Origin of the sequence: Pedobacter aquatilis (assembly GCF_030409415.1) — a bacterium.
Lineage (GTDB): Bacteria > Bacteroidota > Bacteroidia > Sphingobacteriales > Sphingobacteriaceae > Pedobacter > Pedobacter aquatilis.
The window spans coordinates 346,028-403,490 of sequence record NZ_JAUFPW010000012.1; the positions used below are offsets into that span (position 1 = coordinate 346,028).

General features: G+C 42.4%; 59 protein-coding genes and 1 pseudogene (3 of these 60 running past the window's edge). 40 read left to right on the forward strand and 20 right to left on the reverse strand.

The annotated features are described in order from the left end of the window. On the forward strand, window positions 1–1,983 hold the 3' portion of the coding sequence (locus tag QWY86_RS05510; RefSeq protein ID WP_290239596.1) for an AAA family ATPase. It extends 909 nt beyond the left edge of the window; only the last 1,983 of its 2,892 coding nucleotides appear in the window; its start codon lies beyond the left edge, outside the window; it ends in the stop codon at window positions 1,981–1,983. A 101-nt stretch (window positions 1,984–2,084) separates the two neighbouring features. On the opposite strand, the gene QWY86_RS05515 is transcribed toward QWY86_RS05510, so the two are convergent. From QWY86_RS05515 to QWY86_RS05535, 6 genes are all read right to left on the reverse strand, one after another. Further along, a complete protein-coding gene (locus QWY86_RS05515) occupies window positions 2,085–3,011 on the reverse strand; it encodes a hypothetical protein (protein ID WP_290239597.1) in 927 nt (308 codons plus the stop codon). 172 nt (window positions 3,012–3,183) lie between these two features. Then, window positions 3,184–4,035 (reverse strand): hypothetical protein, encoded by an 852-nt coding sequence (locus tag QWY86_RS05520; protein WP_290239599.1) that lies wholly within the window; start codon window positions 4,033–4,035, stop codon window positions 3,184–3,186. 10 nt (window positions 4,036–4,045) lie between these two features. After that, complete coding sequence (locus tag QWY86_RS20090; RefSeq protein ID WP_353958896.1) at window positions 4,046–4,696, reverse strand: HEPN domain-containing protein; 651 nt, start codon at window positions 4,694–4,696, stop codon at window positions 4,046–4,048. A gap of 162 nt (window positions 4,697–4,858) precedes the next feature. After that, window positions 4,859–5,308, reverse strand: a complete 450-nt coding sequence (locus QWY86_RS20095; protein ID WP_353958897.1) for an ApeA N-terminal domain 1-containing protein — start codon at window positions 5,306–5,308, stop codon at window positions 4,859–4,861. Window positions 5,309–5,426: 118 nt separating this feature from the next. Then, window positions 5,427–6,368 (reverse strand): hypothetical protein, encoded by a 942-nt coding sequence (locus QWY86_RS05530; protein WP_290239600.1) that lies wholly within the window; start codon window positions 6,366–6,368, stop codon window positions 5,427–5,429. 538 nt (window positions 6,369–6,906) lie between these two features. Continuing rightward, window positions 6,907–7,137: a helix-turn-helix transcriptional regulator gene (locus QWY86_RS05535; protein ID WP_290239603.1), complete on the reverse strand. Its 231-nt coding sequence runs from the start codon at window positions 7,135–7,137 to the stop codon at window positions 6,907–6,909. A gap of 931 nt (window positions 7,138–8,068) precedes the next feature. On the opposite strand from QWY86_RS05535, the gene QWY86_RS05540 reads away from it, so the two are divergent. Genes QWY86_RS05540 through QWY86_RS05550 form a run of 3 tightly spaced genes read left to right on the forward strand, consistent with a single transcriptional unit; the run spans window position 8,069 to window position 13,334 of the window. Next, window positions 8,069–8,716, forward strand: a complete 648-nt coding sequence (locus QWY86_RS05540; protein WP_290239605.1) for a TlpA disulfide reductase family protein — start codon at window positions 8,069–8,071, stop codon at window positions 8,714–8,716. Then, window positions 8,706–11,954 carry a SusC/RagA family TonB-linked outer membrane protein gene (locus QWY86_RS05545; protein WP_290239607.1) on the forward strand — a complete coding sequence of 1,083 codons (3,249 nt, stop codon included), beginning with the start codon at window positions 8,706–8,708 and terminating at the stop codon, window positions 11,952–11,954. The genes QWY86_RS05540 and QWY86_RS05545 overlap by 11 nt, the downstream gene beginning before the upstream one ends. Before the next feature lie 15 nt (window positions 11,955–11,969). Continuing rightward, window positions 11,970–13,334, forward strand: a complete 1,365-nt coding sequence (locus QWY86_RS05550; protein ID WP_290239608.1) for a RagB/SusD family nutrient uptake outer membrane protein — start codon at window positions 11,970–11,972, stop codon at window positions 13,332–13,334. A gap of 44 nt (window positions 13,335–13,378) precedes the next feature. Here QWY86_RS05550 and QWY86_RS05555 read toward each other — a convergent pair whose 3' ends face one another. The 3 genes from QWY86_RS05555 to QWY86_RS05565 form a co-directional block, all read right to left on the reverse strand. Beyond that, window positions 13,379–13,747, reverse strand: coding sequence for a hypothetical protein (locus QWY86_RS05555; protein WP_290239611.1), 369 nt, complete (start codon window positions 13,745–13,747; stop codon window positions 13,379–13,381). Between the two features lie 133 nt (window positions 13,748–13,880). Further along, on the reverse strand, window positions 13,881–14,375 hold the full coding sequence (locus QWY86_RS05560; protein WP_290239613.1) for a MauE/DoxX family redox-associated membrane protein: 495 nt from the start codon (window positions 14,373–14,375) through the stop codon (window positions 13,881–13,883). Window positions 14,376–14,518: 143 nt separating this feature from the next. Then, entirely contained in the window at window positions 14,519–15,082 is a 564-nt protein-coding gene (locus QWY86_RS05565) for a Crp/Fnr family transcriptional regulator (RefSeq protein ID WP_290239615.1), read from the reverse strand. Between the two features lie 388 nt (window positions 15,083–15,470). Here QWY86_RS05565 and QWY86_RS05570 point away from each other — a divergent pair, with 388 nt between their 5' ends. From QWY86_RS05570 to QWY86_RS05585, 4 genes are all read left to right on the forward strand, one after another. Beyond that, window positions 15,471–16,325, forward strand: a complete 855-nt coding sequence (locus QWY86_RS05570; protein WP_290239616.1) for an AraC family transcriptional regulator — start codon at window positions 15,471–15,473, stop codon at window positions 16,323–16,325. 63 nt (window positions 16,326–16,388) lie between these two features. Then, complete coding sequence (locus tag QWY86_RS05575) at window positions 16,389–17,216, forward strand: NAD-dependent epimerase/dehydratase family protein (protein WP_290239618.1); 828 nt, start codon at window positions 16,389–16,391, stop codon at window positions 17,214–17,216. Between the two features lie 79 nt (window positions 17,217–17,295). Further along, window positions 17,296–17,865, forward strand: a complete 570-nt coding sequence (locus QWY86_RS05580; RefSeq protein WP_290239620.1) for a Crp/Fnr family transcriptional regulator — start codon at window positions 17,296–17,298, stop codon at window positions 17,863–17,865. Between the two features lie 77 nt (window positions 17,866–17,942). Next, a complete protein-coding gene (locus tag QWY86_RS05585; protein WP_290239621.1) occupies window positions 17,943–18,803 on the forward strand; it encodes an SDR family oxidoreductase in 861 nt (286 codons plus the stop codon). Window positions 18,804–18,950: 147 nt separating this feature from the next. Here QWY86_RS05585 and QWY86_RS20100 read toward each other — a convergent pair whose 3' ends face one another. The 3 genes and pseudogenes from QWY86_RS20100 to QWY86_RS05595 all read right to left on the reverse strand — a co-directional run bounded on the left by QWY86_RS20100 (window position 18,951) and on the right by QWY86_RS05595 (window position 20,895). Further along, window positions 18,951–19,217 (reverse strand): helix-turn-helix domain-containing protein, encoded by a 267-nt coding sequence (locus QWY86_RS20100; RefSeq protein ID WP_353958898.1) that lies wholly within the window; start codon window positions 19,215–19,217, stop codon window positions 18,951–18,953. 42 nt (window positions 19,218–19,259) lie between these two features. Beyond that, window positions 19,260–19,859 carry a hypothetical protein gene (locus tag QWY86_RS05590; RefSeq protein ID WP_353958899.1) on the reverse strand — a complete coding sequence of 200 codons (600 nt, stop codon included), beginning with the start codon at window positions 19,857–19,859 and terminating at the stop codon, window positions 19,260–19,262. Window positions 19,860–19,871: 12 nt separating this feature from the next. Beyond that, window positions 19,872–20,895, reverse strand: a pseudogene (locus QWY86_RS05595) (NADP-dependent oxidoreductase). 266 nt (window positions 20,896–21,161) lie between these two features. Between QWY86_RS05595 and QWY86_RS05600 the strand changes: the two are divergent. Then, entirely contained in the window at window positions 21,162–21,455 is a 294-nt protein-coding gene (locus QWY86_RS05600; protein WP_290239624.1) for a putative quinol monooxygenase, read from the forward strand. Window positions 21,456–21,658: 203 nt separating this feature from the next. On the opposite strand, the gene QWY86_RS05605 is transcribed toward QWY86_RS05600, so the two are convergent. From QWY86_RS05605 to QWY86_RS05615, 3 genes are all read right to left on the reverse strand, one after another. Next, entirely contained in the window at window positions 21,659–21,979 is a 321-nt protein-coding gene (locus QWY86_RS05605) for a hypothetical protein (RefSeq protein WP_290239626.1), read from the reverse strand. A gap of 461 nt (window positions 21,980–22,440) precedes the next feature. Further along, window positions 22,441–23,016 (reverse strand): Crp/Fnr family transcriptional regulator, encoded by a 576-nt coding sequence (locus QWY86_RS05610; RefSeq protein ID WP_290239628.1) that lies wholly within the window; start codon window positions 23,014–23,016, stop codon window positions 22,441–22,443. Window positions 23,017–23,105: 89 nt separating this feature from the next. Then, window positions 23,106–23,510, reverse strand: a complete 405-nt coding sequence (locus QWY86_RS05615; protein WP_290239631.1) for a hypothetical protein — start codon at window positions 23,508–23,510, stop codon at window positions 23,106–23,108. 303 nt (window positions 23,511–23,813) lie between these two features. On the opposite strand from QWY86_RS05615, the gene QWY86_RS05620 reads away from it, so the two are divergent. Beyond that, window positions 23,814–24,707 (forward strand): LytTR family DNA-binding domain-containing protein, encoded by an 894-nt coding sequence (locus QWY86_RS05620; RefSeq protein WP_290239633.1) that lies wholly within the window; start codon window positions 23,814–23,816, stop codon window positions 24,705–24,707. A 240-nt stretch (window positions 24,708–24,947) separates the two neighbouring features. Next, window positions 24,948–25,220: a helix-turn-helix domain-containing protein gene (locus QWY86_RS05625; RefSeq protein ID WP_290239635.1), complete on the forward strand. Its 273-nt coding sequence runs from the start codon at window positions 24,948–24,950 to the stop codon at window positions 25,218–25,220. A 451-nt stretch (window positions 25,221–25,671) separates the two neighbouring features. Here the strand turns inward: QWY86_RS05625 and QWY86_RS05630 are convergent, their stop codons facing one another. Next, entirely contained in the window at window positions 25,672–26,901 is a 1,230-nt protein-coding gene (locus QWY86_RS05630; protein WP_290239637.1) for a cation:proton antiporter, read from the reverse strand. A 450-nt stretch (window positions 26,902–27,351) separates the two neighbouring features. On the opposite strand from QWY86_RS05630, the gene QWY86_RS05635 reads away from it, so the two are divergent. From QWY86_RS05635 to QWY86_RS05645, 3 genes are all read left to right on the forward strand, one after another. Then, window positions 27,352–27,531, forward strand: a complete 180-nt coding sequence (locus tag QWY86_RS05635; protein WP_290239640.1) for a hypothetical protein — start codon at window positions 27,352–27,354, stop codon at window positions 27,529–27,531. Between the two features lie 471 nt (window positions 27,532–28,002). Continuing rightward, complete coding sequence (locus QWY86_RS05640; protein WP_290239642.1) at window positions 28,003–28,641, forward strand: type IV toxin-antitoxin system AbiEi family antitoxin domain-containing protein; 639 nt, start codon at window positions 28,003–28,005, stop codon at window positions 28,639–28,641. Then, on the forward strand, window positions 28,638–29,498 hold the full coding sequence (locus QWY86_RS05645) for a nucleotidyl transferase AbiEii/AbiGii toxin family protein (protein ID WP_290239644.1): 861 nt from the start codon (window positions 28,638–28,640) through the stop codon (window positions 29,496–29,498). The genes QWY86_RS05640 and QWY86_RS05645 overlap by 4 nt, the downstream gene beginning before the upstream one ends. 445 nt (window positions 29,499–29,943) lie before the next feature. Here the strand turns inward: QWY86_RS05645 and infC are convergent, their stop codons facing one another. Together infC and QWY86_RS05655 are read right to left on the reverse strand one after the other, a co-directional pair. Beyond that, the gene (gene infC, locus QWY86_RS05650) at window positions 29,944–30,513 is read right to left on the reverse strand and encodes a translation initiation factor IF-3 (RefSeq protein ID WP_290239645.1); all 570 of its coding nucleotides are present in this window, start codon (window positions 30,511–30,513) and stop codon (window positions 29,944–29,946) included. 192 nt (window positions 30,514–30,705) lie between these two features. Then, window positions 30,706–30,999 (reverse strand): hypothetical protein, encoded by a 294-nt coding sequence (locus QWY86_RS05655; protein ID WP_290239647.1) that lies wholly within the window; start codon window positions 30,997–30,999, stop codon window positions 30,706–30,708. Between the two features lie 222 nt (window positions 31,000–31,221). Between QWY86_RS05655 and QWY86_RS05660 the strand changes: the two genes are divergently transcribed. The 4 genes from QWY86_RS05660 to QWY86_RS05675 all read left to right on the forward strand — a co-directional run bounded on the left by QWY86_RS05660 (window position 31,222) and on the right by QWY86_RS05675 (window position 37,533). Continuing rightward, entirely contained in the window at window positions 31,222–31,626 is a 405-nt protein-coding gene (locus tag QWY86_RS05660) for a hypothetical protein (protein WP_290239649.1), read from the forward strand. Window positions 31,627–31,767: 141 nt separating this feature from the next. Beyond that, entirely contained in the window at window positions 31,768–32,886 is a 1,119-nt protein-coding gene (locus QWY86_RS05665) for an efflux RND transporter periplasmic adaptor subunit (RefSeq protein WP_290239651.1), read from the forward strand. 71 nt (window positions 32,887–32,957) lie between these two features. Continuing rightward, window positions 32,958–36,095: an efflux RND transporter permease subunit gene (locus QWY86_RS05670; RefSeq protein WP_290239655.1), complete on the forward strand. Its 3,138-nt coding sequence runs from the start codon at window positions 32,958–32,960 to the stop codon at window positions 36,093–36,095. A gap of 1 nt (window position 36,096) precedes the next feature. Beyond that, complete coding sequence (locus QWY86_RS05675; RefSeq protein ID WP_290239657.1) at window positions 36,097–37,533, forward strand: TolC family protein; 1,437 nt, start codon at window positions 36,097–36,099, stop codon at window positions 37,531–37,533. A gap of 81 nt (window positions 37,534–37,614) precedes the next feature. Here the strand turns inward: QWY86_RS05675 and QWY86_RS05680 are convergent, their stop codons facing one another. Together QWY86_RS05680 and QWY86_RS05685 are read right to left on the reverse strand one after the other, a co-directional pair. Then, window positions 37,615–38,190, reverse strand: coding sequence for a hypothetical protein (locus QWY86_RS05680; RefSeq protein WP_290239659.1), 576 nt, complete (start codon window positions 38,188–38,190; stop codon window positions 37,615–37,617). A 5-nt stretch (window positions 38,191–38,195) separates the two neighbouring features. Then, complete coding sequence (locus QWY86_RS05685) at window positions 38,196–38,378, reverse strand: hypothetical protein (protein WP_290239662.1); 183 nt, start codon at window positions 38,376–38,378, stop codon at window positions 38,196–38,198. 2,119 nt (window positions 38,379–40,497) lie between these two features. On the opposite strand from QWY86_RS05685, the gene QWY86_RS05690 reads away from it, so the two are divergent. Further along, the gene (locus QWY86_RS05690) at window positions 40,498–41,445 is read left to right on the forward strand and encodes a DUF8464 domain-containing protein (protein WP_290239665.1); all 948 of its coding nucleotides are present in this window, start codon (window positions 40,498–40,500) and stop codon (window positions 41,443–41,445) included. Window positions 41,446–41,463: 18 nt separating this feature from the next. After that, complete coding sequence (locus QWY86_RS05695) at window positions 41,464–41,832, forward strand: hypothetical protein (RefSeq protein WP_290239666.1); 369 nt, start codon at window positions 41,464–41,466, stop codon at window positions 41,830–41,832. A gap of 63 nt (window positions 41,833–41,895) precedes the next feature. Further along, a complete protein-coding gene (locus tag QWY86_RS05700) occupies window positions 41,896–42,810 on the forward strand; it encodes a relaxase/mobilization nuclease domain-containing protein (protein WP_290239669.1) in 915 nt (304 codons plus the stop codon). A gap of 325 nt (window positions 42,811–43,135) precedes the next feature. Then, window positions 43,136–43,753, forward strand: a complete 618-nt coding sequence (locus QWY86_RS05705; protein ID WP_290239671.1) for a P-loop NTPase family protein — start codon at window positions 43,136–43,138, stop codon at window positions 43,751–43,753. An 18-nt stretch (window positions 43,754–43,771) separates the two neighbouring features. Continuing rightward, window positions 43,772–44,086 (forward strand): hypothetical protein, encoded by a 315-nt coding sequence (locus tag QWY86_RS05710; RefSeq protein WP_290239673.1) that lies wholly within the window; start codon window positions 43,772–43,774, stop codon window positions 44,084–44,086. Between the two features lie 5 nt (window positions 44,087–44,091). Continuing rightward, window positions 44,092–44,403 (forward strand): DUF4134 family protein, encoded by a 312-nt coding sequence (locus QWY86_RS05715; RefSeq protein WP_290239675.1) that lies wholly within the window; start codon window positions 44,092–44,094, stop codon window positions 44,401–44,403. Between the two features lie 44 nt (window positions 44,404–44,447). After that, the gene (locus QWY86_RS05720) at window positions 44,448–44,729 is read left to right on the forward strand and encodes a DUF4134 domain-containing protein (protein WP_290239676.1); all 282 of its coding nucleotides are present in this window, start codon (window positions 44,448–44,450) and stop codon (window positions 44,727–44,729) included. Window positions 44,730–44,742: 13 nt separating this feature from the next. After that, a complete protein-coding gene (locus tag QWY86_RS05725) occupies window positions 44,743–45,033 on the forward strand; it encodes a DUF4133 domain-containing protein (RefSeq protein ID WP_290239679.1) in 291 nt (96 codons plus the stop codon). Beyond that, window positions 45,014–47,452 carry a TraG family conjugative transposon ATPase gene (locus tag QWY86_RS05730; protein ID WP_290239680.1) on the forward strand — a complete coding sequence of 813 codons (2,439 nt, stop codon included), beginning with the start codon at window positions 45,014–45,016 and terminating at the stop codon, window positions 47,450–47,452. The genes QWY86_RS05725 and QWY86_RS05730 overlap by 20 nt, the downstream gene beginning before the upstream one ends. Beyond that, window positions 47,449–48,114 carry a hypothetical protein gene (locus tag QWY86_RS05735; RefSeq protein ID WP_290239683.1) on the forward strand — a complete coding sequence of 222 codons (666 nt, stop codon included), beginning with the start codon at window positions 47,449–47,451 and terminating at the stop codon, window positions 48,112–48,114. The genes QWY86_RS05730 and QWY86_RS05735 overlap by 4 nt, the downstream gene beginning before the upstream one ends. Next, window positions 48,111–48,764 carry a hypothetical protein gene (locus tag QWY86_RS05740; protein ID WP_290239685.1) on the forward strand — a complete coding sequence of 218 codons (654 nt, stop codon included), beginning with the start codon at window positions 48,111–48,113 and terminating at the stop codon, window positions 48,762–48,764. The genes QWY86_RS05735 and QWY86_RS05740 overlap by 4 nt, the downstream gene beginning before the upstream one ends. A gap of 1 nt (window position 48,765) precedes the next feature. Next, window positions 48,766–49,431 carry a hypothetical protein gene (locus tag QWY86_RS05745; protein WP_290239687.1) on the forward strand — a complete coding sequence of 222 codons (666 nt, stop codon included), beginning with the start codon at window positions 48,766–48,768 and terminating at the stop codon, window positions 49,429–49,431. After that, the gene (locus tag QWY86_RS05750; RefSeq protein WP_290239689.1) at window positions 49,428–50,198 is read left to right on the forward strand and encodes a hypothetical protein; all 771 of its coding nucleotides are present in this window, start codon (window positions 49,428–49,430) and stop codon (window positions 50,196–50,198) included. Before QWY86_RS05745 ends, QWY86_RS05750 begins: the two co-directional genes overlap by 4 nt. Beyond that, window positions 50,195–51,328, forward strand: a complete 1,134-nt coding sequence (locus QWY86_RS05755) for a TraJ family protein (RefSeq protein ID WP_290239691.1) — start codon at window positions 50,195–50,197, stop codon at window positions 51,326–51,328. Before QWY86_RS05750 ends, QWY86_RS05755 begins: the two co-directional genes overlap by 4 nt. Window positions 51,329–51,330: 2 nt before the next feature. Further along, entirely contained in the window at window positions 51,331–51,951 is a 621-nt protein-coding gene (gene traK, locus QWY86_RS05760) for a conjugative transposon protein TraK (RefSeq protein ID WP_290239693.1), read from the forward strand. Window positions 51,952–51,962: 11 nt separating this feature from the next. Beyond that, window positions 51,963–52,355, forward strand: a complete 393-nt coding sequence (locus QWY86_RS05765; protein ID WP_290239695.1) for a hypothetical protein — start codon at window positions 51,963–51,965, stop codon at window positions 52,353–52,355. After that, on the forward strand, window positions 52,342–53,529 hold the full coding sequence (traM, locus tag QWY86_RS05770) for a conjugative transposon protein TraM (RefSeq protein WP_290239697.1): 1,188 nt from the start codon (window positions 52,342–52,344) through the stop codon (window positions 53,527–53,529). The genes QWY86_RS05765 and traM overlap by 14 nt, the downstream gene beginning before the upstream one ends. After that, window positions 53,526–54,356 (forward strand): DUF4138 domain-containing protein, encoded by an 831-nt coding sequence (locus QWY86_RS05775; protein WP_290239698.1) that lies wholly within the window; start codon window positions 53,526–53,528, stop codon window positions 54,354–54,356. The genes traM and QWY86_RS05775 overlap by 4 nt, the downstream gene beginning before the upstream one ends. 102 nt (window positions 54,357–54,458) lie before the next feature. Beyond that, complete coding sequence (locus tag QWY86_RS05780; RefSeq protein ID WP_290239700.1) at window positions 54,459–56,438, forward strand: TraM recognition domain-containing protein; 1,980 nt, start codon at window positions 54,459–54,461, stop codon at window positions 56,436–56,438. A 14-nt stretch (window positions 56,439–56,452) separates the two neighbouring features. Beyond that, a complete protein-coding gene (locus QWY86_RS05785) occupies window positions 56,453–56,863 on the forward strand; it encodes a hypothetical protein (protein ID WP_290239702.1) in 411 nt (136 codons plus the stop codon). Then, window positions 56,860–57,463, forward strand: the 5' portion of a protein-coding gene (locus QWY86_RS05790; RefSeq protein WP_290239704.1) for a M23 family metallopeptidase. It continues 38 nt past the right edge of the window; 604 of the gene's 642 nt are visible here — the first part of the coding sequence; its start codon is at window positions 56,860–56,862; its stop codon lies beyond the right edge, outside the window. Before QWY86_RS05785 ends, QWY86_RS05790 begins: the two co-directional genes overlap by 4 nt. Continuing rightward, a protein-coding gene (locus tag QWY86_RS05795; RefSeq protein WP_290239706.1) for an ArdC family protein crosses the window boundary here: on the forward strand, window positions 57,449–57,463 show its 5' portion. It continues 1,227 nt past the right edge of the window; the window shows 15 of its 1,242 coding nt (coding positions 1–15); the start codon lies at window positions 57,449–57,451; its stop codon lies beyond the right edge, outside the window. Before QWY86_RS05790 ends, QWY86_RS05795 begins: the two co-directional genes overlap by 53 nt.

The following is a 57,463-nucleotide window of genomic DNA, read 5'->3' on the forward strand; positions in this document are numbered from 1 at the left end:
AGCCAGTACAAGATCTTGGAGTGTTTCAGGCATAATTTTTCCAATCCCATGGACGGGATGGAAAAAGACATTGTGATTGCAGAACTAAAGGATAAGGTGCCTGATGAAGAACAGCAAGCACAGGAAACCGGTGTGGAAAAAACCTTGCGTGAGCGTTTTAAACCAACCCTGTTCCCCTCCACGCCCAATAGCAAACTTTTTGAAAGTCTGCTGGGCGCATTAGAAAAGGATCTTTTAGCTACCGTTCAGCAAAAAATGGATAGCTTAAATCACGTTTATTTCCTGCCGACCACAAGGGGCAGAAACCGGGAATGGTTCATTGACGAACAGAATACCGAGGATACCCAGATCGCAAGGGATTTCTCTGCCATCTATCTTGACCATCACGAGCAAATCCAGAAATTCGTCAACTTTTGGATCGGTAAGGGAGAGATCACGGATGAAAAGGGGGAAAAGAAACTCAAGGGCTTCAACATTGGAAAAGAGCTTTCGGTCTTTAGGGATGAGGCGATTGGTCTGACCAAAATTTTCTTGGTCAATTACGACGATACAAAAACTCCGCTGGTCGACTTGGGGTATGGGGTGTCCCAGCTGCTCCCGATCATCATGAAAATTGCGATCATCGCCCGGGAACATCAAATGACACATCAATATGATTGGAATGACCAGGAAGGATATCCTGAAAGTGAGGCCATTTATTTCAGCGCGTCAACCTTGCTGATAGAGGAACCGGAGGCTAACCTTCATCCCTCTTTACAGTCAAAAATGGCAGAACTGGTTATCGATGCGGCCTCCAGATTCAATATCCAGTTCCTTATGGAAACCCATAGCGAGTACCTGATCTATAAGTGCCAGGAATATATCGGCCGGAAGATAGTTGATCCGGGTGCGGTCAAGATGTATTATTTCAATAGTCCCGGTGATGTCAGGGATGGATTGAAGGATCGGTACATCAACCATGTCGAGATCGCCAGTGATGGAAGTATTGATTATGAAAGGTATTTCGGGAAGGGATTTTTTGATGAACAGAATAATATGAAAATGAGCTTGCTGAACATTCAGAGGGACAGGTTTGTTGAGGATTACCAGGCCGTAGAAGAAAAACTGAAAAGCGCTGACCAGGCCATTGCTGGTCATGACGCCAGGATAGCGGAACTTGATCAAGAGCTTTCAACGGCGACTTCGGGAATAACTGAACTGGAAGCGCAGCTCCATGAAGCTCAGAGAAAGAAAGCGCAAGATGAATTGGCATTTCAGGAACTGATCGCACAGCAGGACGAGATCATTAACGCATATACGGCCAATGCTGACTACTTGAATTATGTGGCTAAAATTGAAGCGATCATTGATAGCAGTAAAATTGACCATTCAAAAACCCTTAAATACCTGTCAACCGGTAAGCTGCTGTTGGCGAACCTGGATGATGCTGCTGATTTTGCACCTGTTGTTTTACAATATGGCCGGGCAGTTGAATTTGAGATGATCAAATGGGTGAATGGTTTCAAAAATTCCATTAGTCTTGCGGATAAAAACGCTTGGAGCGGAAATGCTAATTACCGCGATAAACTAAATGATATCTTCAACAATTTGGGTATTGCCAAACCAAGTCCCGATACGATTGGATTTGATTTGGGAATAGTTAGTGAAAGAATAATCAATTTTTATCACTTAAAGACTTTTACCAACAATGTCTCAACAGATTACAAATTTGGAGATTTAACCCAAATCTTTGAGTTATTCCATGATATCTCTCCGGCAAAAAATGCGGCTTACAATTATAGTTCGGTTCCCTTAATGGTAGCCTTTTCAGATTACCTAAAGGGAATCTGGAGGGATTATGATGCGGCAGAAGGATTGTTTTACACCAGCCGGAACATATTGGATTTGAGAAATTGTGCCGGACACACCTATAGCGGGAGTATTGATAAGCCCACGGCACAGCTTTACGCCACTAAGGTGGAAGCTATTTTTAGGTGTTTATAGTATTTTATGTAAATGCTATGATGAATTAATATTGTGTTGGTGTGATCTGCTTGTTGGTCCTGTTTTAAGGCTACTCGCTAATGATCCCCATGAGCCGGCCATTATACCGGCTTCTCGTTTTGCTCAAATAGGGTTAGGTCCTTGGACACTACATGTGGAACGAGCGTAGCAATGTGATCTAAGATGGTCTGGTCATTGACTGGGAATAGTGAGGCGACCCTTAAGATGTGGATATTCCCTTTATGGCCTTTACGCTGGATATAGGTCCGGTCAAGGTATAGTTGATAATATTCGTTTTTAAACCTGAAGGATATGGCCTTGTTGACAGGCTGGGTGATGTCGATGTTGTTTTTGGTGATCCATCCCAAGACCAGGAGAATGATCCTGTGGACAGAATTGAAATGGATGTCGGGGCCAAAAAAGGATTGATCTGGCTGGTACTGTTTTTCACCCGCCGCGTAGTGCCGGGTATAGATATGGGAAAGCGATACGTCGTTGAATATGACCTCCCCAAATTTTGAGGGTATGATAATCTCCGGGCGCTTCATTCCGAGAAAATAATCATAGACAATTTTGAAATGGATGTACCTGGACATCAGCATGATCTTTTTAAGTTTATGCTGGTACAGCCTGTTTTTGACCAGAAATCCGTTCCGCGAGAATTCGGGAAGCATTCGTTTGATTTCCCCTATGGCTTCCTTGGCAATGTGCTGCAAGGTCTGTGAGGAATGGTTGGTGACCAGGACAACCCGTTCATACCAATCTTGAGCAAACTCATCCAGTTGCTGATGGTCAGACTCTGACATTTTCAAGTGCTCCGGTACAGGGCGGTAATCCAGGTTCCTGAAATAGTAATCGCGAAACCTGTATTCGTCGCAAAAGGTAAACTGGTGCCTGATGTCCCTTGTAATGCTGGTGCAGAAAATCTCGACTTCGAATGGATCGGGCTGTTCGCCCTGTTCCAGTTTGTCGAAAATGCCGTGCATGATTGCATCATGTTCCTCTTGGGTTGTGGGTCTAAGCCTCATCGATCGGAATTAGGATTGCGTTTTTGAGAAGCCAATTGATAAGGGCGAGCTTGCCGATCTGTAAAATCTCAATTCGCGTCAGGTATTCCTTTTGGCGTTCCTGTTCAGGCAGGTTATGGTATAAATGTTCTGTCCTTAGCTTCTCGCCGGTATGGACGATTTTGGACCGTAATTAATAATAGGCATTGAACTTCTTCTTGTTGCTGGGCGTGTCGCCGATGTATTTTAACATGTACTCCCGGTATTTTCTGTCCACGCCATATACCAACTGGCCGCAATGTTCGCATTTCTCTGGTTTTACATCCCTGAACTCCAGATTGACCATCGTTTCCATTGCGGTGAAGGAGGCCAACAGTGAAAGTGTTTTCTTTTTGGCATACATCTCCATGGCTGAGACCGAGTAGTAGATCACAGAATCTACAACTGATTTCAGCTCATTAGGTAAGGAAAAATAGACTGCCAGACCAAAAAAGATGATTTCAGGGAACATTATTTCTTTCAGGTGGTCGGTGTCGCAGTTGGGATTATCTGCATAATATGCCTTATGGGGAAGGTATTGCACCTCATCGACAAGCGGTACGGTAAATTCCGAGATCTGGAAATGTCCGGCCATTTCCGGCCAGGTAAATCCTCCGGTCATTATCCATTTTGTCGCCCAAAGGTCGGCTTCATCCCCTGGGTTATCATCCAAGATCGGCATGCCCCAGACGCCTTCAAAATCCGTATACCTAAAAAACAGGTGGTTGGTGAACAGGGAGAGCAGGGAAAGTATCCGGTCCTGTTTGGTAGAAGAGGTGGCGTTTCGGGAAAAGGATTCTTTGAGCTCCTCGAATGCGGTTTCTACTTCGATCTTGTCCTCAGGTGAGGTCCAGTATTCCAGCACAAGGGGAAAGTGCGATTGCAGCTTTGAAAAAGGCATGTTCGGTAAGTCCAAAGGGTAAATCTGGAACAGATCCTCATACCGAAAGAACCCCTTCAGGGGGACTTTAGTGAATACGATTGTCTTGTGGAACGTTTTTTCCATATCCCTGGTCTTAAAATGAATTTACCGTTTTCAATAGATCTGAATTGGCGACATGTATTTCAATTTCCGGGTTTTCCAGTCCCATTTGCTTTAACATGGACAAAATCAGCAAGACTTTTATTTTTTCGCTCATCTTTAGGAGCGCTATCCCGCTCAGGATCTTTTTGCCGGAATCTTTTTGATAGAGATGGGCATAATAATTTCTCGAATCATTTACTTCCTGGGCATCTACCTTGATCCTAGAAATGAACGAAAGATCCTTGAATATCCGCTGAACATTGGAAATGGCAGCGATCAGGTTGCCGGTTTTAGCCCCGTTGTTTTTTAAAAAGCGGTGGTAAAATCCTTCGATTGCAAAGGCCAGGATCATAAAATCGGTGCTTCGAAAATTAGGCCTGTCCAAAATGGCTTCCATTAGATGTACACGTATTGGGAACATGTCTCCGTTGGTGTCATACCAGGATTTAAGGACATTACCCAGGTTGGCCTCAAATCTGCCAAAGTTATATAAAAAAGCCTTGTTTTTTATCTCATACCGCGCTCCGCGTTCCAAAAATACATAGTTGATAAATTCTCCGCTCGATTTTTCCCTGACCTTTATAAAGTCATAGGGAACTGCCTGCAATAACCCCAGAGAAATGAAACTCCTGAACACTTCCATTCTTCGCAACAGATCCCATATCGAAAGCAGTTGATCCTTGGTGGAAATGCTAGCCGTGGACAGGTTTGTGATGGTACAAACTCCGTTGCTACGCCAGGCAAGTGCCTGAAGGTTAAGCTCCAGTGCGAAATCATCCTCAATCGGGTACTTTCTGCTGAAAGACTAGTCCGGGTTATATTCAATCGTTGTGTGGTAAAATTTTGGTTTTACCATAACGTGCTCCATCTTGTAGGCATCTTTTCCAAGCCAGCGCTCAAGTTGTGGGAAGTCTACCTCGATCTGATCGAAAACAGCCTCCAGGGGATTCTGCTGATGCTTGCCCTCTATGAAAGCACTCGCGCTATAACTCGTTAGCGGCACGGCATATGTCGTAACGGTACTGGAGCCGTAACATTCATGAAGGGAGATTTTTTTACCGGTACTTGTGATCCCGTAAATTACTTCATGCTTGCGGCCATCAAAATATGCAGTGAAATCGGTGCACTGCATCAAATCGCCGATCAATTCCAGCTTGATCACCTTTCCGGGCTCATAGGTCAGAATTCCGCCAACTTCAATCTCTGGTGAACTTGGGAGAAACCATATTCCCTTTATTTCTCGCTTTTCATTCATGTTTTGAGAGATAAGGTATTCATTTTAATGCATTTAAAATCTTAACGGAACATCCTGGCTAGCGGGAAAATATCTACTTCAAGTCACTAACTGCCCTGTAATGAGGACCGAGGAACGTTTAATTTAATAATGCCTTTAGTTTTTCAGTGAAATCTGCCGCAGAACCCACCTGGATGAGCTTACAGGGTCTTGATGAACCGGAAAGTTCGTTAAGTTCCTCGAACCTATGCTGAGACATCTTTGTCAGTTCATTGTTGTGTACGAACCAGAATTCACCCTGTTGTCCTTTTTGTTTGTGGAAGAACTTTTGTATCGAAGACAGACCGACCTTGCTACTGGTGAGGTATTTGACCTCTACGTATATGGTTCTTTGCTTGTAAGTGAATTCGATGTCAAAGCCCCAGCCCCTTGGATCATTTTGCCAGACCATTTCAATACCGGGATAGTTTTGCAGGGCCTTAACGATTTCGCTTTCAAAAGTATACCCGTTGCGTTGGCCAATAAATTCAGCCTCGACCTGGCTGACCTGATTGCTGATTTCTTCCTGGGTTTCCTTTTCCTTGAGGTATCTGAGGTAATAGCCGTAAACGGCAGCGCCTGTTGCAGCCAGGGTAAAGATCGCCGATAACCAGCCTAGCAGGGGAACGGAACTTTTCTTTTCTTCTACTTTATGTAAATTCGGTGGGATGGTCTTTCTGATCAGCTGGGATTCGGCGATCAGTTGCCTTCTTTTTTCTAGCGGTAAAAATTTATCGTCCATGAAAGATGCCTCCACCTTGATCATGATCTGCTCATCGGTGAGGGGATAGCTTTTATTGAGAATGATTTCCTTTGATTTGACCAGCGACTGTATCTCTGGGTAGGTGCAGATGGAATCGCTGAAGATCAGTTCTTTGATCGATTGCTCCAGGTTCGCCTGGGCATTGTAAAATTTCTGTTTTTCTGCATCTTCCAACCACGCGGGGACGTAGTAAACCCCAAAGTAGATGGACAGGATGATCCCGATCAAACTCATGATGTTTGAAAGGTTTTTAACGAAGATGTTCCAGAGCGCTTTCATGATAATTAATTTTCAGCTTTAAAGATAGGCATTTGGGTCATATAGCTACGAACTTGGTTTTTATCAGTGAAGTTCTAACTGTGCTTTGCCCGAAACAGCCTCGATTGCTTTTGCCGAGTGGATTACAGTGATTTTCTTTCTTTTATTTTTTTACTTGATGGTGCCTCAACTGGATAAACCGGAGTAGATTGACCCCGTCTTACCAACAGTGGATTTGTTGTAAGTTTTTGATTGTCTGCATATTTTTAAATTGGCGAGAAGGGGTCAAATACATTGTTATCTCCACATAGAATGGAATTTCCGTAAAAAACAAAAACCTGCAAATGTTTGATTTGCAGGTTTTTAGCGTTTTTGACATTGATTTTGTGATCCCGATGGGACTTGAACCCATATCTTAGTATGTGAAATTAGGTAACTTAATTTCACATATAAACCACAAGTTATGAGAATCTAATCATTTATAATGATATGCCATAGTACTTAGCGGTTCGCTATTTATTTATAAAATCTTATCTAAATAATATTGGCGCTCAGTATCTTAATCTTTAGTAAATTCTTTAATGTTACTTTTGCTCCAATCACTTGGATTCAGAAGACTTCTAATGTCGACTCTCAAAAATTCAGCTATTTTATTTAGAGTTCCAAGTGGTGGTTGCTGTTTGTTATTTACCCATCTTGACACAGTAGACTTTCTAACCTCTAAGAATTTGACTAAATCTTTATTCCCTGCATTTTTTTCTTTCAAAACCTCACCAATTCTATTAATCATAAATAATTAGATAAAAAGTTGCTTTTTTTAATCAACTTTATTATATTTGTTATTAGTTAATTATAGCGACAAATAGAGTAGGGTATATCCTGCTTTTTACGATGTCACTCATGATAGAAAACCGTCAAACTTTCGCATGAGCTGAACGTGAGTTCGCCATTACTATTGAGTTTTGTTATCTTCGCGATATCTTATATTCAATAGGGCGGGCTTCATGTTAGTCTTTTGCGAAACTCAGATTTCGATTTGAGCGGTTCTTGACGGTACCACTATCAAAAGCTTTGAAGTCCGCCCTATTGGTTTTTCACTGATTCGGCTTTTCTTCTCTTTTATTGAGTCCACATCGTTTACATAAAAATTAACCGTTTATGAAAACGAAAAAATTAAGCGCCATCAAAACGATTCACCTCAAGGAAATGATTCGTAATTATTCCCTACAACTACTATTAAAGAACGTTATTTGTTCTCCATCGTAATATGAGCCAGAATTCCAAGTAAAGATATAGCCTAAAATAGCACAGGCTAGTGTGAAGAAAGCACACAAAGTCCCGGCGGGTTAATTTAGCTTGGTACCAGCCCTTTATTGCTGTTTAGGCAAAGGTGCAGTACAATGGTTTTTCGCAATCCCAAGGTAAGTATCTTTTTCCGAATAACAAATATGGTTTACCGTATCCGCATATTTTTTATGTGGGAGGGCTGGTTATTGCCTTATACTTTCAATAATTAATTACCATAATCCCAATCCGTATGTGCCTGATACACTTTTATCTATTTGACAGGCTTTACGCATTGAAGCCGAAAAATCCAGAGTGATAATATATCCGGGCAGGCCTAGCATACAGGTTAAATGAAAAATAGGTTCTTATTATAATGCACCTGCCCGGATATATTATCACCTTATTCTTTAAACCAACTAAACCAGCTTTTTGAAATGAAAAAATTAACGATAAATGTCGTAAGGGCATTACTATGCCTTATAGTGAAGAGTTTTCTTATCTGCATGTTCTTAACGATACTACTGACTTTACTGTTAACTGCAAGCAGTAGCTTAGCACAACAACAACAACAACAAAAAGTTGTCTCCACTCGGTTAAATGTAGGTCAGCAGATACCAGACGAACTTTGGAACGCTTCATTAGTTTCTGTTTCCGCGGAAACAGAAAAATTAATTTCCTTACAGGATTATAAAGGCAAAGCAATTATTATCGACTTCTGGGCCTCATGGTGTTCAGTCTGCCTTAAAAATATGCCTTTGCTCGATAGCATCCATAGTGCAAGAAAGCCGCAGCTACAGGTATTGATGATGAACGCAAGTTCGAGCAAGATAGGCTTTACAAAAGAGAAGCAGTTTATCAGGGATTTTTTGACCAGGCATCCGGAGTTTTCAACACCCATTGTCCTTCGCAATGACACCCTGCAAATTCCTTTTAGCCTAAAAACTGTTCCGCAGTACGTCTGGATAGGAGCCGATGGAAACATTAAGGCCATCACTAGTCACGAAAAATTAACCGATCAAAACATTAACAAATTCTTGTCCGGCGCAGAATTAAATATGGAGGAAGTAAACGATGATGAATAAAAGAAATATAGATGTACATGCAAGGAAATGGAACGTTTTACTTATAGCTTTAGCATTACTCTTGATTTTGCTTTCAGCTTTAGGCAGCTCAGCGCAACAAACTCACGTGTTAACTGTCAAGGGTAAAATCCGCTTTTCTGATCTCAATGTTAGAGCGACCATATCAACGCTTCATAATGGACGCTCACAATCTAATGAAAATGGAGATTTCTCGATGAACATTCGCCAGCTTCCCGATACCTTAACTGTTCAGGCTTTAGGGTATGAGAAACAGCAGTTTGCGATTTTAACTGGCCGGGAAGAATTTTTAGTCAACATGAAATCAAGTGCTATGGAGCTCGATAGTGTTGTTGTAAGTACAGGATACCAAGTGAGTAAAGCGAATGAAATCAACGGAAGCATTGCGGTTATTTCCTCCGCGCAGTTAAATGTTAGGGGCGGCTCAAATATCCTGGATCGCCTTTTAGGTCAGAGTTCAGGCTTAGTGATGAATGTGGGCAAAAGCACAGGCAATGTAATGAACAAAACAGGCTTAAGCGTGCGTGGTTTGGGTACCATCAACGGTCCGCTAGACCCGCTGATTGTGCTAGATGGTTTTATTTATGAAGGCAATATTGCTAACCTGAATCCTAATGATATCGAGCAGGTGTCGATTTTAAAAGATGCATCCGCCGCTTCTATCTGGGGAGCAAGGGCAGGAAATGGCGTTATCGTATTGACCAGTAAGAAAGGAAAATTTAATCAGACTTTTAGTATTGATGCATCAGCAAGCGCAATGGTGAAATCACTCCCTAATCTAAACGCCTACAAAGAAATGAGCGCTGCGGATTATATCGAGAGTGAGCGGGTTATGTTCAACGGTGGCTATTTTAATAACCGGATTTCCTCAACTCCTTATTTAGCCTTAAGCCCAGCGGTGGAGCTTTTATTAAAACAGCGTCGTGGGCTAGCCGGGAGCGCGGAAACAGAGGCAGCACTGGATGCTTTAAAACTAAATGATAGTAAGTCTGCATACTTAAATGAATTTTACACCAGGGGTCTTATTCAGCAATACAATGTGAATATTAAGGGTGGCGCGGAGCGTTATTCCTATCTAATTGGTGGCGCTTTTGAGGATGTTCTTGGAGAAACTTATGCCAGTTCCAAAAAATTAAACCTTAACTTTTCGCAGGAAGTAAAAGTATCTTCTAAACTTAGTTTTTCTTCAAAGATTTACTTAACGAGCAGCAAAGCCCTTTCTGGCCGGCCGGCATTTAACTCCATTTTGGTTGGCGGACGCGTATTGCCTTATCTCTCTTTCAGGGACGCGCAAGGCGAAGCCTTGCCAGTGGCAATGAACTACCGATGGGCCTATACAGATACGCTTGCCAATTCACGGCTGCTAGACTGGAAATATTATCCAGCGCAGGAGTATGAACATCAAAGGACGACAATTGACGCCAGGGAACTTTTTGCTAATGCAGGCTTGAATTACCGCGTGCTGGATTTCTTAAATGCCTCACTTAGCTATCAATATCAGCGCCAGCGTAGCTCTTCCGATGCATTAACCGATGAAAACAGTTACGCATCACGAAACCAGATCAATAGTTATAGTCAATACAACCGTGCAACCGGCGTAGTAACCTACCCAATACCGAGGGGCGGCATCAGCTACCTTACCGAAAGCATACAGTCGAGTTATACAATTCGGGGGCAGCTAAGTGGCGATAAAGCTTTTGGCGATCACCGGATTAATGCATTTGCTGGTGCTGAAATCCGCGAGGTATCTTCAAATAGCTTTAGTCTTAGAAGGTTTGGCTACAAGGAAGATCCGCTCACCTCAGTCGATATCGATCCGGTGAACCTTTATAGAAATATATTGACAGGTAGCAATTCCAGGCTTTCTTCGTCAGGCTTGCCAACTTCCAAAACCTACCGTTTTTTAAGCAGTTATGCCAACGCAGCCTATACCTTTAAGGGTAAGTATACCTTATCGGGCAGCGCAAGGGTAGACGGGTCTAACATATTTGGCGCCTCCACCAATGATAAGTTTAAGCCACTATGGTCAGCGGGGCTGGGATGGTCCCTATCAGATGAACCGTTTTACAAAATTGCCTGGATGCCCAGGCTGAAGTTTAAAGCTACCTATGGGTACAGTGGGAATGTGGATATGACCAAAACAGCGCTTTCTGTTGGCACAACAGCAACAGCTTCACTCACCGGGCTGCCTTACACCCGCATCACCTCTATCAATAACCCATCATTGCGCTGGGAACAACTCTCGCAGCTGAACTTGAGTGCTGAGTTTTCGATTCCAGATAACAGGCTTTCCGGTACCCTTTCTTTTTTCAGAAAAAGAGGGACTGATCTCTATGGGGCAGCATTATACGACCCTACCACATGGGGAGGAGCGGCTACACTGGTGCGAAACGTTGCGGACATGAGCGGCCGGGGGGTAGAGCTTGATTTGCATTCAATTAACCGTCGCGGGAATTTATTTAGCTGGAGCAGTGACCTTTATTTCAACTATAATGATTCACGAACCCTGAAATATTATGACCGTTCAGGTATTGGGGTTGCAGGATTCTTAGGCGGGAGTAACACTATCGCGCCTGTGGAAGGCAAACCGCTATATTCTATGGTTGCCTACAAATATGCAGGACTGGATAATCAAGGCAGTCCCATTGGCTACCTGAAAGGCGAAAAAAGCACGGATTACGCTGCTATTGTTACTGAATCGCGAACCACGGGAGATAATCTGGTTTATAAGGGTTCTTCAGTCCCACTCTTTTACGGCTCTCTAATTAATACGCTTCGATTTCAGCAGTTGTCTCTTTCTTTCAACTTTTCCTACAGGCTAGGGTATTATGCGATGAAAGAAAGCTTTACTTCTTCCCAGCTTATCGATAACGGGAGAGGGCATAGTGATTACGCGCTGCGCTGGCAAAAACCGGGTGATGAGTTAATTACAAGTGTTCCAGCATTCAGGTATCCGGCCAATTCGCAAAGTGACGGATTTTATCAACTTTCCGAAGCTAATGTGATAAAAGCCGACCACATAAGACTGGATTACCTCAACCTGAATTACAGGTTCCAGCTAAAAGGCTCTGCGGGCCTGTTCAAATCAGTAGAATGCTACGCAGGTCTGCAAAATGTAGGCATCATCTGGCGGGCAAACAAGCTTGGAATCGATCCGGAATATATGAGTGCTATTCCGCCCTTAAAGTCAGTGCTTATAGGCATTAGAACAGGTTTTTAATTTAAAATAAATATTATGAAAAGAAATCTTTTATTGCTCGCTTATCTCTCGCTAATGATGCTTTTCGCTTCCTGCGAAAAGTATCTGGATAAGAAATCCGATTCGAGACTAGTTACCCCACAAACCTTAAGGGATTTGCAGGGGATACTCGATGACCATGAACAGATGAATATTTGGACGACGCCATCTTTAGGGGAGGGTTCAGCAGATGATTATTTTCTGCTTCCCGCATCCTATACCTCATATTCCATACCTTACAAAAATTTATACCGGTGGCTGCCGGTGGAAATTAGGTTTGGTAACGACTGGGATATTGCCTACCATGCCATTTACAACGCTAATCTTTGCTTGGATTTAATTGGAGGGATAGAAAGGAATAGTAGTAACGCTGCAGCCTGGGATAATGTAAAGGGGTCTGCACTCTTCTATAGGGCTTTTTATTTGTTATGCCTTTCTACCGATTATGCTAAGGTATATAATGAATCGACCGCAGCAAGTGATTTAGGTGTGGTGTTAAGGCTAAATTCTGATTTTAACGTCCCCTCGGTACGCTCCAGCGTTAAGGAATCTTATACGCAGGTAATTTCTGATGCAATGCAGAGCATTGATCTATTGCCAACCTATCCCCAGCACGCGCTGCGCCCTTCAAAAGGTGCGGCTTATGGGCTTTTAGCAAGGGCATACCTATATATGGGCAGGTATGAACAGGCAGGGGACTGGGCAACAGCGGCACTAAAACTAAACAGTTACCTAATGGATTATAATGGCGACCCATCAATAAGCGGTTTGAGCTCCGCTGTACCATTCAAAAAGTTTAATTCCGAGACTATTTTCTATACGGAGATGAGCGTTGGTAATTTAGTTCATACCACTACACGCTCAAGAATAGATACAGCGCTAGTGGCAAGCTATCAGCCGGGAGACCTCCGTAGAACAGCTTTCTTCAATAACATTGGCGGCTACCAGCAATTTAAAGGTAGTTATGCCTCAAGCAATTCTATCTATTTCAGTGGCCTTGCAACAGATGAGCTGTATCTCATCCGCTCGGAATCAAATGCTCATCTTGGTGCTTTAGATGAAGCGCTAAAGGATGTGAATTTGCTTCTTGCCAAACGCTGGGATAAATCAAAAGCTTTTATTCCTTTAAGTGGTACCTCTAAAGCTGAGGTTTTAGCAAAGGTGAGGTTAGAGCGCAGAAAAGAGCTACTAATGCGAGGAATGAGGTGGATAGATATTAAAAGGTACAATAGGGAAGGGGAGAATATTATTCCAACCAGAAATGTTGATGGTGAAGTGTACAGGTTATTACCAGATGCCCGGTATTACGCATTGCCGTTGCCATATGGAGTGATTGAGCAAACCGGCATGCCGCAGAACTAATAAATTAAGCCGCAGAATAGTCACTTCTGCGGCTTAATGAATTATTATTCAGCTTTATTTTGAGGGGTGCCGTCAGCAACGGAATTTACCCTGTATTTAGCTCCTAAACCTGGCGCAGCATCAATTGATGCACTGCTGTTTAGCGTTGGATCAGTTCCTGGGTTATCGACATGACTATCATCAATTAAAATTGAACAAGCCTCATCAAGTCCTGCAGGACAAGAAAGGTTATCCGCATCATAAGTCCAGTTCGCCACGTCCTCCACCTGAAATTCAGTCATTTCTGCTGGACCGGTATAGCGGAAAGTAAACTGGTCCCTGCTAGATTTTGCTGATTTAAAAGCACTTTGTGTAAATACAAGACCGAACCCTAAAACAAGGGCTACAAGGCCTAAATTTATTTTTTTTAACATAATGTATTCTGCTTTATTGCTTTTGAAAAAGCAGATGAAAAAGTTTCGTTAAAATTTAAGGTTGCGCCTCTGCCTCCGCTGGATAAACGGCAAAGCACATATTTCATTCCCGGGTTTATCTGCCGGGCATTGCTTATCTTTTTTCTGCCAGGCTTCCCCCTTTCTTTTTTACCTCAAACCAAAAACTATGAACAATTAAAAAAATGAAAACAAGGTTGAACCATAGATGACTCTTCCAGCCCATCCGGGAAATCATTCCCCCACAGCTACAGGGAACTGAAGGGAAAAAGCGGGCTAAAACTAAAACAACGTATACCGTAAATCCTAGTAATAACAGCATGGAAATCCATAAGCCTAAAAGCCGAAATTTGAGGATCAGCAGCAATGCAGCGATTCCCTCTAATATTGGTATGGCGAAGATTAGCGTACTTTTAATTGCAGGCGAGAAAGGTTGCTCTTGCATCTGTCTGGTATATAGCGGCCAGTCTTCAAGCTTAATAAATACCGCATATGACCAAAGCAGAATAAGCAAAAATAGTCCAGCTGAATGAATATAATAGGACGGGGAGTGGTTGCTTTTTGGTGTTGAACCAGCTGGGCTTTTATTAATATTTTTCAAAATTTCCATAACGATTATCTGAATACAGATTAAAGTTCGGACGAATGAAAATGCCGGAGACTACCCGGCTTTGGTAATCTTTACTCTTTTGGGAGAAGGATACTTGTTGCCTTTTTGCGGTACACTTTAGTAGGAAAAGATACTTTAGGTTTTTAACGGTATATTTTTTTAATCCTGTAAAGGTATTTCGATTCGACGTTTAGTATCGAGGCTAGGATGTCGTGAATGGGAATGTAGATGAGTCTGGGATGCTTGCTTTTGAAATAAAGAAACCGCTCTCCTGCGTTTTTAATTCTTAACAGCAGCTCTCTTTCTTTTCCATCCTGCAAACCCTCTTCATATATTTCTAAAAGCATCCGGTAAAGCCTTGGCTCTTTTATCGCAAGTTCTTCTAGGCTGGCTAAATTTAACGCATAACAATGACTATCTTTCAAAAAGCTAATGTATTCAATGCTAGGGTTAGAGGAAAAAATTCCCTTTGTGGGTAACAAGAACCCGCTTTCCATAATCCATGAGGTTTGCTGCTCTCCATCTGAATCGAAGTAACCTCTGACCAGTCCCTCCTCCATAAAATAGAGTATAGGTGTAGAATAAATTGGCGTAACCAAAATAGCGCCTTTATGGAATACTACTGGCACAAACATATCAAGCAACAAATCGACCAGCCGCTTTTCAGCAGTCCGAAGGCTTTGTAATTTATAAGTGAGCCTTTGCATATTTTCTTAACTATTATTTTAAGAAATTAAGATAAGCTTTAAGCAAACATCAGATCTGGTCATAATTAGATCAAATGTTGTCGATTGGGACAAAAAAAGTGCAGGTTTGACCATTCTTCTTGAAATTAAATTTTTTGATGGGTCTTACTGGGAGAACCGTAAACCAAAAGAAAAAAATATCGAAATTTCTTTTTACTCTAAAATATCAAAAAAGGACTTTTCCGGTCTGCTATGGATTGCCCGAAATCCTTAAATTATGCTAACTCGTATAGTCCGTGAGACAAAAGCTTACTGCCTATCGTTCGGTATTTTCCATTATCTAACAATCAGCTTAAGAGAGAATAGTTAGGATTTGTTAACTTCGCTCTAATGTTAATCTTTAGAAGATATGGGCATTCACACTTTTCCCGAAAACCTAAGTCAAAATAAAGGGCTTTCTATACGTATCGTTTCTCCCGAGTTCGGGCATGTATCTCTAGGATCTGCCGCTCAGTACGGTTCTGCCTACCGATTGCCTTATTATTTCCTTCTTTTTGTGCTAGATGGCAGCAGTCAGGAGTTTATCGATGGGGAAACTTTTGAGATTGGCAAAGATGAGCTTTTTCTTGCGTTGCCTCACCAGATCAGGCAACTCTCTACCGCCCGCCATAGCGCAGACTATTACAAACTTGGTTTTGATGAGGAGTGTCTTTCACGATTGCCAGGAAAGTTTCCATTCCTGCTCAAACCCCTGAACCAGCAGCGAATAAGTTTTTCGCCCAGTGCTTCGCTTAGGCTTCGTGCTACATTTAAGATCTTAAATGACTTGCTGCGTAGCGCCGATACTGATTCGGAACTGCTTCTGGCATATCTTAACAGCTTGCTTACAGAAATAAACGCTGCTTATTTTCTTATGAATAAAAAGCACACAGCAGGAAATATCGATAAGTTTTTAGGCTTTAAGCTATTTGTGGAAGATAATCTTACTCAACAACCGGCCATAACTGAGATTGCCGAAAAGCTGGCCTTGAGCACAGATTCTTTGTATAGGATTGTAAAACAGCATTCTGGCCTTTCACCAAAGGAATTCATTACAGACCGGTTGATAGTTGAGGCAAGGCGTAGAATTTATCACAATCAAAAAACATCTGTGAAGGAACTGGCATTTGAGCTTGGCTTCAATGACCCGGGCTATTTCTCGCGCCTGTTCAAAAAAGTAACCGGTAAAACCGTAGCCGGCTTTTATCAGGATTTGTCCCTTTAAAAGCGGTTTTTGTCCGGGCCTGAGGACTATATTAATCCCACTTTTGCCTAAAATAATTTGATTATGGACAGACAATTTGGTAAAATATTGATAACAGGTGCTACCGGTTTGGTGGGTTCAAGGCTTTTGCCCCGCCTTGCCAAAGCAGGGTATGAGTGTGTCGCACTGGTACGTGGAAAAGAGGTCGCGGCTAACGTAACCGCTATTGACGGAGACTTGTTCGACCCTATGTCGCTGGAAAAGGCAGTAAAAGGTGCGGTGGCCATCATTCACCTGGCAGCCGTATTCCGTTCACCGGATATGGAACTAATCTGGAAAACGAATCTGGAGGGTACGCGTAACCTCATTGAAGCGGTAAAACGCAGTGCCCCGGATGCCCGGTTCATCTTTGCAAGTACTAGCCATGTTTACGATATCAGCAGTCCTCATCCCGGTCAGGAAGAAGATGCACTTAACCCGCAGCACGCCTATCCTGCCAGCAAAGTTGCTGCGGAAAAGCAGTTAGGTGAAAGCGGACTGAAATGGTCGGTTCTTCGCTTTCCGTTTGTTTATGGGGATGGTGATGGACACTTAGAAGAACTTCCTAAACATGTGCTTGCAGCTAAATTTCATCCGGCGATGCGTATGAGCACCATCCACCATCGCGATATATACACGGCGATTATGATGGCTTTGCAAGGAGTGATGGATGGCCGTGTGGTCAATATAGCAGATGAGGCGCCAACAACACTTTACGAGTTATTGCATCTTGTTGGTGAAAACATGAGCCCATCCGCAGAACCACTGGTCAATCCCTGGTATCTGCATGCCGATACTTCGCTGGCCCGCAGTTTAGGCTTTCTACCCTCCATTCGAACTGTTTATCAGGCGCTGCAGGAAAACCTGGTCTAAACATTTACTCGATGCGGCTAGTCTATTTTTTTACCATATGGTAAATGATTGTTTTTATGATGTGTCCTATCTTTGCATTATGGAAGCGATGATAAATCTTATCCTGCAGTTTGGTGATTTGAATAAACAGCAGATTGAGTTTTTGCTGAGCAAGGCTGAAATGCTGGAACTCAAGAAAGATGATTACCTCTCTGAAGCGGGAAAGGTTCCCCGGTACGTAGCATTTGTGCTTCATGGCGTTTTCCGCTTCTGTTATTATAATAACAAAGGAGAGGAAGTAACCAACTATTTTGTAGAAGAAGGCAATTTTGTGGTTGATAATGAAAAATTTGAATCGCAAATTGTCGCATCCGAGTATGTACAGGCTGTTACTGACTGCAAGGTGCTTGTGTTTACCAAAAAAAATTGGGATGATATTTCCGCCACCATAGTTGGATGGGAAATGATGAAGGCGAATATGGTAAAAAAGTGCCTGACACTTGCTATGGAGCGGCGAAGTCCGCTGGTTTCAGAAGATGCCACTACACGCTACCTGTCTTTTATTGAGGGCTTTCCTAATCTTACAAACCGTATTCCGCTTTCACATGTGGCCTCCTATCTTGGCATCACCCAGCAATCGCTTAGCCGAATACGCCGTCATATCCGATAACTCTGCTTTTTACCAAATGGTAAATGTTTTGTTGTTACGATTTTCAACATTTGCTTATTCATTTAAACAAAAAGAAGATGAGCAAGAAAATCGTATTAATAACCGGAACAAATAGTGGTTTTGGCTGGCTTACTGCACAGAGCGTGGCGGCCTTAGGGCATCAGGTATATGCAACAATGCGAGATACCAAGGGCCGTAATGCGGATAAAGCGGCAGCACTCGCTGCTTTAGGGAACGTAACTGTTTTGGACGTTACCCTAACTGATGATGAGAGCGTAAGGCAAGCTATTGAAACCATTTTAGAAAAAGAGGGAACTATTGATGTGCTGGTGAATAACGCTGGTTACAGCATGACTGGGGTGGCCGAGAGCTTTACCACGGCCGATGTGCATACCACTTTTGATATCAACGTTTATGCTCCCTGGCGAATGATTAAACTAGTGTTGCCTGCTATGCGCAAACAAGCTGATGGGTTAATTATTAACGTGACCAGTGGTTTCGGATGCGTATCATTCCCATTTGCAACCATTTATGCAGCCTCCAAGTTTGCGCTGGAAGGAATCAGCGAGGGCCTGCATTATGAGGTGAAACGTTTAGGTATTGACGTGGCTATCATAGAGCCTGGCGCTTTCCCTACCGAAATGCAGCAAAAGAACAATCCCGCATCTGATCAGCATGTATTTGAGGGCTATAGCTCAATTGCCGATATACCTGGTAAAATGGTGGCGGCCTTGACTGCAGAGATGCAGGCCAAAAACCCAGACCCACAGGATGTCGCCGATGCAATTGTAAAATTAATTGGTACCCCTGCAGGCAAGCGTCCATTACGAACAGTAGTTGACCCGATAACAGGCCAATACATTGAAGCCGCTAATAAAGCTGTAGCTGAAGAGTTTGCCAAAGGCTTGAGCGTTTTTGGTATGGGTGAGTTATTGTAAGCCGAAGCGAATTTTGAGAACGGCAGTGATGAGGCTACCGCCGTTCTTTTTAGCTACTATTGTATTCGGTTATGCCCGCGTTTATAGTATTGAAGTTTTTAGCTATTAGGTCCTGAGATATTACAGATAATTAAAGTATCCACCATTTCAATTAAAAGATGCTCTAAACTCCAATGGTGACAGGCTGGTTTTAGCCTTCAACAATTTACTGAACGACGGCAAATGCTCAAAGCCCAACCCGTAAGCGATCTCGCTAACTGATAGATCTGTTGATGACAATTTTTCCTTGGCCTTTTCGATCAGCTTTTCGTGGATATGCTGCTGCGTATTTTGCCCAGTGAGTACCTTGAGTAAGCTGCTTAAATATTTTGGCGAAAGGTTCATTGCATCTGCCAGATATGCTACAGTGGGCAAGCCCTTTGATAACAAGTCGTCGCTGTTGAAGTATTCCCTCAGTTAGGTTTCTATCCGTACCAGTGCTTGATGGTTTGACTTTTCGCGGGTAATGAACTGCCGATGGTAATAACGGTCGGCATAATTGAGCAGGGCTTCAATGTGGGAAACAATAATGCGTTTGCTGAACCGGTCTATATTGGCCTCGTATTCTGCAAAAATACTTTGAACGATGCTATCGATCATTGCCTCTTCTTTTTCGGAAAGGAACAATGCTTCGTTTAATGCATAGTCCCAAAAGTCATACTGCCTGATCGTTTTCGCTAGCGCTGTATTCCAAATAAAATCGGGATGGATGTAGATGGCCCATCCAGATTTTTCTGCCTTTTTACCTTTGTCGTCCACCTCAATGTTCAGCACCTGGTTGGGTGATATAAATGACATGATGCCATCGTTAAAGTCGAAAGAACGCTGTCCGTACTGCACTTTAAAGTTAATCATCCGCTTTACGGAAATGGAATAGAAGTCCATTGCCATATTCATGGGTTCTGAGACATCGCGAGTTGGTACGCTCGCGACATCCACCACGCTGATGAGTGGATGCATCGGCGCAGGCATGCCTAAAAAATGGTGAAACTCTGCTATCGTTTTAAAATGCCTCATAGGGATGAATGCTTATTTCTTAATATCCAAAACCACTTTACCGCGTACATGCCATGAAGTGATCTGGCGGTGCGCTTCAGCAGCCTCTTCAAACGGAAATACTTTATTGATTAAAAACTGTACTTTACCAGCATCAATGAGTTCAGCTATTTCTGTAAGCCATTCCTGTTCCCTTAGGTTGGTTTGCTGATAACATTGCTTTAACCTTTTTGGCCTCCGCTGCTTCCATCAATTTATCATTGAATGCAAAGTCTGTATTTACACTGACGAAGATTCCGCCATTTTTTAAAACGCCAATCGCTTTCATGCGCTCGCTGTTGTTACGGGTTGGTGAAGCTTCTAGCACTACATCCATATCGTGAAGTAACTCTTCAAAATTTTGAGTTTTATAATCAATAACCTCATCAGCGCCCAGTTGTTTTACGTATTCCACATTATCCGTAGAAGCCATGCCGATAATATATGCTCCTTTGGCTTTTGCAAATTGAATAGCAAAGCCGCCCACACTACCTGAAGCGCCCTGGATAAAAACCCGCTGACCCGATTTCACATCGCCATGGGCAAACAGACCTGTCCAACCGGTCAGGGCTGCTAAGGGCAAACTGGCTGCCTGTGTAAAGTCGAGGCTTTGAGGCTTTAAGGCAAATTGTTTTGCCTTCCCGACACAATATTCTGCGTAACTACCATCCCCGGGGAAATTAGGAACGCCGTAAACTTGATCCCCCGCCTTGAATGAAGTTACCTCATTACCTGTTTCCACTACAATACCTGCCGCATCCCATCCTAAGGTCATGGGAAGGCTAAGGAAGGAGCGCAGCGTTACATTTTCACCACTTCTAATGGCCCCATCGACAGGGTTTACGCCACTCGCATACACTTCTACCAAAATTTCGTCAGACCCCGGAACCGGACGTGCGACATCTTCGACTTTCATGACCTCAGGTCCACCATATCGATTGATCCTTACTGCTTTCATAGTGTTTAATTGTTTAATTTGTTTTATAAAACAAAGGTCAATAATGATTGCTATCGGCATTTAGCTAAAATACGCTTTTTCTTAGCCGAATTGCTGATTGAAAAATTGTTTCCGCTTCTAGATTTTTGCTCTATAGCTATATTACCTATTTTGTTAGCTGGCTTACAATTCCAATTCAGAATTTCATTCGTTAAACAATAATATCGTTATCAGTTAATTACAGTTTATATCTCTAGCGATTTGTCAAATTTATCGTGGCACTATTCGTGTGGCAATAGTGTTGACGGTAAGTTTGCCGCCGAAATTCTTACTTAAAAACAACTAAAATGGAAAAATTAGCATTGTTGGCCCGTTTAGAGGCCAAACCTGGTAAAGAGCAACAAGTTGCTGACTTTATCAAAAGCGCTTTGCCATTGGCCGAAGCAGAACCAGGTACCATTCGGTGGTACGGACTGCAGCTAGGGCCATCTACCTTTGGCATATTCGATACCTTTGACGATGAAGCTGGTCGTGATGCCCACTTAGCCGGCGAGATTGCTAAAGCCTTGATGGCTAACGCGGATGAACTGCTAACTGGACCACCTGTAATCGAAAAGGTTGACCTGCTGGTGGTTAAATGATTGAACTAAATACATTAGGTTCTGGTTACTTTCGTTAATCCGGCGGGAATCAGAACCTAAATTTGTGTAGGCTATTTGCTGCAATTGTTCTAAATTATGATTCTATCGGCATCCTTCCTTTCATTTGTTATTTAACAATCTGGAATATTTTGAGAAGTGTTTCGTCTCTCGGAACACCCCTCTTTGCTTCGAGGGCAAGCAGGTCATATTTCCCAACTCCAATAAGGTTTCCAAAACTTCTTAGCACTCATCTCATTTGTACATCTATAGGCACACACCCTATCGCCAAACTTATCTTGAGCAGTCTTAAATGGATTATATCCCGATAAAGAAATTATTCTTGGGTAATAACCTATTAAAGGTTTGTTTTTGCCATTTTCCCAGTTTGTCTTGCAGTTTAGCCGACCACGAAATGTTGACTCATCAATTTCAAATGGCCTGTAACCTAATAATTCTATGCTCTTCGGAAAATATTTGATTTGAGTACTGAGTGGTTTTTTCCCAAAGGCTGATACAATCCTCAATTATGCCAATATACGATGCAACTTTAATGCAGCAGGTTTTGGAGAGATGACGGCAATAACTAGGATCGGTAGGGATAAATCAATTCTAATTGGGGAGCACAAAAATACTCAAGAATTACTCATTGCTACACAGCTAACTTGCAAAAATTCAAATTGTGGCAACGAGGTTAAATAAATTATTGAATTTTCAAGATAAGAACTAGGCTAGGTTTTCAGTTTGATTTTCAAAACGCAAATAGGTCAACCTGGGAATGAATCTGTGTGTGGAGAGTAGTTATAGAAAAAAGTCTAAAGCTCAGATACGAATTTAAGTGAACTGACAAATACTGCTGTAGTATTTTTTGTCATCTCACTAACACTTGCAAGGACGATTGGTGCCCAATGATTGGTTTTTAAAAACATTAGATAACGCAGCTAAAACGAACTGATTCGATAATAAGAGGTAATTACCCTGTATTTTACTACCTAGTATACCTTAGGTGTTTTAACGTACTTTCAGACATTCCCAGAAATGAGGCGATATCCCTTAACCTTCCAGATTGAAATATTTCAGGATTATCCCGCATGGTTTGCAGGTAACGCCCAGCATATCTTTCATGCTGAACGATGTCTAACTGGTCACTCAGGTGGCTAATCATCAGCTCGAGATATCCCATGTTGATAAAATGATATTCCGGGAAGAGCACATGCAGATATTTTAGATGAATATAAGATATGCTGATAACCGTTGTTTTCTTTTCCATCTTCACAAACCATTTTGATAGTGCATCTGGTCTGCCTAAGGGCAGGATAAGCTGGGTGCTGTTAAAAAACCATATCGTGAGTTCCTCGGCGGTTACTTCATCATAACGATAAGCCCTTGCACATCCACTTACGATGTAGTTTAGCTCATTGGGATATTTCCCGGCCTGGAGGATAGTATGGTTTTTTGGATACACCGTTTCTTTTATGCTCGCCTGCAAGTAATCAGAGAGCTGGTCAGAGACATCATGAAATTGGGTGAGGTATTTTATAAAGTTTTCAAATGAGGGGCTCATATCCATTGTGCTATCAAGATGGGATATTAAAATCCTGCCGGTTTCCTGGTTTGTCGATCATGACCTGCCGGCAGGATTTGAATTAAGCTTTAATTCTTGTAGTAGCTGATAGTAAAAATGAGGCTTTGGATTTCACTAAAACCCGCCTCACTATCGAATCTGCTTTGCTTGCTTTTGCCGAGGTCGATGAGCTTTCCTCTATCATCGCCCTGGTTATCGGGCGAATTCGAATGTTCTTCAGCTTTTATTAGCGAGATGGGTAGCCTGCCCAAAATAAAATACTGAACTTCGGATGCTGCAGCTGCGATAAACTGGTCATCAATGTTCTCCAGAAAGGCAAGTTGGGAAACATCAAGGAGGAAATTGTTTTCTATCCATGAACGGAAATTTGCTGCACAGGCTGCAGCTTCCTGCTGCAACTGTGGGTCGGGAAGGGCATAGATTTGCGTCAGCAAATCACTTACACCCGCTGGGGTAAATGGGACTTTTTGCATGATAAATTAGGTTAAATGAATGCCTGAGGTTTGGCAGGCTTAGCCAAAACTAAAACCGATAATTCCAAATTAAAATAGCTGGGGCCACTCAATGCGTCCCAGTAGACCACTTTGCGCGCTAAGGGGACCATCAATTGATTTGAGCAGTCTTCAAGGCAGTTTTTAGGCCGTAGTTTTTAGACGGTATTTTTGTAAGGGCATGCATTTCATTACGTAACATAAATGTGTTTATTTAACAAGCACACTAGTATTCTTGGGATTTTTAGAAAATATTCCTAATTTGAGTTAGCAATCTACCTGCTTATGGAAAAAAATTACCTAAACATTCCTGCGCACGAGAGATATTTTTCAGTATATGTGCGATTTCTTCTGGCCTTTTTGGCCTCGATTTACCTTATAATTGAAGGACAGCACAAACCCGCATTGGTGGTAATTCAGCAAAAAAACTTCTATTACTCTTTGATCTTTAGTTTTATTATCGCCATGTTGGTGCTCAAATATATTCACTATTTATCCCTCTACCTTGACAAGCGCTGGGATTGGAATAAAAAACCTGTTATCAGGCTAATGCTTCAGCTTGGCTTTGGGTTCTTTTTCGCACTATACCTGGATTTGCTTTTGGCCAAAGGCCTCTACCATATGCTGGATGCCGATTTTGAAAAAAGCGGATATATGCTTGTGGAATTCCCAAAGATAAAATGGATGCTCGGTACATTGAATTTTATATACTGGATTAAAGCAATGGCGCCCGGACTGCTAAGCTGGAAACACTTTAAGCTAAGTGGGCAACCTGCTTTTGAACTCACGCCTGAACAAAAAGAAAATGAAACTTCCAACACCGCCACCTTGGATGGCATTATTGGTAAGCTCGGCAATAAATCCAGGCGCATTAGTTTGGATGAAATTGCTTGCATTAAATGCGAATCACGCTCTGGCTATGTCTACCTGAAAAACAATGCTGTATTTAATATCGATTACCGCGCTCAGGATTTAGTGGAAGTGCTGGATCCCAAGCGATTCTACCAAACCAACAGGGGAATAATTTTTTCACTCGATGTGATAGAAAGTTACAGAAGAGATAAAAAAGAGGGGCTTTTAATATTAAAAGAAGAGATTAATCCCGAGGTTTCCAAAATTGTAAGCAGGGAACGATTTCGGGACTTTAAGGCTGCATTCGAAGCCCGAATGCAAGCCTAGCTCGTTTCTTTAGTTCATTATGTGCTGTCTAGCACATAAAATACCTGTTTAGAAGTTCATCATAGTCAAATTAACACTTTTATCTTGTTTTTTTTGAAGCAGATAATTAAATTCGTGAGTCGATCATGCCTTTCCTGGTATAATTCATTCCGTTAATGCAGTACTCCCATATCCGGGACCTTAATGCTCTAAAGCGTAACGCTGTTTTTTAATGGATTTTCTCCACTTAAATTATTGCATATGACTAAGTTCGACAGACTACTAGAACTCCTTCATAAAATTTATTTAATCTTGAGTGAACAGCAACTTTCAACAATGTTCCCTAAGGACAGCGATGAAGAGCCTATGACCAGGCAGGAGGTAAAAGATTACCTCGGGATAAGTGAGAGCACCTATAAACGTAAAGTAAAAGACGGTACGCTCCGGCCGCTAAAGATGCCAGGGGGGGACAGGTTTTACAGACATCAGCTTGTAGAAGCCCTCGAAGAGAGTAAAAGAAAGGGCCGGATATGATAAGGTGGTAGCGAAACCCATCTTATTCATGACTGAAAATAGGAAGAAAGATTGGTCGCAGACCATTTCAGGCGAACAAGACAGCCGTTCTCTATCGCTAAAACTCACTTTCGAAAACACAGCATCGGGCAATACCAGATAAAGGAACCAATAGGTAAGTGGGTGCTTTGCAGAGGGTTTTTCGGGATGAAAAAGGGGTAAACAAAACAAAAGATTGATTTGCTGTTACCACATTAGTAAGCTAAAGTGTATGTGCTTCCCGCATGACCAAGGCATGTGCACTCTACCCCGGTCTACATACTAACCATGCTAGATTCCGCATATTTATACTTTCAGGATAATAATTTGCCTCTCTTTGATTGAAAGAGACATCGGATTTCCACATCCGTAATTTAGTTAACCCCCAGGCATGAAGGCTCAGCTAGTCACCTTTTAAATCACTATCTAGCTTTCATCTATCTTTTTTGCTTCTAAGCCTATCCATTACAGGTGTAGCCGTGAGACCATGCAGAACGACCGAAATTAAAATAGTAAAAGCTACAATAGCCCAAAGGGCATCCTGCTGCTCGAATTCTACTTCCCCGAAAGCGAAGGCCAGATAATATATCGATCCCATTCCCCGGATACCGAAAAAACTGATGGCAAGCTTTTCCTTTAACGGGGTTGAAGTTCCCAAGAGTGCCAGGTAGGATGCAATTGGTCTAACCAACACCACAAATCCAAATGATACAAGTGCCATTCTAATGGTTAGGGGGGTAAGAATGCCGCCCACCAAAGCCCCGCCAAAGAAAATCAGCAAAACCGCAAGAAGCATGCGTTCCATCTGGTCTGTAAAAGAATGTAATTGCTGGTGGTAATCATGGCCTTTCTCATAATGCCTTAAGGTCAGACCCGCAACAAATACAGCGATAAATCCATATGCCTGAGCTGATTCAGTAACAGCATAGGTAAAAAGAGTAAGGGAAATTGCAAGGAAACCATCTGAAGCTTTTAATAAACGATATTTTTCCGAAATGGAGAACACCAGGTATCCTACTAGTTTGCCACATAACCAGCCTATAACCAGTCCCCCAATAACCTTATAAATCAGGTAAAACCAGCCCCAGTGCCATATCGAAGATGAAGTAATGCCTTGGGATGCCACCACAATGGACAGCCAGGTAAAGGGAAATGCCAGTCCATCATTTAGTCCTGCCTCCGAGGTTAGTGCAAAACGGGGTTCAGATTTACCGTGCTCATTAGGTGGGCCAACCTGTACATCTGCGGCAAGGACAGGGTCTGTAGGCGAAAGAACTGCAGCGAGCAGCAAAGCGGCCGAAAGGCTCAGTCCCAAAACAACAATACCTAGCAAGGCAGAAATTACTATAGCCAAGGGCATCGCGATAAGAATCAGTCTCAATGGCGTAGACCATTTACTAAAAGAGAAACTCCTATCAATTTTGATGCCTGTGCCCATTAGTGAAATGATGACAATCAGCTCTGTGAGGTGAACCACCAGGCTATTGTCTTTTTGCGGTAAAGGAGAGGGCAGCGCTTCTGGCCACAAAAGGTAAATCAATACGCCGACACCGACATAAACAATAGAATATGATATGCCAATTTTCTTTGCCATAGACGGAATAAAAGCCATCCCAATACTGGCAAATCCCGCGATTAACATTAGTAGTATGTATTGGCTCATCGTTTATGATTTTAGTTGAAGTTACAAAAACTTCTGACTTGGTGGCATATTTGCAAATACGCTTACCCCTTTGCATTTTGCTTTGGATTTATGTAGCTTGATGTTGCATAGAAGTAGCTGTATTTCCGTGTCGCTATAGCGCTTTCAATAATTACTTGCGGTTTTTGCTGTGCTACCCTGCAAAATAGAAAATTTAACCAATCTTTAGCTTCTTGATGAAGTTTATTGGATTTTATAGTCATTAAGCAGTTCCATTTTTTCCTGGAGCAGTTGGCATGAAGATTTATTTCTTTTTCAATGTAAGCGACTCTTAAGGAATCCACTTTCAATCTGCTTTTTAGCCAAGAGCGAATTCTTAACTGATTTGCAGCCCAAGGGCGTCTTTGAGACCTCTGCAGTGAATAGGGTAAGGGCATCCCTTTTCTAGGTATCCAGACTGTTAATTATTGTATGGGAGAGAGAATAGCTGCTGATTTGATGAAAAAGGGCGATCAACTCAGCGCTGATGTTAGGCAGTGGTTGCGACATTTTATCGATCTTTTTGGTGCTCGCGGACTGATTTTCCTTTTTGAAAACATCTTTCATGATACTGGTTTTGATTTGAGAAAAGTCAATAAAGCCTGGCATTAAGTCCCTGCCTGATTCTAAGAGTGATGCCTTCCAGCTTATATTTTTTAAGCTACCTTCAAGCGCTTTTATACCGGTCTGCGGTAGCTCGGATCCAATCAGGAGTAGGTCAATCTCTTTCTCCCCTTTGGAGAGGCGAAGGTTTCGATTGATAGCCTTCGTGGTTGCAAAGTTGAACTCCTCACGAATAAAGGCCTGAGCATTGTTTTCAAAAATACTTTCTGCACCATACCTTAGGCAAGATATATGCTCGGAATGATGGTCACAAGCACGCTAATCAGGATGTATCTTGAAACCTTCTTTTGAGTATACATTAGTAACTTCTGCTATTTAACTCAATCTTTCTGTTGAAATAACATAAGATAAACTGCTTAAAGCCGTTTATCTTATTGATATTTCGCATATCTAAATATTTTCTGTATTTTTGGCATAAGATAAACGAAAATAAGCCGTTTATCCTATTAATATTTTACAATGGATATTCAGACAGCACTAAGAGAGTTATCGAACCAACCGCTGACCCATCAGCTACTGGCTGGCCTTTTGAAAGACTATAAACGGCCAAATGATAAGATACTATCTTTAAAAGCAGATGGTCTGATCGAACCGATCAAAAAGGGACTTTATATAGCAGGTAGAACTCTTGGCGCTGAACGACCTGAAAGCGCATTGCTTGCCAACCATATACTAGGACCAAGCTACCTGTCAATGGAAAGTGCACTCGCCCATTACGGGCTAATTCCAGAGAAGGTTTTTGCGGTGACTTCAATGACTACAAAAGCTTCGAGGAAATTTCAGACCAACATTGGACTATACACCTATACCAACCTGCCATTGCCTTATTATGCTTTCGGCCTTGCTACTGTAAGCCTATCTAAAGATCAGAAAGCCATAATGGCAACCCCTGAAAAGGCACTATGCGATAAAATAGCTACAACAGCAGGCATAACCTTAAGAAGCCAGTCTTCTGCAAGGGACTATGTTTTTGGAAACCTGAGAATGGAAGAAGAAGATCTAGCTAAGTTTGATTTAGATGCAATCTTAAGCTGGTTGGAAAATGCACCCAAAAGGGAAAGTCTGGAGATGTTAATCAAAATGATCGAAAAAATATGATAAAGGAATGGCTCGAAGATTATCATCCCTCAAACAGGGAAGAAGCTAAAGATGCATTGAGGGAAATCATGCAGGAGATTACACTGGCAGGACTTAACCGCGCCGGCTTTTTTGAAAAGGCGGCATTTTATGGCGGAACTGCGCTCAGGATATTCTACGGGCTAGACCGATTTTCAGAAGATCTGGATTTTTCACTTCTTGCTGTTGATCCGGATTTTTCACTGGAAAAATACCAAGATGCTATCATAAATGAGTTTGCCGCGCTAGGGATGCATGTATCGATTTCGGAAAAACAGAAGACAGTGAAGAGCAACATCAACTCAGCCTTTCTAAAATCGGAAACCATTTGGAAGGAACTTGTGTTGGAGGGTGTCATCCCACAGAACGGACTTAAGGAAGTAGCTAGCATTAAAATCAAGATAGAAGTGGATAAAGAGCCGCCATTGGGGTTTTATACTGAGGACAAGTTATTGCTTAAGCCTTTTTCGTTTTACGTAAAGTGCCTGTCGATCCCCGACCTTTTTGCCGGAAAGATGCATGCACTGCTTTTTCGAAAGTGGGGCACGAATGTAAAGGGGCGGGACTGGTATGATATGGAATGGTACATCAAAAAAGGATATACTCTCAATCTCAATCATTTCCTGCTAAGGGCGATAGATAGCAGTGACTGGAAAAAAGAGACCATCAACGAAGAAGAGTTCAGGAAATTATTGAGCGAAAAGATCGAAAGTGTTAAAATGGACTTTGTCAAAGCTGACATCTCTAGATTTATAAAGAATCCAAAGGTACTTGAAATATGGTCCCCAAGTTATTTCCACGATCTGAGTGCAAAACTAAAAATCAATAGACCGAATTAAGGTCTAGACCTTGGCTTTGGAAAAATTAAAACCAGAAGCCATGTATTCAAAAAAATGTACTAAATTGATTAATAATTAAAAGCCTTTACAAATATTTAATGGGATTTCTTTGATAGCTTGTGACCAATTGGTTAAGATATGGTTAGATGCGGGTAGCATCCGTCTGTTAATCAGAAACTGCCATTGACTAAAGGATTAAAGATGATGTTTATAAATGAAAATATTCCTTTGCTAAACAGAGTGATATGCCGGTATTTAGGGCATAGCGAGGTGTTTCTATAGAGTATACTATCGATGATGTTGAAACTCTTTGCCTTCCCAAACTATATATGAAATGTTCCGATCCTAGTAAAATGCTTATCAGTAACATGGCTCCTGATTTCAAAATAGGTTCTGATGACTGGGAGAACATCTTTTTCATTTAGAAAAGGTGTATTGCCCTTCTTTATTTTCTAACGACTTTTGGTGCCAGGGTCAAAAACATTCTCTTGCCTTCGAGTTTTGGTAGTAATTCAACTTTACCTACCTCTTCCAGACTTTGTGCAAATTTCAAAAGCAGAATTTCGCCCTGGTCTTTATATACTATAGAGCGGCCCTTGAAGTGAACAAAGGCGCGGACCTTTTCACCACTCTCCAAAAATGAGACTGCATGTTTAAGTTTAAACTGAAAATCGTGATCATCGGTATTTGGGCCGAAACGAATATCTTTGGTAATGGTCTGCTTGGCTTTACTTTTAATCTCCTTTTGCTTTTTTTTCTGTTCGTAAAGAAATTTGCTATAGTCGATGATCCGGCAAACGGGTGGGGTGGCGTTCGGAGAGATTTCAACCAGATCTAGATCTAGTTCTTTTGCCATTTTGAGTGCTTCCGTGAGCGGATAAATATTAGTCTCAACATTCTCTCCCGTCAAGCGAACCTCCGGAGAGATTATAAACTCATTTATTTTATGTTCTGCTTCTTTCTTTCTGAAGGGTAAGCGTGGCCCCCTGTAAAATCCTGCTTTTTTTAATGCCAAATTGAAAAGTTTTAATGAAAAATTCTGTTACCTGAAGCGGTAATTTTTGATGATAGTAATAATATAGCTTTTTGTGAGCAAAAATCCAAACCGAATGCAAAATCATGACTCTATAAGTACGTTTAGCTATTCTGTTTTCGAATTAGATTTCGACGAACCGTTTCAATAAACCTGAGTCTGATCTGTTTTTTATTAGCTTGCGTTAACTTCGTTCATAACCTTATCTTCAATTCTCAGCGCTTCATAGGTGATGAGTATAAAACCTGATATTAGAAGCACCAACGCTAAAAAACGCAATATTCTTTCTGTGCTTTTGGTGTTTACCATCCTGTCTGAGCAGGTGAACTCATTGATTCCAATTAATTTTCTCCGTTTGTTTCTTCGCCAGATTGCGAAGATGAAAATAAAGGATCCGAAAATCAGCGCTAGAATACCGCTGATCAAGGGCATTGTGGTAAAATTAAAGGTTTCCTGTGTTTCTATCATATAAAATAGACCAATGGGAAGCTAAAAAGTTTAAAAATATATTTTTTTAGCAGTAATATCGGAGTTTAATTGGATGTGCATCTCACTTGCTAGACCGCATTTTTAATTTCGTATCAAAGCAGTTTTTCCTAAAATAAAGTTTTAAGTTTCATATCTGTTACAGTAATACAAGTGAATTTTGTGCCTTGATTTGTACTTTTGCATTCAAATCAGTGTGCATCAATGGTTAGAACAAGAGAAGATTCGTTTTTTAAAATCCGATCTGCTGTTCCGGAACATTTTCCGTTACTGCTATTGCTCTTGCTGTCTTCCTTTTTTTTACGTCCATCCCAACTAACCGGGGATCTGGCACAGAGGATTTCCTCTATTTCTATAAAGTCTACCAATATTATGGGCCCCATCTCAGGGGAGGACCGCGAGCATGCTTCGCTGGCCGCGGTAGATCAGAAACAGCCAAAATTCCGTAAGAAATTCCAGCACCTCAACGATGCCACCAGTGATCTTCAGCCCTTTCAAAAGCGCCTGGAGATTCGCTATCATCTTCCTGTTTCAACTCCGCTAGGTTATGAAACACCACATTTTTATAGCGGGCAACACGCCTTCCTCTACAGGTTGACTTATTTCTAATTTTTCCCAGCTATGTAGTCCATTTCTAATAGGATTACCTATGATTTGCCGGAATAAAAATTAAATATCAAATAAGCTGCTGTGTGATAACCTTTTGGTTATAGCCACTGCTTTACAAAAAGAAATAAGGAAAACACACAAATGAAAATTAAATGGATGGCGATCCCGATCCTTGCTGCTGCAATGCAGGCATGTACAGGAGGGACAGCCCAGAAAAAAGATAATGAGATTGCTGAGATACCGGTATTAAAGCTAGCCCAGCAGGATACCTCACTGTCTTTCGACTATGTAGCCGATATTCAGGCCTATAAGAATGTTGACATCAGATCCAGAATACATGGTTTTATCGAAAAGGTCTTGGTAGATGAAGGAGAAAAGGTTCATAAAGGACAGCTGCTCTTTCAGCTGAACGACCGCGAACATGTAATCGCACTTAATAAAGCTAAGGCGAACCTGGCAAGTGCACTCTCTGCAGCCAGCATCGCCCAGGTTGAACTGGAAAGGATTACTACGCTAGTGGATAAAAAAGTAATTTCTCCTTCTGAACTCTCGCTTGGAAATGCCAGGTTTTCGGAAGCTGAAGCGAAGATCAAAACGGCTAAGGCGATGATCGATGATGCCAATCAGAAGCTTTCCTATTCCCGTATCCGGTCCCCTTTCGATGGAACTATAGACCGTATCCCCTTGAAAGCAGGGAGTCTGATTGATGAGGGTGCACTGCTCACAACTATATCTGATACCAAAGAGATGTATGCTTATTTTGACATTTCGGAAAATGAGTACCTGCAGTTTACGCGTAATGGAAAAGGGCGTTTCGAGCAGAACAAAGCTGTAAAGCTCATCCTATCGGATGGGTCAGCCTATCCGGTAAAAGGAAAGATACAAACACACGAAAATGCATTCTCGGGAAATACCGGATCAATTGCCTTCAGGGCAGTTTTTGCCAACCCGAAAAATATTTTAAAGCATGGCGCATCCGGAAAAGTTGAGCTGGAATCTAAACTCGCAGGTAGTATTCTCATTCCCCAGAAGTCCGTATTTGAAATCCAGGACAAAAATTACGTTTTTGTAGTGGGTAAGGGTAATATGGTTAAAATGAAAAGTTTCGTGCCCAAATTGCGTCTGCCTGGTTTTTATGTCTGCGCGAGTGGTCTTGATGCGGGAGAGACCATTGTGTACGAAGGCATACAGAATATCCGGGATGGCGCCGTCATTAAACCGGTGTATACCTCGGGTAAATCTTTGCTGGCCAAAAAGTAATTCTTTTTTTCATTTCCATTCCTTCTGCTGAAAATTTCCCAGCGGAATAGGATTGGTATAACCCAAAATAAATGGTTGAGACCTTCATAAGAAGACCGGTACTTTCACTGGTTATTTCACTTATATTGATTTTATTGGGCGTCCTTGCCCTTTTTAAGCTCCCAATTACACAGTTCCCGGACATTGTTCCGCCCTCTGTGGTGGTAACGGCAAACTACAATGGTGCCAATGCGGAAGTTTGTGCCAAGGCTGTGGCAACCCCTCTTGAACGTGCGATTAACGGCGTTCCTGGAATGACCTATATGAATACGGTCAGCAGCAATAATGGGGTAACATTAGTTCAGGTATTTTTCAATGTCGGCACCGACCCTGATCAGGCTGCGGTAAATGTACAGAACCGGGTAACCACTGTTCTCGATGAGCTTCCCGAGGAGGTGATAAAGGCTGGTGTAACCACTGAAAAAGAGGTGAACAGTATGCTTCTTTACTTAAATATTACCAGTAGCGACAAGGAAATGAACGAGGAGTTCATTTATAACTTTGCGGACATCAATGTGCTACAGGAACTCAAAAGGATAGACGGTGTTGGTTTTGTAGAAATAATGGGTGCCAGGGATTATTCCATGCGGGTATGGCTTAAGCCTGACCGGATGCGTTCTTACAATATTTCTGCAGAAGAGGTCATCGATAAGATGCGTAAGCAGAATATCGAGGCAGCGCCTGGTGTGGCAGGTGAGAATTCCGGCAAAGGCAAAGAAGTAAAGCAGTATGTGCTGAGATATACCGGTAAGTTCAACAATAAGGAGGACTATGAGAATTTGGTGCTCCGTGCCGAACGGGACGGGGCCCTTGTGAGGTTAAAGGATATCGCCGATCTGGAATTCGGGACCGTCAGCTATGATATGGTTTCCAAAACTGACGGCAAACCTTCAGCCTCAATTATGATCAAGCAAAGGCCCGGTTCAAATGCTAGTGAGGTAATCGATAACATCAAGTCAAAAATGGCTGAACTTAAAGCCACCAGTTTCCCGCCCGGGATGGAATATAATTATGCCTATGATGTTTCGCGATTCCTTGATGCAAGTATCCATGAAGTTTTAAAGACACTTTTGGAGGCTTTCATACTGGTATTCATCGTGGTATTTATTTTTCTACAGGATTTCAGGAGTACGCTGATTCCCGCTCTTGCGGTCCCAGTAGCGCTGATTAGTACCCTTGCCTTTCTCCAGATCATGGGTTTCTCCATTAATATTTTAACGCTATTTGCACTCGTACTGGCCATTGGGATTGTGGTTGATAATGCGATTGTCGTAGTCGAGGCGGTACATGTGAAAATGAGCGAAGAACATCTTCCGCCGATGGAAGCAACGATTGCGGCGATGAAAGAAATCAGCGGGGCAATTGTGGCCATTACCCTGGTCATGTCAGCAGTGTTTATCCCCGTAGCTTTTCTTTCCGGTCCTGTTGGAGTGTTTTACCGTCAGTTTTCACTTACATTGGCCATTTCCATTGTAATATCGGGAATAAATGCATTAACGTTAACCCCGGCGCTCTGTGCATTGATGCTACGGCATAATGTCGAGACTGGCAAAAAGGGTTTGCTCCAGCGGTTTTTTAGTCTTTTTAATAAAGGCTATGATAAAACCGAAAAAAAATTCGGCCGGTTGGTCAAATTTATCATTTCTCGAAGGGTGGTCACTATTGGGCTATTGCTGCTTTTTATATTCCTGAGCTGGCTGGGCTCGAGCATTCTTCCTTCCGGATTTATTCCAACTGAGGACCAGGGAATGATTTACGTGAACGTGACCACGCCTCCTGGCTCTACTGTGGAGCGGACAGAACAGGTGCTCGATCAGATCGAAAAGGTAACCAGTAGCATTAATTCGATTGAAAATGTGAGCACCCTGGCAGGTTATTCTCTTATGAGCGATATTACAGGAGCTTCTTACGGTATGGCTATGATTAACCTTTCCCCATGGGAAGCACGAAAGGAAAGTGTAGCTGAGTTGATCTCGGACCTTAAAGCCAGGACCAGGGGGATCAGTGATGCTTCTATTGAATTTTTTTCCCCGCCCACCGTTCCCGGCTTTGGAAACGCCAGCGGTTTTGAACTCAGGCTGCTGGATAAAAACAAGAGCGAGGATATGGGAAAAACGGCGAAGGTAACCAATGACTTCCTTGCCGAACTCCGTAAAAGCAGCGCTATTTCCGGTGCCTTTACCAGTTTTGACCCAAATTTTCCGCAATATATGATCCATGTCGATCAGGATATGGCGGCGCAAAAAGGGGTGACGATTGAAAATGCAATGGGTACCCTGCAGACCTTAGTTGGAAGTTATTATGCAACCAACTTCATCCGTTTCGGACAGATGTATAAAGTGATGCTCCAGTCCTATCCCCAATACCGGGGCAAGCCTACTGACCTTTTAAAACTCTATGTCAAGAATGACCGTGGAGAGATGATACCTTACTCGGCATTTATCACAATGGAGCGGGTGTATGGACCAGAACAGATTAACCGGTATAATATGTATCCCTCAGCGATGATTAACGGTGATGCCGCTGCAGGTTTTAGCAGTAGCGATGCGATTGCGACCGTTGAAAAAACTGCCCGGGAAAAGCTTCCACGTGGTTTTAGTATTGAATGGTCTGGAATGACAAGGGAGCAAATCCTTTCGGGAAACCAGGCGATTTACATCTTCATCATCTGTCTGATATTCGTCTACCTCATTTTAGCCGCGCAATATGAGAGCTTTCTCTTGCCCCTGCCTGTCCTGCTCTCGCTTCCTGCCGGAATTGCCGGAGCATTTTTTACCCTAAAACTGGCAGGCCTGGAGAACAATATCTACGCTCAGGTGGCACTGGTCATGCTAATCGGACTACTTGGAAAGAATGCGATTTTAATTATTGAGTTTGCCGAACAAAAACGCAAAGCAGGCTTTTCTGTTGCCAGGGCAGCAGCCCTTGGCGCCGTATCGCGCTTACGCCCGATACTGATGACTTCCTTCGCTTTTATTGCAGGCCTCATTCCGCTCTGTATTGCCTCAGGTGCGGGCGCGGTTGGGAACCGTTCGATTGGTATGACTGCAGTAGGAGGAATGCTCATCGGAACGCTCTTTGGCGTAATACTGATTCCAGGTTTATATGGGGTATTTGCAGCTCGCAAAAAAAAGCAGGCAGGTAAAAGTTCTACGCTTAAAACAAATTAAAATGAAATTAAATATTAAAATAATTATCCCATTTTTTATTATGTCCTGCTTGATCGCTTTCATAACCTCATGCAGCTCAGTCAGGCAGGCAAATCTTCCTGAACTCAAAAAGCTTCCTGACTCCTTTAGCCGGCTCTCTTCTGCGCCTGCTGAGGCTTTAAGCTGGAAGGCCGTCTTTACCCAGCCCGATCTCAGGAGTCTTATTGATACCACACTTAAAAACAACCTTAGCATACAATCCGGCGTACAGCGGGTGTTAGTTGCAGGACTTAATCTTCGCCTTAGCCGCTCAAAGCTCTATCCCTCACTTAGCGCTGGCATATCTGCCGGGATAGATCACTATGGAGACTATACAATGAACGGGGTAGGGAATTATGATACCAATTTTTCAGATAACCTGAATGACAAGCAGCGGATCCCCAGCCCGACGCCGGATTATTTTGCGGGTTTCAGGAGTTCATGGGAAATTGACATCTGGGGAAAGCTATCTGAGAAGAAAAGGGCCGCATATAACCGCTACCTTTCAAGCCAGGCTGGTCTGCAATGGTATAAAACACAAATCATCAGCCAGGTTGCAGAACTTTATTATGAACTTACTGCTCTTGATAAACGCTTAGAAATTCTCCAGCGAAACATACTCCTGCAAAATAAGGGCCTGGAAATTGTAGAGGCCCAGATGGCTGGCGGCCGGGCAACCGCGCTTGCGGTCAGTCAATTCAAGGCCCAGCGCATGGCCACGCAAGGCAGGCAGTTTGAAATCCGGCAGGCAATCAATAGGATCGAGAACGAGCTCAACATGCTTATGGGCAGATACAGGGGAAAACCCGGTCGTGATACCAGTGCAATTACTAAAGTTTTACCCAGGGAGGTTTATGCCGGGATTCCTGCAAAAGTTATTCTTTCGAGGCCGGACGTCAGGGAAGCGGAACTTCAACTCGCTGCCTCGAAGGCAGATGTGAATGCCGCAAGAAAGGCATTTCTACCCACGCTGACCCTTGATGCCTACGCTGGCTATAACTCCTTTAAGCTTCCATTGCTTTTCTCGCCTGCTTCAATGGCTGCGGGTTTCCTTGGCGGACTGAGTGCCCCATTGCTCAACAGGGCAGCGCTCAAAAACAGTAGCGAGGTGGCAAACTCCGCACAGCTTTCTGCCTTTTACAACTATCAGGGTCGGATCATCAAAGCCTACCAGGAAGTCTCTGTGCAGCTTTCGGCTATTGAAAACTATAAACAGGCATACCGTTTTAAATCAAATGAGGTAGAGGAACTAAAGAAAGCAGTTTCAACGGCCAACGACTTGTACCTTTCCGGATATGCCAGTTACCTGGAAGTCATTGTTGCCCAGCGTAGCGTGCTTGATGCAGAAATGCAACAGGTTGATTTAAAGCAGAAGTCTTACTCTTCACTGATCAACCTTTTCAGGGCGCTGGGAGGATAAAAACTATTCGCTTTAAAACAAACTACATTGCCCTGGGATTTCTTTAATGGGATCTCAGGGTTTTTTCCGAACTTAAAATACCTACAATGCCATTGCAAGTCCTATTCTTGCACCATAGAACGATGTGGATTCTCCCTTTCTTACCCAGCTTTCATAACGCAGGCCCAGGTCGGCGCTAAAGCGATCATTTATAGGTATGCAGGCGCCCAAGGCAGGGGAATAGGTGAAGGCTTGATAGGGATTTTCGCCAAGCGTGAAAGCGGATCCACCTAAAGCCTCAGCATAATAGATTCCTCCAAAATAATACCTGAAACCAACCTTTACTGGTATAACGCCGTTTATGTGGGTATCTTCGCCATAGTTTTCCAGACGGGCCCGCACATCTTTCCTATATTGAAAATGCATGTATCCCAGATAACCCACAGCATTGAGATTTCCTTTTAGGTTGTATTCGCCGACGACAGAGCCGCCGTAACCCCGCCGGTAGGTTTTAGCCGATATTCCAGTTGGAAAGGCCAAAGCCCCACCCACAGAGATTTTGGTTTTTGCACCCATTTGCTGGCCCAGGGCACTTAACTTCGAACTGATCAATATTATTAATAAGGCAGCAGCAATTAAACTCCGGACCGTCAGATGTCTTCTAACCGAACTGTACATTTTAACTATACTTTTTGGGATAATTTACAGAAATTTTTAATTGTTCCTAAACTCGAAAGCGCCATAAGATAGCATCCGGCATCGTGGCTTATACTGACCTTTAATTCAAGGCGTTCAATGATTGCTCTTGCCTCTGCCAGACTTCGGTGAATATCTTTCATCCCCCATACCTCTATTTCATACTCCATCACCTTATATTTGGCAGATTCGAACTTGTCTATGAATAGTTACATGCCCTCAATTATGCCTATTTTGCTCATCTTGCATGATTAATTGTTTTGTGACACACTTTTATGCAAAGGAATAAAATCAAAATCGCTTTCGTCACATATTCCATGTATTATTTTCGATAATAACCTAGGGGATATCACCGTTTCGTTGGCGCATTGGACGCTAAAATAGCAGATTAACGCTATCTTAACAAATGCTTAACAGCGGGGGGAAGGTTATTGGAATTTGTAATGATAAAAAAGATGAATGTCAACAGGTTTCGTTTTTTTATTTCTTAAATAGCTTGATTTATAGCTAATTACCTATGATTACTCTGATTTTATTGTCGCGGCCTAAATGGATATTTAGGCCATCCTTTTCTCTTTTTGAATTATAAATTCGGATTGGATTGCAATATTCCTAAAAGCGTCCTCTATCTCTTTTTTTGGGCTCGGCTGAAATAAAGATTCTGTAGTTTTTCAGTTTTCAATACTGATGTTTTATTCGTCTCAAACTGCCTGTTAAATGTTGAAAAAATAGTCCAAATTGGCTCATTTCAGTTCATTTGAGCCCAATTCAGCTCATTTTTCGTCGCTGTAGAATTTCCATCTTAAGTTTGATTCATGCTCTTAAAGCCTTTATCCTTTGGACTAAAGTCGCGCTCAAAGCGCATGAAGGCTTGCCATTTTTAGCTAATCTTTAAGCATAACATTTTTACGAGGCCTTTGGATTAGTCGCGTGTGATAAGCATCTAAAATAATATAAATGCGCAAAAGGAAGACTAGACTTAAATACAAAAAGTGAACAAAAAAAGAATTGATAAAAACTTTTGCTGGCTCAGCCAGCAGCAATACAGGATAATTACAACCGGCCCTTGGCTTGGATGGATAACCATCCTGAGCTCTTTGACATATAGGAATGAAGCATTATTCTGCGAATAGCGGAAAATCCTGCGAAGTTGAGATAATATCAATAGAACGAACGCGCAGGGGCAGGCAAAGTGCCCGGTCTGTATAGACTGACGTGAGTAATTCCGGAAAATACCGAAAACTTTATTTATCAGTATGGTTTAGGTTGAGGGGGCTTCATGCCCCTTTTTTTTTATACTAGCTATCGCTTCCAGTAATAAATCCCAATGGTTAAAAAAGACGTTCTTAATATGCTGAAATTGCTCAACTTAGGGAAAAATTTAAAGGCATTGCCCATGACTAAGATGGACCCGCTTTTGGATATCTTGTTCGATACTGGTTTATTAATAAATACAATGGAAATCTGATTTGTGAGGAAAGTCCTCAGACCGACCAATAAGAAGTGAAAAATTATCTGGCAATAAGTAAAATTACTTATAAGAGAAAGGTAAGGGATGCAAAGTTGCGGCCATTAAAATTGCCTAATGGGGACAGATTTTTATAAAAGAGATCTGCTCCAAGAATTTAAGGATACTAAAAGACAAGGAAGGATTGGATATAATTTTTGGTAAAGTTCATTGATAAAAAAAAACATAGTCTAACTTGGTGCACCGTTAATTGGCTACCATAGAAGCATAATCTGAATTATGTACCTTTTAAACGCAGTATTGGAGGATTTTTGCATCATATAAGTGCAGTATTTTTTTTGCATTAATAGCGTGCAAATTGAGATCTAAAAATTAAATCTAACCTGCTCGTTCACAACAGGATTTTGGAAATTGTTCGGCAAAGGACTAATTCAATAGATTGGAATGATAGGTTAATCAATATTTGAGTATAAAAGTTATACAGTATCGATTAACCGGCTTGTCTTTAAGGGAATACCTGAATTTGTCTGCTATAGCAAATCTCTGAAAGTTTAAGTTGAAAGACCTGTTAAAAAAACATGTCGAGCTTGCAAATCACTTGAGCCGATTGTTCAACCCGCACAGCATTTTCATAATTACCTGAGCTATGGTTATACCCTTTTTTTATTGAAAAAGCAATATCTATCCCACGGGTGTGGAGAAGGTTTTCAAAGTCATTATATAAGAAGGTTTACGTTTTATTGCAGGCTTCAATCCCCATAATACCTTAAGGTTTATCAAGTGCTGTATATAACAATAAGTATCTAAACAAAGCCAATTCTATGGAAACTAGATTTGAACTTAACCAAATTCGCGAATCAACTGACCTGGTTGGAGTTCTAAGCAAGCTTGGACATGAGCCTATTAAGAAAAGTGGTGCTGAACTTTTTTATTTGTCGCCATTAAGGGATAATGATTCTGCTCCTTCTTTTTGCGTTAATGAACGGTCTGGACTTTGGTATGATCACGGCATGGGTAAAGGCGGCTCCGTAATAGAATTTGCGCTTGCCTATTGGTTCAATCTATCCTTTAAAGAAGCCATTACTGAGCTTTTAAAACTTAGCGGACAGATGTATGGCGAGTTAGCGCAGCGCTCCCACAGTTATAAACAAACTTCCATGTCTATGCGTGAACCAAGCTATATTATAAGAGGAAGCCAGTCTCTTGGAAATAATCCTTCAATTACTGCTTACCTAAAATCAAGGGGGATTTTTGATGTAGCAGTCCCTTTTTTAAAAGAGCTTCAATACAGCATAAAGATGCCGGATAAATCCAGGAAGGAATTATTTGCTGCTGCCTGGCAAAATGAACTTGGCGGCTGGGAAATCAGAAGTCCTAAATTCAAAGGGTGTCTCGATAAAAAAGCGATGAACTATATCCTTGGCGATAATTCCAGTATTAAGCTTTTTGAAGGCATGATGGATTTTCTAAGCTGGAAAAAACTTTTTCCAGAGGAGAATTCAAGTATATTAATCCTCAACTCGCTTTCTTTTATCGAGCCGGCCATAGAAAGGGCAAAGGAATATTCATCTGTTGATGCTTTTTTTGATCACGATACCGCTGGCAGGAAAGCAACGGATTTATTGCTGCGGGCGATCCCAAACGCGATAGATAAGTCAGGACTATATGCAGGCTACAATGATTTTAATGAGAAATTACAAGTATGGATAGCTACAGAACACATCAAGGATTTTCCTTTAAAACAAGTCAGGACTGGTCCAATTCGTTAACTCATCCTTTAGTGATCTATGAAGTCAACGAAGAAACAAAAGCGTAATGTTATAGTAAAGTGCTTTTTAAGTCCTGAGGAAATGCAGAAAGTTAATTCGCTTCGTCTTGAATTGGGCGCTACGATGTCTGATCTGATAAGAAGCAGGTTACTGCATCCTGATATGCTAATAGTAAATCCCGCTAAATTGCTTTTAATTTTTAGTGAAATTGGATCTGAGATGGCATCCATCAATTTGGCCATGCAGAGATATTTTGAGCTTCCTGATGAAGCGAACTTGAAAGATGCTATTAATATGGAAGACAGCATTAAAGACTATCTTATTCAGCAGCACAAATTAGAAGTACAGATAAGAAAACTATTAATGAGGATTGAATGGAGGGAATAGCACATGATTATTATTGCCAGACTATTTACTACTCGCAGAGGATTTCCTGCTGTAAGTTATAATATGGATAAAGTTAGGCGTGGGGACGCAGAACTACTGGTTTATAAAAATTTTGGAATTCTTCACGCATTTTCAAATCCATTAGCGGCTGATTTTGAGCACTATTTTGGAGCAGTTTCCTCGCTGAGCAGGCAAAGTTGGTATGCTCAGTTTCATGCGGTATTATCTGTTAAAGGAAAAGCTATTCCTGCTGATAATCTAAAAAGATTTGCTGAGCAGTGGTTAGGTGAAATGGGCTACGGCGCCCAACCATTTATGATATTCTTCCATTCTGATACAAAAAATAATCATGTGCATATTGTCTCTTCCTCAATACTTTTTTCCGGTCGGAAGATTTCTGCAAGCTTTGAGAGAAGACGAGCGGTTGAGGCCATAAATAAGTTACTTGGAATCGATTTAGAAGTGGCCTTCAAGAATGAAATCATACCTTTATTGGAGTATAATTTTTCCTCTTTCCACCAATTTACAGTTTTGTTAAAACGAATAGGTTATCAGGCTTATACAGGTGGTAATCAATTTATCATTAGAAAATATGGGCGAATTTTTTTAAAAATTAGCCAAGAACAGCTCACAAAGATGATTTTACGCCCAGAAGTCAATTCTAGTGGATCGGAACGGATCAGGTTATTGATAAATAATAGTCTAATTACCGTTGATAATAGATGTATCCCGATGTATCAGCAGCTGGCTCACAATTTTGCCGGTAGGTTAACAGGGTTTCATTCAGCGCTTTCAGATTACCTCCTTCGTCAGTATTCCTTAGAAATCTTATACCATTTTAAAAATAGGATTATTACTGGCTTTTCTGTTATCGATCATAAGGCGCGGGATGTTTTTGATGGTGGTGTTGTTATGGAACTCTCCAGGTTGATCGGAGAAAATCCTCAACGCTTACAAGTGAAAAGCTATTCTAGATAGACCACAGCCTGGAGAGCAATTGAGCAGATAGACAAAAGAGAAATTTGCCCGATATGTCTACACTGCAAAGGGCTGACTGTAAAGCAGTTAATCACAGCAAAAAAACTAGCGAGCTGTCTAAGGACATAAATAAGATTGCTTCATTTCAGTTAATTTTAAAGGCTGCAGGAGCTTAACCATGAATTTAATATAGGGTTTAACTCCGCCGCTTTCTTAACATTCTAGAAAAAAGACCGTGTTAATCATTCGGATTATAGACGCTCAAAATAACGCGCTCTCGATATTCTAAATAACAATATATCCTGCTTCATTAATACCAACACTTATGATTATATCAACAGGCAATCTCAAGGGTGGCTGCGGCTGTACAACTGTGCTTTTACTTTTAGCCCACCATTTATCCTATAGCGGTAAGAAAGTCTACTTGATTGACTTGAGCATCGAGGGCGCTTTAAATTTGCTCTATCACCGATCATTATTATTACTCGAATGTTTACCTTTTGAGTTCTTCAGGACCGATGAGCACAAGGTCAACAGTTTATTAGCTAGACTGGAAGGGGACCAGGGGATAATATTAATTGATATTCCAAAAACCCTCTCCAGTAAAAAGGTGCAGGAAGTATTTGCAAAAGTCAATTACTTTATCATTCCTTTTCAATATGGTTTATTAAGTGTGCATTCTGCATCCGCCTTTTCGCTACTTATCAGAGGGTTTGCTGAGCGTTCTAAGTCCATTTTCTTGCCCAACAATAATCCACCTGAAGATATTCCGGATGAATTGTGGGAACAGCAGCAGTCGCTACGAGCACTCGGTCAACTCTCCTCATCCATACCAGTAGTTTTTCCACTGATAACCTTAAGAAGTATGCACCTGGCGCCGGCCTGTCTTTTTCAGCTCTCGCCAAGCCTCAATCTGCTTTGCGGGCAATACCTACTATTATAAACTTAAATTCTTAAATCTATGAGCTGGACAAATTTTACCCTTTATCTCGCCTTCGCCTACGCGGTATACTACGCTTTAAATTTTCTGATGGATTTCTCTAAGGCCGGCCGGCATTCTCTCATCGAAGGAGACGAAGTTGAGGAGCATTATCAAATTGAAGATATTCAGCAGCCTGTTGAAGTGTCGGCATTTTCTCAAATCGATAACCCGGAATCTTCTGGTGATAGCTTCTTAAGCTCAGGTGAGCTGGAAAGCTCCGGCGCGCTGCGCTTTGAGCAAATCATGCAAGCCGCTTCCCAGGAATTAATTGAGTGCACCAAAAGAATGCTCTAAAGAAAATGAAAAAGTTTAGCTTCCAATTTTCAATACTACTGGCTTTGGTTTTCAGCAAGACCTCTAGCCTATACTGCCAGGTACCTGGCCTGAGTGAATTTAATCAGGCCAGCGCCCAGATTAGGCAGCAATACTTTTCATTTTCTGATTTTGCTATGGTTATCGGCGCAGTCTCAGGTCTTTTAGGGGGCTTGCGCGTTTATGCCAACTGGCAAGCCGGCCGTCATCACATCGATAGGCAGGTTATGGGCTGGCTGTTTTCCTGCATCTTTTTAAACGTCTGCGGGGTATTTCTCCGCGGCTTATTCGGACTTTAAAATCAATAAACAATATGAAAAATCTAACAAAAAACCTGCTGCTCATGTCACTTATGAGCTTTTCTTCTTCCCTTGCATTTGCTCAGGCTGGCGGAGGGACAACCGGAATAAATGCTGCAACTTCAACCCTGACGAGTTACATCGACCCAGTGTCAACATTAACTCTGGCCATTGGCGCAGTAGTGGGTATAATTGGCGGAATTATGGTGTATATCAAATGGAATTCCGGCGATAGGGACATCAGTAAAGAGGTGATGAGTTGGGGAGGATCCTGCATTTTTTTAGTGCTGGTATCTGTAGTGATCAAAGCCTTTTTTGGTGTATAGGGGGGCCAAGCTTATGGAACGCCACCCAATTTATAAAGGATTAGAGCAGCCTTTAAGCTACCGTGGACTCAAAGGAAAGTATATCGGATGGGGGATTGGTTCGCTCGTCTGCGGACTGTTTGCCGGCGGGATTATAGGCGCAGTATCCAATATGTACCTGGGCGTTTTTTTAACTGCGCTATTCTCTGGCGGCGGCTTTAGCTATACCCTTTATCAGCAAAAAAGAGGGCTTTACAATAAAAAAAGAGATAGGGGATTGTTTGTTCATAAAAATGCCTTTCGTTATGGGTACAAAAATCTTTGATCTACCGTATATCGGCTATGATAATTTTCAGGGGCTGGAATTGCTTTATACCGCTAGTGGGGATTTTTCTGTTATCATACAGATTGAAAATGTCGTTACTGAGCTTAGCGCTGATGAGCGGGGATATGTAGCTTTTCATGATCTGCTGCTTCAGCTCATTAAAACTCTTGGGGAAGGCTATATACTCACTAAGCAGGACGTTTTTGTCGCAGGACGGTTTAAACAAGGAAAAAGTGAAGAATATTTGCAAAAAGCCTTTGATTCCCATTTTTGTGGCCGAAGGCAGATTGAGCTTTACAGTTATTTAATCATCACTAAAAAGGTTGAACGTTCGAGGTTTTACCTCTATAGTGACAAATCCCTGCACAATTTTAAAAGCGTTACCAGTAAAGTTATGGGAACTTTAAATGAAGCGGGGCTGCAGCCTGTGCTTTTAGACAAGGCTTCGATGGACCGCTACATAGGCCGCTGCCTTTCAATGGATTTTTCCTCAGCGCACATTCTTAGGAATAACTTTTTTGCCCGCGAAAACCAGATTGATATGGGCAGCTCCTGCATTAGATGCATTTCGCTCATCGACAGTGATAGAATGGAACTGCCTGCTCATTTTAGTGCCCATCAGCTCAAAAATGATGGGAAGGGCATGAGAGCCTTCGCCGTCGATAACCTATCCTTTCTGCACCAGGTTCCTGAATTTGAGTGTATGATTTACAATCAGGTAATTTCCGTTCCCCCTCAAAGCAGCACCCTTTCCTCCTTAAACTTAAAACAAAAGCGGCATGCCGGGATTCCCGATGCAGCCAACCGGTTATGCATGGAAGATATTTCGGCTTTGCTTACTGAAGTTGCCCGGGATAACCAGTTGCTCGTTCATGTTCATTTTAACATTATGCTGTGCACTGGGCGGGATAAAATCCAGGAAGCTTCCAACTTTATTGAATCGGCGCTTTTTTCCCTTGGCATCATTCCATCGCGAAACGCTTATAACCAGCTGGAGCTTTTCAGCGCCTGTTTGCCTGGTAATGCTGCAGCGCTTAAAAATTATGATTTGGTGCTGCTCCCGGTTCGGGCAGCGGCTTGCCTGATGTTTAAGGAAAGATTTGCCAAAAATGAGCAGTCAGATTTTCTGCTTCGGTTTACCGACAGGCATGGCCTGCCAATCTCAATCGACCTGGCGGATTTACCCATGCAATCCGGAAGAATATCCAACCGTTCAAAGTTTGTGCTAGGCGGGTCCGGTTCAGGAAAATCTTTTTTTATGAACAGCCTGGTTGAACAGTATTTGCTTTATAATATGGATGTGGTTATCGTTGACACCGGGCATTCCTATAGCGGACTCTGCAGATACTATGCTGGCCGCTACATTACCTACTCTGAGGAGCATCCTATTACGATGAATCCCTTTGCTTTTTCAAAGGCAGAATATACGATTGAAAAACGTGACTTTTTAAAAACGCTCATCTTTTTACTTTTTAAGGGCGTTCATGGCAGTGTTGACGCCGTTGAGGATACGGTTATCTCTAGTGTGATAGCCTCCTTCTATGCCCATCACTTTGCTACAGAAACCTTTTCGGCACTGAATTTCGATGCTTTTTACCATTATTCTGTTGAAAGGATAAAACAGATATGTGAGCAAGATGGTATCAGTTTTGAAATCGATGCTTACCGTTTTGTCCTGCGCAAATTTTGCAAAGGCGAAGAGTTCGGCGATTTACTGAACCTGCCTACTGATTCTTCATTGCTGAGTGAGCGGCTGGTGGTATTCGAAATTGACTCCATTCGCGAGCATAAGGTTCTTTTTCCCATTGTGACGCTCATTATTATGGATGTTTTCCTGCAGAAAATGAGGCTTAGGCATTCCCAGCGAAAGGCACTGATTTTAGAAGAGGCCTGGAAAGCAATCGCCTCAGAGCTCATGGCCTCTTACCTAGTATACATGTATAAAACCGTGCGGAAATTTTACGGAGAGGCAATCGTAGTCACCCAGGAATTAGAAGATATTATTTCCAGTCCAACGGTCAAAAACAGCATTATTGCAAATTCAGACACCATCTGCCTTTTAGATCAACGTAAATTCCGCGATGATTACGCAAAGATCTCTTCACTGCTATCGCTTTCTGAGCAGGAGCAAAAGAAAATTTTTACCATCAATCAGCTCGATAATAAATCCGGGCGTGGCCGCTTTAAAGAAGTATATATTAAGCGGGGCAGTACCGGAGAGGTTTACGGGGTGGAGGTTTCCCTAAAGCAGTACATGACTTTCACTACTGAAAAGCCTGAAAAGCTGGCTTTGGAACATTACCTGAATCTCCATGGGGACTTTAGGGCATCTCTTGATGCTTTTTTCGCAGACTTTGAAAGCTCCAGGGGTAGCCTTGCAGAATTTATCAAAATCATTAATCTAAACCAAACATCATGAAAACCTTAATTTTCTTTTTCCTACCGCTGGCATTGATTTACCGGGATAGCGCTGCTCAGATTTATATCGATCCAAGTACTTCTGCTGCTATGGCATCTCAATCTGTTCTCATAAATGCACAGCTTAATACTTCTAGTGAAAAGCTTACGCTGCTGCAGCGTGCACAGCTAGCGGTAGGCGCTGAACTTGCCATTGCAAATGAACTTCAAAGCAGGATTTTTAGGGGGCTTACTGAAGTTTCCTCAGCGGTAAGCGATTTACTTGCCGTTAAAGACATCTCAGAAATTACTCAGGATATCTTGCACGACGGGAAGAGAGCTGTGGAAGTTGCTTCAGGGAATCCTGCTTTACTGGTTTTTGCGCAATCCGGCGCCGAGGAATTTTACTCCAGATCCATTCGTTTATCAGCTCAGGTTGGCGCTTTTGTGCTGCATTCAGCTAAAGAAAACCTGATGGATGCAGGGGAGCGTGCCAAGCTTTTAAATCATATCGTCACTGAGCTTTCCATTCTCAGGGGCGTGATATACGGGATATATCGGGCCATGTATTGGGCAAAAATGCGGGGTTTCTGGAATTCGGTTAATCCTTATTCGCGCTTTATTAATTTAGATAAACGCATTGCAGAAGAAGTCATTTTTAAAAGTAAACTCTTTAAGCGATGAAAGCGGTGATGATAATGCTAAGCTTGTTGCTTTATAGCCTTATTTGCTCGGCGCAGATAAACATAACCCTGCTGCACCAGTTAATTGATAACAGTAAATCTGAACATTCCCGGCAAAGCAGCCTGCGAGACAAGCACGCTTTATCCACTGCTAGTGAAAGCGCAAATGCAGCCCAGAGCTTGCAGCTTCAAAGCACCTATCAGCAGCTAAAGAAAAAGTTTTCTACCCTAGGCATGCTTATCGAGCTGATGCAGGTCAGCAGTGATGCGCCAGTGATACTGAGCCAGATTTCAGCCGACCAGACCCAAATTATTTTAGCCTGTCAGAAAAATCCGGCCCTCAGCTTTTTGGCAATAGAAACTCAACTTGATCTGGTTGACCGGGCAAGCTTACTGCTGAGGTATCTTTACGGCCTTTCCTTATCTGCGGGCGAACTGGGCGCGATGTCCAGATCAGATAGACTAATGCTTATCAGTTTTGGCATTGATGAGCTGCGTCAAATTTCATTGATTCTTTCCGGACTCAGTAAAACGCTGAGCGCGTATACCTATAGTAGGTCCTACGGAACAGGATTTTTTAATATGTCGCCGTTAGATAAGCAGCTTTCTTCCAAAATTCTTTTAAAAGTGAAACCGCTCAAGAAAAACTGATATGAAAAAATTACTATTTGTATTGCTATTCTTCGCATGCGCCTTTACCTCCCTGAGCCAGCAGATCGTCTTTGACAGGGAGCATTTTTCTATTGTCAATCAAAACGGGCTTGCCCGCCTGTCCGCTGAACTTGCCTTGCATCAACACTATGAACGGACCCTTTCAAGCCTTAGTGATATTAAAGTTAACATCTCCGCGCTGGTATTCACTCAGCAGCTTATCTATAACTCATTAACGCAGGTCGATCAGGGGTTAAAAAGTGCGCTCATGGTTAGCCAAATCGCTGATATTTTAGCTGAGATTTTCCAGGAAAGTCAGCAGCTCATTTCCTTCGCTTCGGCTCATCCTCATCTTTTAATTTTTGCAGAGGAGTTTTCCCGCCAGCTTAGCACGCGGGGAATCAATCTGGTGGGAGAAGTCTCGCAGCGAATTTTGGCAGAAAGATCAGATTTACTCCTGGATGCCCAGAAGCGAGACGGGCTGCTGCGAAAAATTGCGCTCGAGCTTCGCATAATCAGGGCACTTGTTTTTTCAATTAGAAAAAGCATGTTCTGGGCATCCCAGCGCTCGATATTCTCGATGGCAAACCCCTTTCAAAATTTCATCAATACCGATAAGAGGATAGCCTCGCAAATCCTGACCAGTTATAAATCCTTAAAAAAATGAAAACGACAATCTTTTTTGTTAGCTGCCTGGCGTTTTTCTCAGGCGCTCACGCGCAGACGAATATCCGCGATGAACACATTACAAACCAGCAGGAACGCATGGTTTTTAAATCATGGGATAAGGATAGCTTTACCCCTAAGCCAGGATTCTTAGGCTTAAATCCCCTATACTGGCTCACCTGGGGCCTGCATCCCAATTATCCCGATACAGACCTTCGCCCGCTTGGACCGTTAGGGCCGCAAAGTAACCGGCTGGCCCTTGCAGTAGCATTGAGCGCTGCTGAAAACCGGTATAAAATGCAGTCTGACAGCATCCGGCAAACCGCTGAGTTTAACTTTGCCCAGCATTCAGGGCTGCTTTCTGATTTTGACCCGCTGTGGAATCTTTATTATTCCTCTGTCCTTGAGCCGTTAAAATCTTCCCCACTGGATTTATTCTCCGGTCTTAGACCGGACGTTATAATTGCCCTTAACCGGTCGGGTTTCGTTAGCTGGTACCAAAATGAACATAAGACTTTACGAGAAAGATTGACTATAGCCCGAAACAGTGACATGGAAAAAGGCTCAAGGATTATTTATTATCATCGGCTACTGCTTGATTACCGAAAACTCCAGGCAAACTGGGAAGAAAAAAAACGGCTCAGCGGACGCTGGCTGGATAACAGAGATAAAAAGGAGAACATATTGAAACGTGAAAAGTCCACCAATAAGTGGGCACAGAAAGATATAGAAATTGTGGACAGAATACTTAAAAATTCCAGATTATGAAAGCTCAGACTACTTTTGGTTTGCTGCAACCTGTTTTGCAGCCTGGCAAAGTCCCGGATTCCTTTAAGGACACCTTTAACTTTCTTCAGGGAGATGGCGTTTATGAAGAGGGTACGATGCATTTTTTAAAAAATATGAAGGCTACCATCTGGACACATTATGATGTGTTTTTAGCAGATGCGCAGGCGCTTTGTGCGATTTTTATGCTCATTTTTTTTGCTGTGAAAAGTTATGGCATGATTTCAGGCGATAAAAAACTCGAGGTCATGCCGCTGCTTCGCCCCTTTGGCCTGGTGATGGTCATTCTCTGGTGGCCAGCATTCACTAAGGTACTGGCCTTTCCAGGGGAACTGGTGGAAAACAGGACCGAGGCGCTTTTTGATGAGAGCCAAACCGAGATAAATAATTTACGCATGCAGCGCGCAAAGCTAATGGTTGATGTAGCCGATGAACTCTTTAAGCTCCAGGCGAGCACCGAAGTTGCCAAGACTGAAGCAGACACCTGGTATGAAAACGCCTGGGAATCGGTAAAAAGTTCAGTTAAGGAAGGCTTTGCAGAGGTTTGGAATCCTGTTGTCGAAATGCGAAACCGGCTTCAGGTCGGCCTTCAGTTACTGGCCAGTTCCATTTTAGAAACCCTTGCGATTTGGCTTTTAAGAATAAGCGTTTACGTGATATTTATCGTTCAGATTATCTTCTCTACCATCCTTATTATCCTGGGGCCTTTTTCAGTAGCAGCAAGTATTCTGCCCTGGTTTCAACGTTCATTCACCGAATGGATTGCCAGATTTATTTCGGTGAGCCTATATTCTGGCATTGGCTATCTAGTGATGTTTGTTGCTTCCCTTTTTCAGCATTTCGCCCTTGAGGCCGAAATATCACGTTATGCTCAGCTACTGAGTAATGATGGGGAGAGCATTCAGAAATTAAGCTGGTTTGCAGCCAATGGTGTACTCTCTTTTGGTATGGTGATAATTGTTTTTATTATCGGTGCACTCACCATGTTTACCGTTCCGAGCATATCGACCTGGATAGTAAGTACATCAGGGGTATCTTCTGCGGCCAGCGCGATGGGAAGCGGGGCGACTAAAATGACCAGTATGGCAACGGCCGCGGTTGGGGGGATATAGCGATGATAGTAAAAAACATAGAAGCCAAGATTCGTCTGGCCACCTTTCTATCCCTTTGCAGCTTTATCCTTGCGCTGGTGATATCTGTAGGCGCAAGCTATTTTGCATACAAACAGGTATCGGATTCAAGAAAGTCTATCTACGTTTTGCAAGATGGGGTGAATCCTTTCAGGGCAGTAAGAACCGATATCGAACTCAACCGCGGGGCGGAATACCGCGCGCATATTTCCAGGTTTCATTCCCTTTTCTTTTCATTGATTCCAGATGAACATTTTATAGAATCGCAGATGCGTCAGGCGATGTATCTGATAGATGAAAGTGGCGCTGCTGAGTATAATAACTTAAAAGAACGCAGCTTTTTCAGTTCCGTACTGTCTTCTTCGGCGGTTCTAACGTTGCAAATGGATTCTATATTGGTTGATGAAAAAAAAGGTTACTTTAAATACTATGGTACCCAGCGCATAGACCGCAAAAGTGTGGTAACCATTCGCGCCCTTATCACAGAAGGACACCTTCGGGATCTACCATCCCGCTCGGAGCATAACCCGCATGCGGTGCTGATAACTTCCTGGAAAACCCTGGACAATTCGGAACGCTCAAGCGTAGAAAAAAATCAATTCTAATTCTTTAAATCATGAAAATCCAACAACATTCCTGGCCCAGCGGTAGGCTGGAAAGCCTGCTGATAAAGTTAAAGCGGAGCATCATCCACTTTTTTATTGATTCACCTAAGGCTAGCCTTGCCCTTATGGGTGTTTTGCTGGTGATTTCTGCAATTTTATGTTTCACGATAAACCGCTATCCCAAGCCAGCATCAATGTTTGCCTTGGAAAGGATTAGCTCAGGACTACCCCAGGGACCCGGAGCTTATAGCGCTGCATTAATTGAGATTTTATCTCTGCAATCAGAGCTCAAGACATTTTTGGATAAAAAAACGCCCAGCAAAAACGATAGCATCAGGATGGAACAGCTACTCCTTAGAATCCAGGCGCTCAATCAAACTTTAAAAAATCATGAAAAACATTGACTTTAAAAACCCGAGATATGTCTTGCCGCTGATTTGTCTGCCTTTTATTTTGCTTTTGTTTTATGTTTACCGCATAAGCTTTGCTAAATCTCTGCCAGAAGGTACTGGGCAAACCCAGCTCAAAAGCGAAATATCTCCTGCCTCTGCCCAGGTCAGCAGCAAGGCTATTGAAGATAAGTTAGAAGCTTTTAAGCAACGCTATAAAAAATCTGACGGCTATACCGCGATGTCTTCTCTTGAAATGGGTACACCCTCGCCTGAAGAGATTGCTTCCGCATATAACGCCAAAGAAAAGCTTATGCTCGATTCGTTAACTCAGGCGCTAAAAAAAGCTTCGAATAATAGTTCAGAAAAAAGCACAGCCGCAAAGCAAAATTCATTTGTTGGAAATTCCGCTTCCAGGCGCTATAGTGAAGAAGAGGAATCGGTAAAAGAACTCCTTGCTAAATATAACGCTTCGCCTAAAACCAGGAGCGTTAACCAAGCTGACCCAATGGCAATATTCCGGGCGCAGATGGCTATAGTAGACAGCATGAATAAAGCTGCGATTCAGGCTGCGCCTGCCAAGCAGCGCCAAAACGCGGTGCATGGGCCATCAGAACCACTTAAGCAAAATCCGCTAAAAGTGATGAATTTAGATAAGCCGCAGAGCGATTCTTCAACCATCATCGCGCAAGGCTCAGAAAGCGGATTCATACAGGCCATAGTTGACGAGCCCCTGACGGGGTATGCCGGCTTCAGGGTGAGGATAAGATTGTTAAGTGAGGTTAGCCTTGCGGGCAATATCCTGTCAAAGGGCACTATTTTATATGCGCTCATCAGCGGATTTTCCTCGCAACGTGTGCTGCTCAATATTTCCTCTATTGCCCTGAGAGGAGAAATTTTGCCGGTAGCTTTAGAGGTATACGACCTTGATGGGATAAAAGGATTATATATCCCAGGCTCGCTTTACCGCGAATTTAGCCGTGAGTTAGCCTCATCAAGCGTTGGGGGACTTTCCATGGAATCTTCCGCCCAGCAGCACCAGCAGCTTATTAGCTTATTGGGCAGGGTTTTTCAGTCCACTCAAGGGGCATTAAATAAGCTTATCCGCTCGAACAAGGCCAAAATTAGTTATCCTTCAAGAATATTTCTGCTAGATAAATCCAGTAACCAAACCCAAAATTCATTATGAAACCGCACTTAATTTTTCAGCTTTTTATGCTGCTAGTTTTCACTAGCTTGCCTAAAAGTCATTCTGCCGAGCTTCCGGTCGTTTACATAGGTAGCGATAATACACTCCACTTCCGCTCACCCGAACCTATCATTTATGTTGACTTGCCAAAATCCAAACTAACTGGGGATTTACCACTAAAAAATCTGTTGCGGGTCTGCCTGACAGATGCCTTTATTTCTAAAGGTGAGCTCATCTCTGATGACATATTAGGGGTCATCACCATTACCGGAGAACACTTTTTCGCACAGTACAAAATAGCGTTGGCAGCAAGCAAAGACAGGCAAGCGGATAGTGAAATAGAAATTCTGCCCACTCATATGCTGCCATTAATTCCAGCACTGCCCTCGCTTTCCACCCCTCAGATGCATGCTAAATCCATTGCCCTTATCTCTACTAGGGAAGCCAGGCCACTGGGAATAGTTAAAAGTCAGGGCATTACTTTAAAGGTCAATCAGATCAAAACAGTAGGAGAACTTATCTTTTTAGATATTGGATTTAAAAATAGCACAGCACTGGGTTATGATATTGAGGATTTAAGCTTTGTTGTAGCTGATAAAAAAATCTATAAGGCTAGCAATTTTCAAGCTTTTAACTTAAGCCCAAAATTTATCCTCTCTAATCTAAGGGGTTTTACCACTCAGGCCAGAAATATTTATGTACTGCCAAAAGCGAGCTTTTCACCAGCGAAGCGGCTTAAGATAACCTTAATTGAAAAGCAGCCCTCTCCCAGAGTGGTTTCCTTAGCGCTTAGTTATGGAGAGCTGCTAAGGGCGGAGCCTTTCTGAATTTACTCGAGGATAAATGTGTCGCCAGTAAAATACTGCCCGCCAATTCAAATTGACCCCCTGATAAAAATGTTGTCTTTTTTAAGTACTTAAAAATTATTCATGGAAGAACGCTCGGAACTGCAGGGACTGCACCGATTGTTGCAGTTCTGCGTGTATTTATTTGTCTCGCTGGATGTTGCCTATTTCATAATAGTGCCCTCATTTTTGCTTAACTCAGAGAGGATGATGAAAATTCTGGTGAGTTTACATCAGGGGATGAGCCGGATGATTATCTACAATTCTCCGCTAGCCAGCAGGCTTTTTATTTTACTACTCATCTGTTTAGCTTCCATTGGTACCTTAGCTAAAAAGCAGCGCGATATCAAGGTCAAAAGGCAGATACTTTTTCCGCTGGTTTCAGGGCTGATACTTTTCTTTTCTGGTCTGCTCTTTTTCTCAATTCAGCCGATTCGTATTTTTGCTCTTACTTTGCAGCCTTTACTCCCTTATAGTCTGCTGCTGATATCCGGAGCCGTTTTGCTGCACATCTCGATGGATAACATCTCAAAAATTATCAGCTCGAAATTTGGAGCGGATAAGTGGAACGTGGAATCAGAATCCTTCGAGCAGCCTTGCGCGCCTTCAATGGCGCCAAATTCAGTCAGCATTCCGATGCTGTTTTATTACGGGCGGCGGGTTAGAAAAGGATTTATCAATATTGAAAATATATTTCGAGGAACCCTGCTCATTGGTACCCCGGGATCTGGAAAGTCATTTGGTGTGGTAATGCCCTTTTTAGGGCAGCTCATCGATAAGGGGTTTTGTGTCTGCCTTTATGATTTTAAGTTTCCGGACCTTGCCAGCTTAGCTTACAGCCGTCATTTGCGCGGGAAAAGACTTGGTAAAGGAAAGCTGAATTTTCATGTTATTAATCTAAATCAGGTAGAGCTCAGCAGGCGCATAAATGTATTTAAAAGCGAACATATTTGTTCACTCGCTGATGCCTCAGAAACCGCTGAAGCTTTGGTGGAGGCACTCAAGAAAGGAGATAAGTCCGGAGGTAGTGACCAGTTTTTTACCCAAAGTGCGGTAAACTTTTTATCTGCCTGCATTTATTTTTTTGCCCGATACCAAGATGGAAGGTATTCAAGTCTCCCGCATGTACTGGCATTTTTGAATCACTCTTACCAGGAAATTTTTGACTGCCTGATGAGTAACGTGGAGCTTTCTTCTTTGCTTTCTCCATTTAAAAGCGCTTATCAGGCTAGGGCCTTCGATCAACTCGAAGGTCAGGTAGGAACACTGAAAATATTCATCTCCCGCCTGGCAACTTTGGAAACATTTTGGGTGTTCTCCGGAGATGATTTTTCGCTTAAAATCAGTGACCCAGAAAATCCCTCCATATTAGTACTGGCCAATGACCCCTCTACCCAGAACATAAATTCAGCCTGTTACTCAGTGGTCTTAAACCGGCTAACCAGGCTCATTAACTCAAAAGGCAACCTGCCAAGCGCGATTATCTTGGATGAGCTGCCGACGGTATTTGTTCACCGGATTGAAAATCTCATCGCAACCGCCAGATCGAATAAGGTAGCGGTGTTAATGGGGCTTCAGGAACTCCCCCAATTTCACCAGCATTATGGTAAGGAAGTCGCCAATACCATCTGCGCGGTCATTGGAAATGTTTTGTCGGGCTCAGTAAGAAGCAAGGAAACGCTGGACTGGTTAGAAAAGCTGTTCGGAAAAGTTAAGCAGGAATCCCAAAGCCTGTCGATTGACCGCTCGAAAACCTCGGTTTCGCTTTCTGAGCGATTAGAAAACTTGATACCCTCAGGCAAAATCGCAGCGCTGAATACCGGAGAAATTGTTGGCATACTGGCGAGAGATGCAGAGCAGGAGTTTAGTGGAAACTTTTCTCCATCTGCAGTAAACTGTAAAATCAACCTAGACTTAAAATCAATTGCAAAAGAAGAGGCCAGCTATCCCTCGATGCCGGTCTTTTATGACTTTAAAGGCAATAAGCAGACCGTACTTTCAGAAAACTTTAACAAGATAAACCAAGAAGTCTCGGGTATCATCGCCGCTGTAGTTAAATCTTAAAAAAATTAAATCCTATGGAAAATATTATTGGCAGTGTCGCTATGGTCAGGGACCGTATCGATGAATACCTTTCGCTCATGAGAATTGGTGTTGTAAGTTCGGTAGATGACAATTCGCTCTTTGCCCAGCTTACCTTTTCTGACCTTAGTCAGGCAAGATTTGCAAGCAAAGAAATATATGTTTTAAAAGATAAAGCTGAACTTTACACCCAGCTGCTTTCGGGTGCAGCAAAAGTTTCCTTAACAGACTTTAAACTTCTTTTTCAGGTGAACATGCTCCAAGACAGGGGAGATGCATCTTCATTGATCCAGGCTTGCCAGCTTTTAAAATCTTCCCCAACGTCTATTTTTTTAGCAACTGATAAGCTCAGCACCCGCCTGGAGATGAATCTTTCCTCCCAGCAACAAAGCTCGCATTCAAGATGAAAAGCCGCATTAAAGGCTTTTTACTTCTACTGCTTTCTTCTCTTTATGCGCTGCACAGCTTTCCACAGTTTGCGCTGCCGCTTGCCGGTTTTAAACTCAACAGCGCATATGGCATGCGCTTTCACCCGCTACTGAAAGACTACAGATTTCATTCAGGCATAGACCTTTCTGCAAGATATGAGCCGGTTTACAGTATTTTTTCAGGAGTAGTGACTCAGGTAGGTGAAGATAAAATTATCGGCAAATATGTCAAAATCTCTCAAGGTGATCTGCAAAGCATCTACGGACATTTATCAGCTGTGGTAGTGGAAAAAGGCGAGTTGGTTTTTGCAGGCGAAGCGGTAGGGATTTCAGGAAACTCCGGCCGCTCTACAGGGCCTCATCTGCACCTGTCAATAAAAATTTTTGAAAAATTCGTAAACCCGCTGGTGGTGATAAAAGCGCTATTGGCTTTAAACATTAATAATCGTATGGAACAAAATTTCGCAGAAACCGACAAATACGCGCTTAGCGTTATGATGCTGCTGCTAGCAGAAAATGGAAGCATTTCGCTTTCTGCCAAGCAGGCGGAAGAATACGGGGTGGATGTTGCAGACCATT

Coding starts and splice junctions, on each gene's coding strand:
- QWY86_RS05535 (WP_290239603.1), bottom strand. CDS start 7,137: ATGATTAATAGAATTGGTGAGGTTTTGAAAGAAAAAAATGCAGGGAAT.
- QWY86_RS05690 (WP_290239665.1), top strand. CDS start 40,498: ATGGAAACTAGATTTGAACTTAACCAAATTCGCGAATCAACTGACCTG.
- QWY86_RS20095 (WP_353958897.1), bottom strand. CDS start 5,308: ATGAATGAAAAGCGAGAAATAAAGGGAATATGGTTTCTCCCAAGTTCA.
- QWY86_RS05570 (WP_290239616.1), top strand. CDS start 15,471: ATGGGCATTCACACTTTTCCCGAAAACCTAAGTCAAAATAAAGGGCTT.
- QWY86_RS05625 (WP_290239635.1), top strand. CDS start 24,948: ATGACTAAGTTCGACAGACTACTAGAACTCCTTCATAAAATTTATTTA.
- QWY86_RS05585 (WP_290239621.1), top strand. CDS start 17,943: ATGAGCAAGAAAATCGTATTAATAACCGGAACAAATAGTGGTTTTGGC.
- QWY86_RS05575 (WP_290239618.1), top strand. CDS start 16,389: ATGGACAGACAATTTGGTAAAATATTGATAACAGGTGCTACCGGTTTG.
- QWY86_RS05695 (WP_290239666.1), top strand. CDS start 41,464: ATGAAGTCAACGAAGAAACAAAAGCGTAATGTTATAGTAAAGTGCTTT.
- QWY86_RS05655 (WP_290239647.1), bottom strand. CDS start 30,999: ATGATAGAAACACAGGAAACCTTTAATTTTACCACAATGCCCTTGATC.
- QWY86_RS05630 (WP_290239637.1), bottom strand. CDS start 26,901: ATGAGCCAATACATACTACTAATGTTAATCGCGGGATTTGCCAGTATT.
- QWY86_RS05750 (WP_290239689.1), top strand. CDS start 49,428: ATGAAAACGACAATCTTTTTTGTTAGCTGCCTGGCGTTTTTCTCAGGC.
- QWY86_RS20090 (WP_353958896.1), bottom strand. CDS start 4,696: ATGGAAGTGTTCAGGAGTTTCATTTCTCTGGGGTTATTGCAGGCAGTT.
- QWY86_RS05530 (WP_290239600.1), bottom strand. CDS start 6,368: ATGAAAGCGCTCTGGAACATCTTCGTTAAAAACCTTTCAAACATCATG.
- QWY86_RS05560 (WP_290239613.1), bottom strand. CDS start 14,375: ATGGAAATTTTGAAAAATATTAATAAAAGCCCAGCTGGTTCAACACCA.
- QWY86_RS05740 (WP_290239685.1), top strand. CDS start 48,111: ATGAAAGCGGTGATGATAATGCTAAGCTTGTTGCTTTATAGCCTTATT.
- QWY86_RS05730 (WP_290239680.1), top strand. CDS start 45,014: ATGGGTACAAAAATCTTTGATCTACCGTATATCGGCTATGATAATTTT.
- QWY86_RS05545 (WP_290239607.1), top strand. CDS start 8,706: ATGATGAATAAAAGAAATATAGATGTACATGCAAGGAAATGGAACGTT.
- QWY86_RS05785 (WP_290239702.1), top strand. CDS start 56,453: ATGGAAAATATTATTGGCAGTGTCGCTATGGTCAGGGACCGTATCGAT.
- traK (WP_290239693.1), top strand. CDS start 51,331: ATGATAGTAAAAAACATAGAAGCCAAGATTCGTCTGGCCACCTTTCTA.
- QWY86_RS05670 (WP_290239655.1), top strand. CDS start 32,958: ATGGTTGAGACCTTCATAAGAAGACCGGTACTTTCACTGGTTATTTCA.
- QWY86_RS05755 (WP_290239691.1), top strand. CDS start 50,195: ATGAAAGCTCAGACTACTTTTGGTTTGCTGCAACCTGTTTTGCAGCCT.
- QWY86_RS05565 (WP_290239615.1), bottom strand. CDS start 15,082: ATGCAAAGGCTCACTTATAAATTACAAAGCCTTCGGACTGCTGAAAAG.
- QWY86_RS05590 (WP_353958899.1), bottom strand. CDS start 19,859: ATGAGGCATTTTAAAACGATAGCAGAGTTTCACCATTTTTTAGGCATG.
- QWY86_RS05610 (WP_290239628.1), bottom strand. CDS start 23,016: ATGAGCCCCTCATTTGAAAACTTTATAAAATACCTCACCCAATTTCAT.
- traM (WP_290239697.1), top strand. CDS start 52,342: ATGAAAAACATTGACTTTAAAAACCCGAGATATGTCTTGCCGCTGATT.
- QWY86_RS05715 (WP_290239675.1), top strand. CDS start 44,092: ATGAAAAAGTTTAGCTTCCAATTTTCAATACTACTGGCTTTGGTTTTC.
- QWY86_RS05615 (WP_290239631.1), bottom strand. CDS start 23,510: ATGCAAAAAGTCCCATTTACCCCAGCGGGTGTAAGTGATTTGCTGACG.
- QWY86_RS05540 (WP_290239605.1), top strand. CDS start 8,069: ATGAAAAAATTAACGATAAATGTCGTAAGGGCATTACTATGCCTTATA.
- QWY86_RS05725 (WP_290239679.1), top strand. CDS start 44,743: ATGGAACGCCACCCAATTTATAAAGGATTAGAGCAGCCTTTAAGCTAC.
- QWY86_RS05780 (WP_290239700.1), top strand. CDS start 54,459: ATGGAAGAACGCTCGGAACTGCAGGGACTGCACCGATTGTTGCAGTTC.
- QWY86_RS05685 (WP_290239662.1), bottom strand. CDS start 38,378: ATGGAGTATGAAATAGAGGTATGGGGGATGAAAGATATTCACCGAAGT.
- QWY86_RS05635 (WP_290239640.1), top strand. CDS start 27,352: ATGGGAGAGAGAATAGCTGCTGATTTGATGAAAAAGGGCGATCAACTC.
- QWY86_RS05555 (WP_290239611.1), bottom strand. CDS start 13,747: ATGTTAAAAAAAATAAATTTAGGCCTTGTAGCCCTTGTTTTAGGGTTC.
- QWY86_RS05550 (WP_290239608.1), top strand. CDS start 11,970: ATGAAAAGAAATCTTTTATTGCTCGCTTATCTCTCGCTAATGATGCTT.
- QWY86_RS05735 (WP_290239683.1), top strand. CDS start 47,449: ATGAAAACCTTAATTTTCTTTTTCCTACCGCTGGCATTGATTTACCGG.
- QWY86_RS05775 (WP_290239698.1), top strand. CDS start 53,526: ATGAAACCGCACTTAATTTTTCAGCTTTTTATGCTGCTAGTTTTCACT.
- QWY86_RS05580 (WP_290239620.1), top strand. CDS start 17,296: ATGGAAGCGATGATAAATCTTATCCTGCAGTTTGGTGATTTGAATAAA.
- QWY86_RS05675 (WP_290239657.1), top strand. CDS start 36,097: ATGAAATTAAATATTAAAATAATTATCCCATTTTTTATTATGTCCTGC.
- QWY86_RS05710 (WP_290239673.1), top strand. CDS start 43,772: ATGAGCTGGACAAATTTTACCCTTTATCTCGCCTTCGCCTACGCGGTA.
- QWY86_RS05765 (WP_290239695.1), top strand. CDS start 51,963: ATGAAAATCCAACAACATTCCTGGCCCAGCGGTAGGCTGGAAAGCCTG.
- QWY86_RS05620 (WP_290239633.1), top strand. CDS start 23,814: ATGGAAAAAAATTACCTAAACATTCCTGCGCACGAGAGATATTTTTCA.
- QWY86_RS05640 (WP_290239642.1), top strand. CDS start 28,003: ATGGATATTCAGACAGCACTAAGAGAGTTATCGAACCAACCGCTGACC.
- QWY86_RS05645 (WP_290239644.1), top strand. CDS start 28,638: ATGATAAAGGAATGGCTCGAAGATTATCATCCCTCAAACAGGGAAGAA.
- QWY86_RS05515 (WP_290239597.1), bottom strand. CDS start 3,011: ATGAGGCTTAGACCCACAACCCAAGAGGAACATGATGCAATCATGCAC.
- QWY86_RS05520 (WP_290239599.1), bottom strand. CDS start 4,035: ATGGAAAAAACGTTCCACAAGACAATCGTATTCACTAAAGTCCCCCTG.
- QWY86_RS05665 (WP_290239651.1), top strand. CDS start 31,768: ATGAAAATTAAATGGATGGCGATCCCGATCCTTGCTGCTGCAATGCAG.
- QWY86_RS05660 (WP_290239649.1), top strand. CDS start 31,222: ATGGTTAGAACAAGAGAAGATTCGTTTTTTAAAATCCGATCTGCTGTT.
- QWY86_RS05705 (WP_290239671.1), top strand. CDS start 43,136: ATGATTATATCAACAGGCAATCTCAAGGGTGGCTGCGGCTGTACAACT.
- QWY86_RS05600 (WP_290239624.1), top strand. CDS start 21,162: ATGGAAAAATTAGCATTGTTGGCCCGTTTAGAGGCCAAACCTGGTAAA.
- QWY86_RS05745 (WP_290239687.1), top strand. CDS start 48,766: ATGAAAAAATTACTATTTGTATTGCTATTCTTCGCATGCGCCTTTACC.
- QWY86_RS05720 (WP_290239676.1), top strand. CDS start 44,448: ATGTCACTTATGAGCTTTTCTTCTTCCCTTGCATTTGCTCAGGCTGGC.
- QWY86_RS05700 (WP_290239669.1), top strand. CDS start 41,896: ATGGATAAAGTTAGGCGTGGGGACGCAGAACTACTGGTTTATAAAAAT.
- QWY86_RS05680 (WP_290239659.1), bottom strand. CDS start 38,190: ATGTACAGTTCGGTTAGAAGACATCTGACGGTCCGGAGTTTAATTGCT.